At 67.2% G+C, this 45,214-nt stretch carries 33 protein-coding genes and 3 pseudogenes; 15 read left to right on the top strand and 21 right to left on the bottom strand.

Going from position 1 to position 45,214, the window contains the following annotated elements:
• Positions 1-94 precede the first annotated feature (94 nt).
• Positions 95-502 (top strand): annotated as a pseudogene (locus H537_RS52100) (integrase core domain-containing protein); the annotation flags it as partial.
• A gap of 249 nt (positions 503-751) precedes the next feature.
• On the opposite strand, the gene H537_RS0139700 reads toward H537_RS52100, so the two are convergent.
• Positions 752-1,903 (bottom strand): IS5 family transposase, encoded by a 1,152-nt coding sequence (locus tag H537_RS0139700; protein ID WP_051244745.1) that lies wholly within the window; start codon positions 1,901-1,903, stop codon positions 752-754.
• A gap of 96 nt (positions 1,904-1,999) precedes the next feature.
• A complete protein-coding gene (locus tag H537_RS0139695; protein ID WP_029002258.1) occupies positions 2,000-3,121 on the bottom strand; it encodes a PepSY-associated TM helix domain-containing protein in 1,122 nt (373 codons plus the stop codon).
• A 339-nt stretch (positions 3,122-3,460) separates the two neighbouring features.
• On the opposite strand from H537_RS0139695, the gene H537_RS0139690 reads away from it, so the two are divergent.
• On the top strand, positions 3,461-5,488 hold the full coding sequence (locus H537_RS0139690; RefSeq protein WP_029002257.1) for a TonB-dependent receptor: 2,028 nt from the start codon (positions 3,461-3,463) through the stop codon (positions 5,486-5,488).
• A 58-nt stretch (positions 5,489-5,546) separates the two neighbouring features.
• Positions 5,547-6,281, top strand: coding sequence for a DUF4198 domain-containing protein (locus H537_RS0139685; RefSeq protein ID WP_029002256.1), 735 nt, complete (start codon positions 5,547-5,549; stop codon positions 6,279-6,281).
• Positions 6,282-6,461: 180 nt separating this feature from the next.
• Here the strand turns inward: H537_RS0139685 and H537_RS54250 are convergent, their stop codons facing one another.
• The 3 genes and pseudogenes from H537_RS54250 to H537_RS57135 form a co-directional block, all read right to left on the bottom strand.
• A complete protein-coding gene (locus tag H537_RS54250) occupies positions 6,462-6,602 on the bottom strand; it encodes a hypothetical protein (protein WP_156902282.1) in 141 nt (46 codons plus the stop codon).
• A gap of 101 nt (positions 6,603-6,703) precedes the next feature.
• The gene (locus tag H537_RS52095; protein WP_375136365.1) at positions 6,704-6,853 is read right to left on the bottom strand and encodes a hypothetical protein; all 150 of its coding nucleotides are present in this window, start codon (positions 6,851-6,853) and stop codon (positions 6,704-6,706) included.
• A 136-nt stretch (positions 6,854-6,989) separates the two neighbouring features.
• Positions 6,990-7,614 (bottom strand): annotated as a pseudogene (locus tag H537_RS57135) (PAS domain-containing protein); the annotation flags it as partial.
• Between the two features lie 33 nt (positions 7,615-7,647).
• On the opposite strand from H537_RS57135, the gene H537_RS0139665 reads away from it, so the two are divergent.
• A complete protein-coding gene (locus tag H537_RS0139665) occupies positions 7,648-8,139 on the top strand; it encodes a hypothetical protein (protein WP_156902280.1) in 492 nt (163 codons plus the stop codon).
• A 1,052-nt stretch (positions 8,140-9,191) separates the two neighbouring features.
• Here H537_RS0139665 and H537_RS50255 read toward each other — a convergent pair.
• On the bottom strand, positions 9,192-9,737 hold the full coding sequence (locus H537_RS50255) for a transposase (protein WP_029002252.1): 546 nt from the start codon (positions 9,735-9,737) through the stop codon (positions 9,192-9,194).
• 402 nt (positions 9,738-10,139) lie between these two features.
• On the bottom strand, positions 10,140-10,736 hold the full coding sequence (locus H537_RS57160) for a transposase (RefSeq protein ID WP_051244743.1): 597 nt from the start codon (positions 10,734-10,736) through the stop codon (positions 10,140-10,142).
• On the opposite strand from H537_RS57160, the gene H537_RS57155 reads away from it, so the two are divergent.
• Positions 10,669-10,860, top strand: coding sequence for a methyl-accepting chemotaxis domain-containing protein (locus H537_RS57155; RefSeq protein WP_084151318.1), 192 nt, complete (start codon positions 10,669-10,671; stop codon positions 10,858-10,860). The two genes, H537_RS57160 and H537_RS57155, sit on opposite strands and share 68 nt — an antisense overlap.
• A 50-nt stretch (positions 10,861-10,910) precedes the next feature.
• Positions 10,911-11,225: a hypothetical protein gene (locus tag H537_RS54235; RefSeq protein WP_156902279.1), complete on the top strand. Its 315-nt coding sequence runs from the start codon at positions 10,911-10,913 to the stop codon at positions 11,223-11,225.
• Positions 11,226-11,624: 399 nt separating this feature from the next.
• Here H537_RS54235 and H537_RS0139645 read toward each other — a convergent pair whose 3' ends face one another.
• The 4 genes from H537_RS0139645 to H537_RS0139625 form a co-directional block, all read right to left on the bottom strand.
• A complete protein-coding gene (locus H537_RS0139645; RefSeq protein WP_029002251.1) occupies positions 11,625-12,119 on the bottom strand; it encodes a GNAT family N-acetyltransferase in 495 nt (164 codons plus the stop codon).
• The gene (locus H537_RS0139640) at positions 12,116-12,403 is read right to left on the bottom strand and encodes a type II toxin-antitoxin system TacA family antitoxin (protein WP_029002250.1); all 288 of its coding nucleotides are present in this window, start codon (positions 12,401-12,403) and stop codon (positions 12,116-12,118) included. Before H537_RS0139640 ends, H537_RS0139645 begins: the two co-directional genes overlap by 4 nt.
• Before the next feature lie 211 nt (positions 12,404-12,614).
• Positions 12,615-13,748, bottom strand: coding sequence for a trypsin-like serine peptidase (locus H537_RS50245; protein ID WP_051244741.1), 1,134 nt, complete (start codon positions 13,746-13,748; stop codon positions 12,615-12,617).
• Between the two features lie 421 nt (positions 13,749-14,169).
• Complete coding sequence (locus H537_RS0139625) at positions 14,170-15,252, bottom strand: IS5 family transposase (protein WP_029002249.1); 1,083 nt, start codon at positions 15,250-15,252, stop codon at positions 14,170-14,172.
• A 129-nt stretch (positions 15,253-15,381) separates the two neighbouring features.
• On the opposite strand from H537_RS0139625, the gene H537_RS0139620 reads away from it, so the two are divergent.
• A complete protein-coding gene (locus tag H537_RS0139620) occupies positions 15,382-16,293 on the top strand; it encodes a toll/interleukin-1 receptor domain-containing protein (protein ID WP_029002248.1) in 912 nt (303 codons plus the stop codon).
• Positions 16,294-16,326: 33 nt separating this feature from the next.
• Here the strand turns inward: H537_RS0139620 and H537_RS0139615 are convergent, their stop codons facing one another.
• The 3 genes from H537_RS0139615 to H537_RS50235 all read right to left on the bottom strand — a co-directional run bounded on the left by H537_RS0139615 (position 16,327) and on the right by H537_RS50235 (position 22,202).
• Positions 16,327-17,034: a hypothetical protein gene (locus H537_RS0139615; protein WP_029002247.1), complete on the bottom strand. Its 708-nt coding sequence runs from the start codon at positions 17,032-17,034 to the stop codon at positions 16,327-16,329.
• Positions 17,035-17,359: 325 nt separating this feature from the next.
• A complete protein-coding gene (locus H537_RS50240) occupies positions 17,360-19,417 on the bottom strand; it encodes a tachylectin-related carbohydrate-binding protein (RefSeq protein WP_029002246.1) in 2,058 nt (685 codons plus the stop codon).
• Between the two features lie 448 nt (positions 19,418-19,865).
• On the bottom strand, positions 19,866-22,202 hold the full coding sequence (locus tag H537_RS50235; RefSeq protein ID WP_156902278.1) for a response regulator: 2,337 nt from the start codon (positions 22,200-22,202) through the stop codon (positions 19,866-19,868).
• 112 nt (positions 22,203-22,314) lie between these two features.
• Here H537_RS50235 and H537_RS54230 point away from each other — a divergent pair, with 112 nt between their 5' ends.
• A complete protein-coding gene (locus H537_RS54230) occupies positions 22,315-22,476 on the top strand; it encodes a hypothetical protein (protein ID WP_156902277.1) in 162 nt (53 codons plus the stop codon).
• 224 nt (positions 22,477-22,700) lie between these two features.
• On the opposite strand, the pseudogene H537_RS57130 reads toward H537_RS54230, so the two are convergent.
• The 3 genes and pseudogenes from H537_RS57130 to H537_RS48530 form a co-directional block, all read right to left on the bottom strand.
• Positions 22,701-22,862: pseudogene (locus H537_RS57130) on the bottom strand (IS701 family transposase); the annotation flags it as partial.
• Positions 22,863-23,368: 506 nt separating this feature from the next.
• Positions 23,369-25,129 (bottom strand): SagB/ThcOx family dehydrogenase, encoded by a 1,761-nt coding sequence (locus tag H537_RS0139590; protein WP_051244737.1) that lies wholly within the window; start codon positions 25,127-25,129, stop codon positions 23,369-23,371.
• On the bottom strand, positions 25,126-33,861 hold the full coding sequence (locus H537_RS48530) for a glycoside hydrolase family 94 protein (RefSeq protein ID WP_051244735.1): 8,736 nt from the start codon (positions 33,859-33,861) through the stop codon (positions 25,126-25,128). Before H537_RS48530 ends, H537_RS0139590 begins: the two co-directional genes overlap by 4 nt.
• A 208-nt stretch (positions 33,862-34,069) precedes the next feature.
• Here H537_RS48530 and H537_RS56400 point away from each other — a divergent pair, with 208 nt between their 5' ends.
• Entirely contained in the window at positions 34,070-34,195 is a 126-nt protein-coding gene (locus H537_RS56400; protein ID WP_259375266.1) for a hypothetical protein, read from the top strand.
• Between the two features lie 39 nt (positions 34,196-34,234).
• Here the strand turns inward: H537_RS56400 and H537_RS0139580 are convergent, their stop codons facing one another.
• Positions 34,235-35,365: a sensor histidine kinase gene (locus H537_RS0139580; RefSeq protein ID WP_029002243.1), complete on the bottom strand. Its 1,131-nt coding sequence runs from the start codon at positions 35,363-35,365 to the stop codon at positions 34,235-34,237.
• Positions 35,366-35,569: 204 nt separating this feature from the next.
• Here H537_RS0139580 and H537_RS0139575 point away from each other — a divergent pair, with 204 nt between their 5' ends.
• Together H537_RS0139575 and H537_RS0139570 are read left to right on the top strand one after the other, a co-directional pair.
• The gene (locus H537_RS0139575) at positions 35,570-35,749 is read left to right on the top strand and encodes a hypothetical protein (RefSeq protein WP_029002242.1); all 180 of its coding nucleotides are present in this window, start codon (positions 35,570-35,572) and stop codon (positions 35,747-35,749) included.
• Positions 35,750-35,817: 68 nt separating this feature from the next.
• A complete protein-coding gene (locus tag H537_RS0139570) occupies positions 35,818-36,216 on the top strand; it encodes a hypothetical protein (RefSeq protein WP_029002241.1) in 399 nt (132 codons plus the stop codon).
• Here the strand turns inward: H537_RS0139570 and H537_RS48525 are convergent.
• Positions 36,202-36,927 carry a Crp/Fnr family transcriptional regulator gene (locus tag H537_RS48525; protein WP_051244733.1) on the bottom strand — a complete coding sequence of 242 codons (726 nt, stop codon included), beginning with the start codon at positions 36,925-36,927 and terminating at the stop codon, positions 36,202-36,204. The genes H537_RS0139570 and H537_RS48525 overlap by 15 nt on opposite strands.
• Positions 36,928-36,948: 21 nt before the next feature.
• Positions 36,949-37,893: a complex I NDUFA9 subunit family protein gene (locus H537_RS0139560; RefSeq protein WP_029002240.1), complete on the bottom strand. Its 945-nt coding sequence runs from the start codon at positions 37,891-37,893 to the stop codon at positions 36,949-36,951.
• Between the two features lie 308 nt (positions 37,894-38,201).
• On the opposite strand from H537_RS0139560, the gene H537_RS0139555 reads away from it, so the two are divergent.
• The 4 genes from H537_RS0139555 to H537_RS50230 all read left to right on the top strand — a co-directional run bounded on the left by H537_RS0139555 (position 38,202) and on the right by H537_RS50230 (position 43,964).
• A complete protein-coding gene (locus tag H537_RS0139555) occupies positions 38,202-38,921 on the top strand; it encodes a Crp/Fnr family transcriptional regulator (protein ID WP_029002239.1) in 720 nt (239 codons plus the stop codon).
• Positions 38,922-39,186: 265 nt separating this feature from the next.
• Positions 39,187-39,645 carry a host attachment protein gene (locus H537_RS54825; protein WP_029002238.1) on the top strand — a complete coding sequence of 153 codons (459 nt, stop codon included), beginning with the start codon at positions 39,187-39,189 and terminating at the stop codon, positions 39,643-39,645.
• 72 nt (positions 39,646-39,717) lie between these two features.
• On the top strand, positions 39,718-41,028 hold the full coding sequence (locus H537_RS0139545) for a response regulator (RefSeq protein WP_029002237.1): 1,311 nt from the start codon (positions 39,718-39,720) through the stop codon (positions 41,026-41,028).
• Positions 41,029-41,366: 338 nt separating this feature from the next.
• Positions 41,367-43,964, top strand: coding sequence for a hybrid sensor histidine kinase/response regulator (locus H537_RS50230; RefSeq protein ID WP_169517198.1), 2,598 nt, complete (start codon positions 41,367-41,369; stop codon positions 43,962-43,964).
• Between the two features lie 714 nt (positions 43,965-44,678).
• Here H537_RS50230 and H537_RS0139530 read toward each other — a convergent pair.
• Positions 44,679-44,861, bottom strand: a complete 183-nt coding sequence (locus tag H537_RS0139530; RefSeq protein ID WP_029002236.1) for a hypothetical protein — start codon at positions 44,859-44,861, stop codon at positions 44,679-44,681.
• Positions 44,862-45,214 lie beyond the last annotated feature (353 nt).

Genomic DNA, 45,214 nt, shown 5'->3' with positions numbered 1-45,214 from the left:
CGCTGCCTCTGGAAATCCTGCACCGGCCCGGACGTCACTGGTGCCGCTACCATGGCGATGCGGCGTCAAGCCGGCAACTGGGTGCCGTTCACACCCCTACGCCGTCCACACAGTGCTCACCGACAACGGTACCCCGTTCGCCGAGCAGCCGCGCTACCGCGGCGGCATAACTGATCGCATGGGCGGCCATGTCTTCGAGCGCGTGTGCTGGGAGCACGACATCGACCATCGGCTTACCAAGCCGTATCACCCGTGGACCAATGGCTAGGCCGAGCGAATGAACCGCACGGTAAAGGAAGCCACCATCAAGGCCTTCCACTACCCGGACCTAGAAGCGCTGAAGGCTCATGTCCTGGCGTTCGTGACGGCCTACAACTTCGCCAAGCACCTTAAGGCATTGCGATGGCGAACGCCCTTCCAGGCTGTCTGCGATGCATGGACCAAAGAACCGTCAACGTTCAAAGTTGACCCGCACCATCTCATCCCGGGACCAAACACCTAGCGGCCATGGGCGATCATCATGTTTCAGCCACAACGGTGAACATCAATCCCACGGTGCTTCTTGTCGCCGCTGCGCAATCGCTCAAGCCAAACCAAAGCTGGGAGTAGATGAGTTTATTAACCACTCTTGATACTGAGTTCCGAAGATAACTTTCACTTGAAAAATCCTTCGGCAACGCCATAACGGCGTAGCCATTTTTAATTCGTCGTCGACGCGTCGGAAGTGGATATTAAGAGGGTGTAGACAGAATCAACTATGAGTGGCCAGCCTGCTCACGAGAATCTGTGCTTCAGCGAGCCATACCCAGGCCGCCGAAGTTGAGGACTTGCGGTCATGGTGCATCACCAGGCGACGGCACCGCTCGGTCCAAGCATGTGTGCGTTCAACGACCCACCGCATGGGCAAGGGAACGAAGCCTTTGGGAACGACGCTGCTTGCCTGGGCGCCACGTGTGTCATGGAAGACATACGCCTTGCCGTTGCCTGGATGTCGAACTACCTGCACATCAAGCCCGTATTCAGCCTGCAGGGCTTGAGCGCACGGCCCACTGTAGGCGCCATCGACGAACAGCGTCTTCAGCGTCGGCACCTTGGCACAGGCCTGCGCCACAACATCCGGTGCGCCATCACGGTCCTGGACGCTGGCTGCGGTGACCGTCACAGCCAGCAGCAGCCCCAGTGTGTCCACTAGCATGTGGCGCTTGCGGCCTTTGACCTTCTTGGCTCCGTCGAAGCCTGCTTCTCCACCCTGGGGCGAATTACGCGTGGACTGCGAGTCGAGCACCGCGGCACTGGGCTGGGCATGGCGGCCAAGACGCTCGCGCCACTGTTGCCGCAGTCTGTCCTGCATGGCTTCGAAGGCGCCCTGCGCCGCCCAGCGGCTGAACGACTTGTAGAGCGTGGTCCAGGGAGGGAACGACTTGGGCAACAGCCGCCAGGCGCAGCCGGTACGCAACACGTAGCAGCACGCGTCCACCAGCGTCCTGCGCTCCAGCCGAGGCGGCATGCCACGGCCGCCGGCCGGGTGCTCGAACAAATCGGCTACCAGTGCCCACTCCGCGTCGGTGAGGCAGCAGCTGTAGTCCCGCCCGGTGTGCTCACGACGGTGGAGCTCCGTGTAGCCGTAGCGCTTGGGCGAGCCTTTGGACTGCCCGGGAGGGACGGCGCGTCGGGTCGGCTTGATCCTGACGATGCCGGCCTCGTACAAGGCCCGACGCACCGTCATGCTGCAGACCTTCACACCGCAGCGCTCCTGCAGCAGCTGCGTCACCGCCTCAAGCGTCGCGCCAGGGTGCTCGAACGCAATCTCGCGCAGTGCCAGCACGTGCCCTTCGTTCAACGAGCGCGGTCGGCCACCAAGGTTTGGCTCACCTGCCCGCGAATCCTTCTTGGCAGCGCACATACCGGCCTCCAACGACCTGCACATGCGAGTCGTGGCAATTGGTAGGCCGGTTGAATCTGTCTACACCCTCTAAGATAACTTCGCTGAACTGCTTGTCTAATTTGCAACTTTATTGGATCGTATGACAATCCGCTTTCGAAGATCGGCTCTTCTTTTTACAAATTTGTTCCGCATCCATATCCAGCAGCCGGAAATTGCAAGCAAGCTCAGAGACATTCCAAAGAGTATGTTCATTGCACGGGTGACCGTGCCGCCGTAGTACCCCGTATGTAATGGATAGAGCCAGCTGTAGATGCGGGCAGCTGCATTGGCTTGGAAAATGTTATCTGCACGCAAAAGCTTGCCGTTGTATTGATCGAAAAAGACAAAGGTACGTCCGAGCTGATGCGCTTCTCCAGGCAGTTGCATGCGTACGGCCACTGCGGCCTGCGGATGGGCTGGCATCACGATCCTTGTGACGCGGCCCTCTGGAAACGTGGCCTTGGCCTGCATGACCATGGTGTCGAGCGATGCGGCTTCCCCGGCATTACGCGAAGAAACTGGCGGGGCCGTTGACGGCCCCTTCCCGGTCAGCGTGGCCAGTAATGGTTGCGTGACAACGTCATACAGCGCCAGTGCGCTGCCTGTGGTTGCGATCACAACAAGGAAGGCTCCAACCAGGACGCCAGCGAGCTTGTGCACGTCGAACCAGACGCGCACGGGTGAAGCTCCCCACTTGATCTTGAACGCTTGCTGCCAGCGGCCGGGCTTAGGCCACCACAGCCATGTGCCAAGACCGATCAGGACGATGGTGGCCAAGCCGGCCCAGCCAAGAACTGCTTTTCCGATGTCTCCTGCTATCAAGTTGATGTGGAGGTCGGTGAGAAAGCCCAGCAGCGAGTCGTGCGTGTCGCGCACACCGAGGATCTGCCCGCTGTACGGGTCGAGGTAGGCCCGCATGCGGCTGCCTGCGTACCAGGCCTCGGCCGCATCGCCTGGCGCGGTCGGCAGGACGATGAGACGAATGGTGTCTCGGGGCCGGGCTTCGCGCGCGCCGGCGGCCAGCGTGTCGATGGATACCGCCTCAGGCTGTGCCTCCACCTGGCGCAGCGAGGGATTGAAGGCGGCATCGATCTCGCTGGAAAAGGTGATGAAGGCGCCAGTGCCGCCACTGACGAGCAGCAAGCCGGCCAACGCCAGGCCCAGGTACCGATGCAACCATGACGCAGCCTTGCGCATACCGTCCTTGTCTCACAAATGCGACTGATTCTCATTGTAGTTTACATCGCAGGGCGGGTTCGATAGCATCGCTGACTGCTTTCGCTCGGGAATGGAGTCTTGCCTGCCGTATGACGCTGCGAATCCGCAGCGGCTGACAGGGCCGGCGCCGCACAACGGCACGGCGACGCTCCAGCAAGCTTCGGCATCGACAGGCGGTGCCGCGGCCCCATTCCATCACCTCGACGACTGCTGCGTCACGGCAATCGTCATCCGCCCTTCCCACTCTCGGGTTCGCCGCGTGCGGCCTTTGGGGTGTTCATTCACCGTCAGGACGTTTCGCGTCCGAGTCTTCAAAAAATGGTTTCCAGCAAAAAGAAGATCGTTCTCGCCATCGGCATGGCGTTTGGTGTATCCGCCAGTGCACAAGACGCTGCGGACGGCAGTGCAACACCGGCCATGACGCTCGGGCAGATTACGGTTCTCGGCCAGGCGACCGGTCCGCTGGCGACCCGCAACGTGCTGACCTCGGTGGACGTGCTGCAGGAAAGCAAGATTTCCACGCAGGTAGTCAATAACAACTGGCAGCTGTTTGGACAATTGCCAGGAGTGATGCTAACGCAATATGGCCAAGGCACGACGTCGGGAAAGATCTCGATGCGCGGCTTCACCGGCGAGGGAGAAATAAATGCCGTCAAGCTGCTGATCGACGGCGTGCCCAGCAACACCAACGACGGGATGATGCCGTACCTCGACCTGGTGCCGCTCTTGGATATCCAGTCGATCGAGTTGGTGCGGGGCACCAATGATCCGAGGTATGGGCTTCACAACATTTCCGGTAACGCCAATATCGTGACGAAAATTGGCGGCAATTACCGGACCGCCCGGATCGGTTACGGAAGCTTCGCTACAAGGGATCTACAGGCGGCCGTGGGCATCGACGACGGTAGCTTCTCGCAGAATTATTCCATCGCTTATCAGAAGACCAATGGCTACCGTGACCATTCGGATGCGGAGAAATTCAGCTTTGCAGGAAAATGGTTCTATTCGCCTGATGCGGGCAACAGCCGTTACGGCCTGATCGTGCGGCACCACGAGGTGACGGCGGACGAGCCGGGCTTCCTGACACTGGCCCAGTCCCGCGCCAACCCGGATCAGTCGCCGCCCCACAACGCCACCGACGGTGGAACGCGCCGCATGAGCCAAATTGCCCTGCAATCGGAAACCGATCTGGGAAATCAACTGTTCTGGACGGCGCAGCTCTACAACAACGACATCGACGACCACCGCTTCGTGACCTTTTCGGGGGGTAGCCGGCAACAGGAACGCATCATTGCCGAAAATCATGTCGGTGCCTCCACGACGTTGACGTGGCGTCCCAAAGCAACGTCGGCCGGCCAGTTCACGGTGGTCGGCGGGCTCGATACTGAACGGCAGAATAACGAGAATCAACGCTTTTTCACGGTCAACCGTCTGCAACCGTCACAGGACCGAAATCAGCAGTTCGACCTGAATACCGTTGGTGGTTTCATCCAGGGCATCTACAAGCCCATTCCGGCGCTGACTATCACGCCGGCCTATCGGGTTGACAAGCTGTCCGGCAGCTTTACCAACGCACTCACTAATCGTGTTTATGACATCAACGATTATGGGCTGATCCGGCAGCCGAAGATTTCCGCCGTCTACAAGTTGGACAATGCCTATTCGGTGTACGGCAATTGGGGCCGGACGTTCCAGGTGGGCATCGGATCGGCGACTTACAAGATCAACCAGACCAACGATCTGTCGCCTTCCATCAACACCGGATGGGAAACCGGCGTCAAATTCCGGCCCCTGCAATGGGTCGAGGGCCGCATTGCGCTGTGGCAGCAATATGCGACCAATGAAGCGCGCCGAAAGATCAACGATCCGAACAACAGTTCGGAGGATATTGGCGAGACGCGGCGCCGCGGGATCGACCTGCAATTGAACCTGCAACCCACTTCGCGGCTTGGGATTTGGGTCGGCGCGGCCGTGCAGCGCGCCATCATCATGAAAGCCGACGCGGCCTCGATTGCCACGCAGGGCAATGAAATCGATCACGTACCGCACCTGCTTTACAACTTTGGTGTCGATTACAAGGTGACGGATGCGCTGCGTCTCTCGGGATCGGTGGCCGGACAGAGCAGTTACTATCTTGATCGGCTGAACAATACCGGCAAGTTTGGCCAATATTTGCTCGTGAACGCGTCCGCCGCCTACAGCATTAACGACAAGGTTGATGTGGAGCTTCAGGTGCGCAACCTCGCGAACCGGTATTACGAATACGTGTGGCATGACGGCACGCAATCGCTGCATGCGCCAGGTAATCCGCGCAGCGTCCACCTGATGCTCACCGGCCGGTTCTGACGCCGGCAGGTGTCCCCCCGACACCTCCCGAACCATGACGAAGGACGGAAACACGATCATGAAAGCAACCCAGCGCCTCCTGGTGGCAGCCCTCGCCACGTCGCTGTGCGGCCTGGCCCAGTCCCACGGCATCTGGTTCGCCCAGCGCGCAGGCAACCTTGCGCTGGTCTATGGGGACGGCGGCGAGGACCTGGACGTCGTCAAGCGCCTGCCCAAGCTCACCTCGATGAGTGGTCTCAACGCATCGGGCCAGCCGGTGGCGGCGCCACTGGTGGCCGAGGGCCGCATGGCTTTCGTCGACTTGGCGCAAAAACCCGCCGTCCTTACCGCAGTCATGAACAACGGCCTTTGGACGCGCGATGCCGCGGGGAAGTGGCACGGCAAGGGACAAGATGAAGTGCGCGATGCCGCGGTCAGCGGCCGCTACATGAAGTACGCAATGCACTTGGTCGCGCTGCCTGCTGGAGCACTGGCGCCTGCGCCTGGACTGGCTCTGCAGATCGTCCCAGTGGGGGCTGCGTTTCCGAAGAACATAAACGAGCCGCTCACGGTGCAGGTGCTCTTCAAAGGTAAGCCGCTACCGCGCGCCAAGGTTTGGCAGGACGTGGTGACGGACCCCGATGCACAAGCGCTGGTCTGCGACGCTAACGGCCGCATCACGCTCCCGGTACGCAACCAGGGCCTCAACGTTCTGAAGGCAGAGCATGAGTCCGCACCTGTCGACGTGGGCAAGGCCAGCATGACGCACCATTTGGCAACGCTGAGCTTCATGCTCGAACACGCGCCGGAGTAACCGGCATGGCGGCCCCGCCTTCAAAACGGGGCCCTGCCAGGCCGGCGGCGCCATTGGCAGCAGTGGCGGCAAGCTGGCCGTCATGGCTGATCGCATGAAGGACAGCTCCAACGACTTATGTGCACATGATCGCCGGGCAGCAAGCCGAGCCGTTCCAGGCGGCTTGAAGCGGGCACCGCGTCAATCGCGGCGCGAGGAGCGCATGAACTCGAACTCGAACACCGCCAGCGACGCCATCTCGTCGAGCAGCCTGTTGACGCTCATACCGCGCTCCCGCGCCACCTCACGCAGCTGACGAGCCTTCTCGGCGGAGATCCGCAAGGTCAGGCGTGCGGACTCCTGCGCTTCGATTGCAGGCCTCCTGCACCGGGCATGCCCACCCCAGCGGGCAGATGCTGCTGCCGATTTCACCGGGCCGCCCTTCAATCGTTGCCGGCGGCTTCTGCGCCGCCGCACGTGTGGGCCGAGCACAAGCCGTACAGCGTCAATGCATGCTCTCGCAGTTCGAAGCCCATGCCTTCAGCGACGGCGCGCTGGCGCTCCTCGATCGCGGCGTCATGAAACTCCTCCACGCGCACGCAACGCACGCACACCAGGTGATCGTGATGGCTGCTCTGCCGCAGCTCCGGCGTTGCGCAAGGGGGTCAGCGGGTCGCGCAGCTCGTGCGCGAGCATGGCCAGGAACTCGTGCATGCGCCGGCTTGTGTGCTTGAGTTCCTCCATGCGGCGCTGCTCGGTGAGGTTGCGTGTGATCTTGGCAAAGCCGCGCAGCATGCCGGTGTGGTCATGCACCGTCGTGATGACGATAATTGGCCCAGAACAGCGTGCCGTCATTGCACACGCGCCAGCCCTCGGTTTCTGCGCCGCCCGTGCGGCACGCTGTCCAACTCGCGTTGGGGCACGCCTGCGGCCACGTCCTGCGCGGTCAAGGACATCGAAAAGTGCCGCCCGACCACCTCGTCGGCCGTGTAGCCCTTGATGGCCCGTGCACCCGCGTTCCAGGTCAGCCCCCGCCCTCGAGGTCCAGCATGAAGCTGGCGTAGTCCTTGACGGCCTCTATCAGCAGCCGGAACTGCTCCTCGCTGTGGCGCAGCGTGTCTACCTGGCGCTTGCGCTCGGTGAGGTCGCGCGTGACCTTGGCGAAGCCCATGAACCGCCCTTGCGGGTCGTGCAGTGCCGTGATGACGACGCTGGCCCAGAAAGTGCTGCCATCCATGCGCAGGCGCCAGCCTTCCTCCCCGAAGCGGCCCAGCGCCGTGGCGCGCTCGAGTTCCTCACGGGGCAAGCCGCGGTCGATGGCCTCGCGCGGATAGAACACCTCGAAGGACTGGCCGATGATCTCGCTGGAGCTTGGCGGGAGCCCTGCTTGCTTGAGATGGAGGAACCACTGGAGAATTTCATGACAAGCCTTTCAACGTCCATGCCCAATGCAGACGCACTGCAACCGTTTATGCAGCCCTATGTTCGCCTGACGCAACGTAACATGCAGTTGTTCGCGAGTTTTTCGGCATCGCCGGAAATGGTGAGCCTGTGGCTGAAAAACGGTCAAAAAATGTTCAGCCAAGCCGTACAGGGGACCGCCTCGGGCAAAACGCCGCAGGAGCCGCGAAAAATGATTGAGCAGGTCCAGGGAAATATGTCGGACGTGGGGCAATCCAAAGCCTTTGCCAACCTCCTTCAGGGTCTGATGCAAAGTTACCTGCAGTTCCTGACCGATCTGGCCCAAACCAACATGGCGGCGCTGAGCCAGATGCCGACCCAAATGATAGAGCACTTGCAGCAGACTGCCCTCAACGGTTCGTCCGCCGCTGCGGTACCGGAAGAGCCACCCGCACGTGCCACGCGCAAGGCGCATTGATCCAGCAGACCTGTGACAAGGGTCGTAAACGGCTGGCGCGGGCGCTTCGGATGGCCCCAGCCCAGGGGCTTGGGAGGGGTTCAAATGAGTCGTCTAGCAGGCTGACATCCGCAGCAGGGTCCTCCCGAAAATGAACAACCCGCCGATGGATTGCTCCACGGGCGGGTTGCCAGCCATCTTGGCGCAGAGAAAAACAGATTCGGTATGGGGTTAGCCCCTCAGCATTCCGGTCTGAAATCGCCTTGCCATCGGGTGACGGCTTGAATCTATTCCGTTGCGCCTCAAGAGCAAGGATAGAGCACAGGGGCAGCAGGGAATCAAAAACTACGTTCGGCCCGGCGACTCAACCCAAGCGCCGCCCCTGCTGACTGTTTTCCGGTTTTGGCGAGCCGCAATTGAAAATATTCATCCTGAGTCGGCCAGCGCGCAGGCGCGCCTGTCACCAGTGCAGTACGCTGTGCTCAGCCGCGACGGCGGCGCAGTTTTCCTACTCATCCAGCGAAGGAGTCGGTGATGTCCAAGCGACAACGTGGCAACAAGGAACCAAAGAAGCCCAAGCAGATCCGTCCGCCGCCTGTGCCCGTGTCGGCCACGCCGGGGCTGCCACGGGCCCAGCCTGATCGGCTCAAACACAAGTAAGCGCCCCGGGGTCGTGCACAAGCCGTGATGCGGCGCGCGCCCCGCGCGGCTCCATCCATTCAACTCCAGCCGTTGCAGCGCATGGCCCCTGACAGCCTGCGCGCCTACTTCGCGGCTCAAGCGCCTGCTGACATCCCCAATTGGTTCCGGCCGGCCCTGGTCGAGCCGTCCCTGCCCTCGTTGCCGGAGCGCAGTTCGGACGACAGGGACGACAACGCTGCCGTAAAGGCCTGGTCGGACCAAAAAAGCCAAGCCCATCTGCGGCGTGAGCGGTACAGGTACTTTGCTTGGCGCTGGTACTACGGCGATCCGATGCTCGCGCACAGGGACAGGCGCATCTGCCTGCAGCCGCACAGCTGTCAACGCCGGCGACTTTTGGTTCTTCCAAGTTTCGTGTGACGAAGGCGTGTCGCTCAGCTCGGATGCAGCACACGGATCCGAAGCAGGTCGAGCTTCGCCCGTCCGTACATCTGCCTCTTCAACAACTTGAGCTGGTTGATTTGCCCCTCAACTTGGCCGCTGCTCCAGTGCATGACGGCGGCAGCGCGCTCCGCGTCGTGGTCGATCAGCAGTCCAGTGGCGAAGCGCCGCAGCTCAGGCACCGCGCACCCACGGAGTTGCGCCAGCCAACGGTCGAACATCGCTGCGTCATGGTGCGGGGACAATATTCCGAGGAGCTCCCGTCCAAGCCGGCGGGCCTCGGTGATGCCGGCGTCGACACGGCACAGCGCGGCGACGAAGTGCAGCCGGTAGTTTCTCGTCTGGGCGTCTTCCTCTCGTTCGGGTTGTCTGCTCCATCCCAGCAGCCAGCCGCGGGCGCGTCGGGCCGAGGGCACTGCGGTGCTCGCCGCAGTCGTCGACGGCGAGCGCAGGCCCACGAACGCCGCCGTGACCGTCGAGCGGCCCCCGGCAAAGCCACGTTCGCGCAACTCGCGCCACCGCCCCGTGGCGTTGCGCATGCCCTGGGCGGCGCGCAGCCGCAGGTAGGGCCGATGCGCGTCGCATGATGGTGCGGCCAGTGGGCCGTGGCGCGCGCTCTGGGAAGCCGTCCGCTGAGGACGAACATGCGCACTGTCTTGCGATTGAGCCCCATGCCCTGGGCAATGGCGTGGATCGTTTCGCTGGCGGCGTGTCGGCGCACGACCTCCTCGTAGCGGCCAAGGCGCACTTGGCGGCGCTGGGCGCTCAGTTGCTGCGCTGTAGTCGGTCTGGGCGGTGACGTGTCGTTATTCAATGGCGACAAGGCTGGGGTCAGCACTCCTTCCTCGCTCACCAACCGGGCTGCCTCACGCAGTCTTGGCGCCAGGCGCAGCAGCAGCCGCTCCAGGGCATCGCGCAAATTGCCCATAAGGTGCCACCGGTCAGCTTGCCTGGATCGCCGCCGCAAGCGAGCGCGTGACTGCTTCCGAATACGGCCCCGACCGGTCCCGGGCGACGATGGAGATACCCGGGTGCGCGGCCAGCCACGTATCAACTGTGCTGCTGTCGCGACCGGTCAGCAATTCCAGCGGCTTGCGCAGCTCCAAGTCCACCACAATCGTGCCGTAGTAGCGCGAGCGCGTCATCGCCCAGTCGTCGATGCCGACGACCCGCGGCTCGCTGTCAGGGGCGGCGCAGCCGGCCGCACGCATCTGCCCCAGCAGCGCCGCGCCGCTCAGGCGCATGCCCAGATGGGCAGCCAACCGCGCGCCGGGCTCACCGCCCAGGGCGTAGCCCACAAGCGCATGCTGGCGGCGTAGCCGCCACGTCCGTCGCTGCCGGCGGCCGGCCAACGGCTCGATCGGCTCACTGAAGGAAGCAGTGCGCTTTTGAGCTTCAAAGGATTCCTGCGGCGGCGTGGGCTGTATGTCGGAAACGTCGCCGTAGGGAAGCAGCCGCGGCTTCGCGGTCGTGGCCGGCGAGGTGCGGGCCCTGGCAGACAAGACCACCGACGCGGCGCGCGAGATCAAGAGCCTCATCGGCGACGCCTTGATGATTCACTTTGGCGTCGTCGAAGAACTTTCGCAATTGCTTGTTCGCAACTGCAGAATTTGTTGCCTACTGCACCAATTGCATGAAAGACCTGACAACCGCGGTTTTTAAAAATTGAAGACGATGCACAACCCCCTCACGACAATGCCAGGCTTACGTAGATGAATCTCTCACTTTATGTCTGGCTGGCAGTTGTCGTATGCGTACAGTTGATAGCTGCAGCCATTGAGTACAACGCAATCCGAAACCAGGTGAACGGAGCCAACGGTCTTTTCCTCTTCACTGCAGGCGTGCTGAGCGTTGCCAGCCTGCCCGTCGGGGGAGTGATCATCTGGTCTTTGGAGAGCTGGCGCCTTGCACTGATCGGTGTCGCCGTCGTTGGTTGCAGCGCGGCGCTGTTGCTTTATGGCCTGCTCAAAGCACTCGACCGTCGCGCGCGTTCCGGGATGCAGTCCGGGTCGCGTCCGTCTCGTTAACGGGGCGACAGGCTCGTTGCGATAACCGAGAACTTGAAGGTTGCCATGTACCTGGCTAAGCAGAGGATGCGAAAGACCTCCCGGACATTGGCGAGCGGTACATCACTACATGAAGACCGGCAACGAGAGTCTTCTGGGTGGCAAGATGCTTAAACTTGTTGCCCTCAAGGAGATCGAGCGGCAACACGGGATAGTCGCCTTTGAAACGTCAACGATTGCCTTTCTCGAACAGGATGGTCAGATCTTTGTCGGTGGTTGCTTCGCACGCCTTGGAGCCGTGAACGGCCGGTTGGCCCGCATGGGCCCCTGCTCGGTTGCTTCGCCACAGCAGCCGGCTCCCGCGCAACTGCGGCCCCGGTGTCCAAGGCCTGCGCCAAGTGCCGTAAGCCATCAAACGGCTCACCTGACTGACGCCAGCGGCAAGAACAGTGTCTGCAGCGAATCCGGCAGCGCGACGAAGCCGTGATGGCGGTAGAACGCCACCGCTGCCTCCTCCTTGGCGTCCACCATCAAGGCATAGGTTGCAATCTCGGCGCGGGCCGCGCGGTGCAGCGCGTCGGCCAGCAGCGCCCCGCCCAGCCCCTGCCCCTTGTGCGCATGGTCCACGGCCAAGCGCCCCATGCGCACGGCCAACACCGTCGGGTATCTGGGCAGCTTCTTCGCTGCAGCCGACGGGAGGTCGGCCAGCAGCAGGCTCGCTGAGGCCAGTGTGTAGTAGCCCGCGATGCGCTGCTCATCGGTCCTGGCCACGAAGCACGCGGCCACCCGGCGGCGAATGTCCTGCGTCACCTGCTCGCGCAGGTAGCGGTCCAGTGGTGCAGAGCCGCTGGCAAACACGCTGCGGTCGTGCGCTGCGGCGTCAAGCGGCACGACGCGGTAGGGCGCCGAACTCACTCGGCGTCGCGCAGCAGGCGGCGGCGCTTGAAGGCACGCTGCAGCGCCGGCGCTGGCTCGGGCGGCGAAAGCAACGCCTGCGCGAAGCACTCCTGGTCAGCCAACGCCAGCCGCACCACTTCCGCCTGCTCAATGGCGTGTTGCGCGGCGTCCTGTACAGCGGCCACCACGAAATCGGTCATGGTGCGGCCCTGGAGCTCGGCGGCGCACTTGAGCATGGCATGCAGCTCGGTGCTGATGCGGGCTTCAAGGCGGGCAGTGGCGGTGGAAGTAGCGGCAGGCATAACAGATCCTTTCAACGCAAGGAAACGGCAAATTGCCGTACACGTTAAAAGCGATCCCGCGCGTTGATAAGCACCTTACTCAAACGGCGATATTGACTCCAGTCAGCGACTTCACGTACTCGCTGGCTGCGCAACAGAGGGCATCACCCGGCTGGCCGCACTGTAGCGGCCACCTCGCCCTCATGCCTGGAGCCTGCGATGTGCGCAGCGATCAGCAAGCCCAGGGATAGCCGCTGCAGGTCGCGCTGAGCATGGCGCCGAAGGTGCTGTCGAACTGCGCACCGCCCTGGACTTGCGGGCTCGGGCTGATATAGCCCCAGGACACCACACTGGTGAGCCGGTTGGCCAAGTTGTCCTGCGTGTAGGACGACAGGCCCGTGTAGTCCTGGCGGAAGTTCAACACCACCGGGCCGCCGCTGGAGCCACCGGTCATGTCCGAGCCCCAGGTGCCGTTGTTGGTGCCGCCGTTGTTGGCCATGCTCTCCACGCGGTGCATCTGCGTGCCACCGTCGAGGTTGGCGGGGTAGCCCAGCACCGTCATGTGGCGCCCGATCAGGGCCGGGTACAGGTAGCCCAGGTAGCCTGTGTAGTCGCCGATGCGCCGGCCTGCGCCGTTCTTGTTGAAGACAATCAACGCCCAGTCGCCGACGTTGGGCACCCGGCCGCCACCAGTGAGCCAGGCGCTGGAGGTGCGTGCGCTGGCCCAGCTGCTCCAGGTGCCGAAGGGGCGCGTTTCGGTGGTGCCTATGCGGCTGTAGCCCGGCACGAAGGTGAAGCTGTTGTACCAACCGCTGGAAGCGCCGTTTCCGTTGTGCACACAGTGGCCTGCGGTGAGCACCACGCCAGGCTTGATCATCGAGCCCGAGCAGATGTAAGCGGCGCCCGTTTGGTCGCGAAAGAAGAGCTTGCCCACGGTGCTGCTGGGATAGGTTCTGTCCTGCTGGCGCGGGTAAGTTCGCGTGGAGGTAAATTGGATGCCACCCGTGCCCACGGCTTCGGGCACGGCGGTTTCATGCAGGGGTGCGGCCGCCAGGGCGGCAGCGCTGAGCTCACGGTGCTGGACCAGCGTGGCCGCATTGGCCACCGGGCGCTTGCCCGGCTGGTCGGCCTGCACCCCGCGGGAGCTGGCCTCGGCCGTGGCGGCGTTGTAGTCGAAGGCGGAGGCCGGCAGGAATTTCAGCTTGGGCATGGGCGAGCGGGCGCCGACGACCTCCAGGTCATTGAACTCGGCTGCCGCCATCGCCGCCGTGCCCGGCGTGATAGCCACGGACTGAGCCTGTGCGGTCTGGAGCGCAAATGCGGCAAGACCGATGACGGTCAGGGCGAACGGGGCAGCGGACTTCATGGTGTCAATGCCTTTTCTGGGACGGTTGGGTAACGGGCAAGGCTGGGTAGCCTTCCGCTGCGCAACGGTTCAAGGAAAGTTGCTAAGGGTTCCAGGCTGGGCCCCCGAGGCCATCAGGCACGCACGGCTGCTGTCGGACCCTGCCGAGCCATTCACGGCTGTGCAGTTCCGGAGCCTGTGCAGCACCGCGCCAACGTTCCGTGCCCAGCCCAAGGCGGAGCAGCCGCAGCGCGCCGCCGAGTGCCAGCCCTAGCAGGCCGTTGAAGTACCCGGTGCCGGGCCGTCTGTGACCACCTTCGATATCGCCATGTGCAATTTGGTGCGGTTCAGCAGGGCCCATGACGGGCAACGCGGTCTGCCAAGGCGCTGTCGTGGCCTTGGCCGGCGGCCCAGCAGGCCTTTTGTGGCCGTGCTGTCCGACTCACGGACGGACTCCTGCCAAGCCGCGCAGCCGTGTGAGGTTGTACGCTGCCATGGTCAACGTGAAGACTTGGTCCACCTTGGCCAGACCGCGCACCATCACCTGGCGTATCGGGCCAATGGATTTTCCCCATCCAAAGCACTGCTCGATGCATTTCCTCTTGAGCTGGCTGATCTCGTAGCCAGCGTGCCGCGTGGTGCGGGCGTCGATGGCGCTGCCGCCGCTGCGCTTGAGGTTCTGGGCCACGTGCGGGGTGACGTTGAGAGCGCGGCATTCCTTGACGAAGCCGCGCGTGTCGTAGGCCTTGTCGGCACCCACGGTGATGCGCTGCGTGTCGCTGCACACATCGCCCAGCATCTCGGCCGCGGCGGTGCGTTCGGCCTTGCCGTCAGCCTGGGTGGTGTGCACGTTGACCACCAGGCCGTGCCGGTTGTCGGTGAGGACATGACCCAGGTAGCTCAACAGCGCCGGCGCTGCGTTGCTCTTGCGGTACAGGCGCGACTCGGGGTCCGTCTTCGATTCGTGCGTCTCGTTGCTGCGCTTTTGGCCGTGCCAGTTCTCGAGCGGCCGGTCATCGTCGCTGCCGTCCTTGCGCCGCATGCTCTTGTGCCCGGCCCAGGCTTGAATGAGCGTGCCGTCGACGCTGAAGTGCTCACCCGACAACAGTCCCCGGGCTTTGGCCATCTCCACCGTGGCGTCGAACAGCGCCGTCACGGCCTCGTGCTCGATGAGGCGGTCGCGGTTCTTGCTGAACACCGAGTGGTTCCAGACCGGGTCGTCAATCGAGAGACCGACGAACCATCGGAAAAGCAAGTTGTAGGTCACCTGCTCCATGAGCTGGCGCTCGCTGCGAATGCTGTAGAGCACCTGCAGCAGCATCGCCCGCATGAGCTTCTCCGGCGCGATGCTCGGGCGCCCGCCCTTGATATCGGCCTCGTACATCGCCGAAAAGCGTTCGTCCATCTGGGCCAGCGCCTCGTTGACCCAGGCGCGGATGGGGCGCAGCGGGTGCGACGCCGGCACGAAGTCCTCCAACCGCACCGTCGTGAACAGGCTCTCGTTGTAGCTATCGGCTCCCCGCATCGTCGTTCTTCTCTTTCGTCCAGTCCCAATGTTCGCTCAGGATGCGACTGCCTGAGCGAGGTACTTCAACGGCCTGCTAGTGCCCAGCCGTCTTGTCCGCGCCTGCAGCGCGGCCCATCATGGGCGGCCATGCACCTGTTTCTCAGCCACCAGAGTTGCAGCAAGCCGCGCGTGCGCCGCATTGCCGAGGGCCTGCCACCGCACGTGAGCTGGTGGCTGGACCAGGACGAGATGCCGCCAGGCTCGGTGTTCCCCCGGCACATCGAGGAGGCCATTGCGCAGAAGTGCGATTTCCTCATCGCCTTCCTCGACGAGCGCGCCCTGGACAGCGAATGGGTGCGGCGCGAGATCGCGCTGGGGCTGAGGCGCGAGGCCGATCTGCAGCGCACCTTCGTCATTCCCGTGCTGTTGCAGGACGTCCGCGCACGGCTGCACGAGCTGGACTTGGCCGAGCGGCTGTACCTGCCGGGCTGGGAAGAAGACGACGATGCGCGGCTGGCGCAGGCACTGTCCGCGCAGCTCTTCGCGCTGGCCAGCCGCATCATCGAGGGCCTGCGCGGGCTCGGGCGCCGCGGCATGCTCGATGCCTTCGCCGCGGAGCTGACGGCCTGGAAACAGGCCGCCTTCCAGTGGCGCGCCTCGCTGGGCAACAGCATCGCGGTGCTCACCACGAACCAGGCCGCTTTTGACCACGTGCACGAGTCGGTGGCGGCCTACAACCGTGTAGCTGACGTGTTCATCCCGCGCCTGGCGCTGCACCGCGACCGCATCACGGCCGCCTGGGCCTCCTACCGCGGGCTGTGCGAGGACACGCGCGAGCTGGTGGGCCGCATCGAGCAGGTATACCGCGGCGAAATGTACCGCCTCAACGAGATCCACGAGCTGGTGCACGCGGCGCTGGTGGCGCCGCCAGACGCTGGCGCGGTGGCCGCGGCCGACGCGAGGCGCCGCGCCATCCTGGCCGAGGCTGGCGCGGCGCTGGACCAGCTCTCCGAGCGCGCCACGCGGCTGCTGGCGGCGCTGGAGCGCGAGATCGCCTGAGCCAGGGCACAGCGTAGCAAGCGCGAAACGCGCTCAGGAGCAGCTGGTCGTTTCATTGCGACGTTCGAGGTCGATGCTGCGGGTCCCGTTGCTCAGCCGCATGCCGGAGGCGCCGACAAAGTCGCCCGTCCAGCGGTCGCCGCCCTGGACCGTCAGGCTGTCAATGCGTGTGGCGGGTATCAATGGAGTGCCCGGGTCGAAGGCCACGGTGCCGTAGTTCGACACCACTACCGCCAGCGTCGCGACTCGGCGCCCGGAGCTCGTGATCTCGCAACCCGTGGACGTGGAGCCGGCAAAGGCGGTGAACTTGTAGCGGCGACTCGCGTCGTTCACGTCCACCCATACACCCGTGGTCAGATCGGGGAAGAAGTCGTTGAACAGGTGCAGCTTGCCGTCGTCGGAAACCAGTTCATTGACGGACGCATACTGGCCACTGAAGCAGTTGCCGATCGTCACCCGGCGCCCTTCGACCCGGCCGGAAGCGTCGGTGCAGTTGGGAAGCTCCCCGCTGGCCTTGATGGCGTAGCTGGTACCGAAGAGCACGGCAGCGGGCACACCGGTGTTGGGGTCCGGCGGCGCATCCACCGCCAGCGTCAACGCGCAGGGTTGGCCGCCGCAGTCCACCGGCTGAAACCCCATCGCTTGAGGATCGTCCTGGAAGTACTGCCCGCCCCCGGTGCCCAGGAAACCCACGACAGCCGACTCCAGCACCCCGCCGCCACAGCCCGCGAGCAGGGCCATCGTGATGGCCGCGGCACGCTGGCGCCACTGGACCGTGCAAGGCCGAAGACGACGCAGACAGGGGCGATCTTGTTGCGCGTGCATGGCGGTCCTTCGCAGGAAAATGAGACCTGCAAGCATGCCCAGCCTCAACGCCGCCGACCAGTGCCGAACGGCACGTCGGCATTGACAAGCACAAGTCTCGCCAACTCGACATGGGCAACCTGATGCGGCTGTTCGTCGCACCAGGCGTCGCGGCAGCCCGTTGCGTTCATGGGAGGTACTGAGTCCCGTGACGGTGCCGATGGCGACTTCGCCCGGATACCAGCCCGGTGGCGTTGTTTGTTCAGCGCACGGGTGGCACGGCTGCGGCGCTCGCCGGCATGAGAGCGAACATCACGTTGGCGTTGCGGATGCCGCTGGCGACCTCCTGGGGGCCCTGCCAAGTCTCGACCGGGCCGCCGTCCAGCCAGCCTCGGTGCTCGTAGCGCAGCAGCCGGCCGTCATGCGTCAGAGCCAGCACCACGCCTTCGCCTGGGGAGCAGATCTGCGCGAAATCAGCCCAGCCGCTGCCCACATCGGCGTGCTCCTGCCACCCCAGGCCGCCGTCCGCAAAGCCCAGATGGCGGTACCAGCGCAGCGTACCGTCAGGCAGTACGCCATAGATCACGCCCTGGCCGGCGCCAAACACGCGCGCGAACTGCGTCCAGCCTGAGCCCACCGCATGGCCACCGCTCCAAGCCCCGGCGCCGCCTTCCAGGAACGCGCCGTGGCGGTACCAGCGCAACGTGCCGTCAGGCTCGATGCCGTAGAGCACACCGTCGCCGCCGGCAAAGACATGGCTGAAGCGGTCCCAGCCACTGCCCACGTCCTGGGGTCCCTGCCAGACGAAGCCGCCATCGTTGAACCCGTCATGCCGGTACCACTTGAGGACGCCGTCCTGCGCCACCGCGAAGAGCGCCGCGCCGCCCGCGGGCACGACCTGGCGGAACTGCGCCCAGCCCGTGCCGCAAGTGCGGGGCCCCATCCACGCGGCCGCCTCGCCCGAGCGCGCGGCGCGGTGCGCCAGCCACACCAGCTGGCCGTCGGCAGCGACGGTGTAGAGCGTCAACGGCGTGGGCACCAAGCCGACAGGGAACGTGCCGATGAACGGCTCGGGCTCGCGCACGCTGGTGTGCCCGTCTTCCGAGCAGGCGATCACGCCGCGCTCGAAGCGCTGCTTGCGGCCCGCGCCGTCCGCCTCCTCCGGCGCCACTGGGTAGCCCAGCGCGCTGCGCTCCCAGCCCAGGCGTGCCCAGTGGGCGCGGATGGCGCCGTAGACCTCGACGGCGCCAGTGGCCGCCGTCCAGTAGATGGAGGCCTCGGTTGCTCCTGCGAACTGCAGCGCGCGGAAGTGGTTGAAGCGCCCGAGGCCGTCGGGTGTGGCGAGCTCGTCGGTAATGGGGTAGCCGTAGCGCTCGGCGCCCAGCGCCAGCCAGCGCTGGGCGATCGCACCGTGCACTGAAAACGCGCCCGTGTCGGGATGCCAGGCGATGAAGCCGCCGGTGAAGCGCTGCAGCCGCCCGGTGCCGTCGCCCGTGGGCGCCTCGGCCGCCAGCGGCGCCCCCAGGAAGCCGCCCTGCCCGCCCAGCCGGCGCCACTTGACGACGATGGCGCCGAAGACCGGGATGCCGTTGACGCTCTCGGGATGGTCGGCACGGCGGATCACGTCGCGCACATAGGGCCACCAGGGATGAGCAGGATCCTCGCCCTGCCCCCAGGCCGGCCCACGCCCGCTCGGCGCGAACCACTCGTCCACCACGGTGGCTTCCTGCTCCAAGTTCAGCGCCGGCCAGGGCTGGCGCATGTCGGCCGGCGGGTAGTAGTAGGCGCTGCCCTCGACCACGCCCGCCGTGAGCCGGTGGCACAGGCGCGGCTGGTACTTGTCATGGGCGATCTGCCAGACATGGCACAGCTCGTGGATGAACAGCTTGCCTGGCGCCGGGTACGGGCCTTCGACATGCGTGGCGGGGTTGTCGTAGACCTCGGTGCCGAGGTTGACCAGGATGTCGCCGCCGATGGTCGGCATCACGAAGGCGGCACCGCCCAGTCCGCTGAGGTTGGTCAGCACGACACGGTCCAGCGGCAGGGTATCGCCGTACACCCGCCGCGCCAGCTCGCGCTCGGCTTGATCCATGGGGCGGTGCCTGATCAGCGCTGCGGCAGCGCCGGCGCCGGCCAGGAAGGCCGGCACGACATAGGTAGGGCCGGCGATGAACAGCGCCGGCCCGATGGCCAGGATGCCTGCCAGCGGTGCGGCGCCCTCGAACAGCGAGGCCGCAGCATCGGCCAAGCCCTCGCCCACGTCCTCGACCACCTCCACGGCGTCGTCCACCACGTCGCCGATGTCGTCCCAGATGCTCATGCCAAGCCCTCCTGTTGGTGCTGAACCGGTTGCACGCGACCTGGATGGTGGAGCGGGATCGACGTGCTGGACATCCCAGGCAACGAGCAGAGGAGCCGGTTGCGGCGTACAGCGTCATGCCTGCTGCGTCTGCGTCAATGCGGGCTCCGCGGTCCGACACGACAAGATGCCGATGTGCCAGGCGGAAAGACGCCTCCTGCCGAATCAGGACGGAATCGTGAACCGTATGGTTCGAGCAGGAATTGAGCAAGCTGTCCGCACGGCCGTAACGCAAATAACCACTCAAGGATTGGGGACCGCGGGCCATCGAGCACTTGCTGGTGCTGCTGCACCCTGACGCGCCCGCCGTTGCCCGCTCGCGGCGATCTGTACAGCACCGCTGCTGGTTATCCGTGCCAAGTCCGCATCGAAAGCGGGCGCACCGGGCGACCGAAGTGCCGCGTGATGCTCAGCGGCAGTGTTGCTCAAGCAGACGCCGTAGTTGTTCCAACCCGAATGGTTTGACCAGAACGTCATCCATGCCGGCGTCCACGCAGCGTTGGCGGTCCTCGGGCAGCGCGCTGGCGGTGAGCGCCACGATCGGTGTGCGTGACCAGCCAAGCGCGGCTTCCTGCGCCCGGATGTGCTGTGTGGCCGCCAAGCCGTCCATCTCGGGCATGTGCATGTCCATCAAGACCACTTGCGGTCGCACCGCTTCATACGCCTGCACGGCCTGCGCGCCATCAATGGCTTGGTGAATCTCCATGTCCAGGGTCTGCAACACCGCACGGGCCAGTTCCATGTTGACCTCGTTGTCCTCGGCCACCAGCACACGGCGGCCCGCAAGGCTTGGCACGGGCATGGGGGTCGGTGGAGCCAGTGGCTCCTGTGCGGGCGCTGCTGGCAGGTCCAGCACGAACCAGAACTCGGAGCCTTGGCCCGGCTCGCTCTCCACACCCAGCTCGCCGCCGTAAAGTTGCACCAGGCGGCGCACGATCGCCAAGCCCAGTCCCGTGCCGCCGAAGCGCCGCGTGATGGAGCCGTCGGCCTGCATGAACGGCTCGAAGACGCGATAGCGCTCGGCCTCGCCCAGACCGATGCCCGTGTCGCGCACGGCCACCCGCCAGCACCCACCATCGAGCGCCTTCACGTGCAGTGCCACGCTGCCCGAGGGCGTGAACTTCACGGCATTGGACAGCAGGTTGTTGAGCACTTGGCTTAGCCGCAGCGGATCGCCGACTCGCCAAGCCTGTGTGAGCGCCGGCTCCAGCACCAGCTGCAGCGACAGGCTCTTGGCGTGGGCTGGCGGCTCAAAGAGGGTGATGGCGTCCTGCACCAGTTGCACCAGGTCAAAAGGCACGCGCTCAAGTTCAAGGCGGCCGGCCTCGATACGCGAGAAATCCAACACGTCGTCGATCACGCCCAGCAGCAGCCGGCCCGAGCGCTCGATGATCTGCGCCTGCTGGTGCTGTGCGGGCGGCAGCCGCCCGTTCAGCAGTTGCTGCGCCATACCCAGCATGCCGTGCAAAGGCGTGCGGATCTCGTGGCTCATGTTGGCCAGGAAGGCCGTCTTGGCCTGGGTAGCCGACTCGGCTTGTTGGGCGCGCGCGGCCAGCGCTTGGTTGACCGAGGCCAGTCGCTGCTCGGCCTGCTTCAGGGCCGTCACGTCGGTTTCGGCGATGATGAAGCCGTGCACCACACCATTCACGACATGCGGGACGTAGCTTGCGAGTATGTGCAGTGGAGTGCCGTCCGGCTGGAGCGTGTCGTGCTGACAGTCATGGCGCCGGCCCTGTAGCGTGGCGCGGATGCAAGCTGCCCTCTCGCGGTAGGGCACCGCACCGATCACGTCGATGAGCTGACAGCCGAGGACGTGTTCCGGCTGCTTGCCAAGCCATGCGAGGCAGGCGTTATTGGCAAAGCGGCAGCGCTGACCGGTATCCCAGTACGTGACCAGGCTCGGGATGCTGTTGGCCACCTGCCGCACGAACGCCTCGGCACGCTCTCGTTGTGCCATTTGCTCCATCAGCCGGCTGTTGGCGTCGTTGAGCGCGCGCGTGCGTTCCTCAATGCGCTGTTCCAGGCTCTCGTTGAGTTGGCGGGTTTGGTTCTCCGCGGCATGCAGCCGCAGCAACGCACGCACCGTAGCGACCAACTCGTAGGCCTCAATAGGCTGGATCAAGTAGGCATCCGCTCCACCATCAAGCCCGCGCGTGCGGTCTGCGGCGCTGGTGAAAACAGCTGAGGTCTGCAGCACCATGGTCGTCGGCCAGCGCTGCTTGATAGTTCTGCAAACGTCAATACCGCTGATGTCAGGCAAATGCACGTCCAGCATCACCAGTGCCGGCTGCAACTGCGCCACCTTCGCCAGCGCCTGGGCGCCCGAGCCGGCCTCAGTCACGAGAAAACCTGCCTGCTGCAGCGTGCGGCTCTTGACGTAGCGGGCAGCCTCGGTGTCATCGACGTTCAGAATGAGAGCCGGCGTCGTGCTCATGCGGCACCTGGACGCGCAGCCCTTGCCATGCGCAACAGCGTCACGCAATGTTCTCCAGGCACTTGGTGCCCGGATCTGGTGAAGTCCATGATCATGAGCGGATTGTGGTCCCTGGGTGTAACAGCGCTGCCGGCGCCAACCTCGGTGCCCGGGCCGGTGAGGGCGTGCCCGGCTACACCAGGGGCTGCTAGACGCGCAGAAGTAGCAGCGCTTACTGCGCTGAAGGCCGGGCCGAGGCAGGCTACCGGCACCAACTACCGGACCTCGCTCCCGAAGCACCGGCTGTCCGTTGCATGAGCTATTGACGCTCAAGGCGGAAAGACGCCTCCCGCCAAATTAGCACTGAATCGTGTGGTTCAACCAGGCCTTGAGCAAGCTGCCCGCCAGCTGATAGCACAAATCAGCCACGGGCATCGGCACGCTCATGAGCGTGTACGAGCTCGATCCCATCCGGGCCTTGGTGTGGAGCGCCATCGTCAATGGCGTGATCTCGGTGCCGATCATGGTGGTGATGATGTGGATTGGGCAGTCGCCCCGCCTGATGGGCGAGCTCACTATGACCGTGCGCCATCGGCTGCTCGGGTGAACGGCCACCGGCGTGATGGCCATCGCCGTGGCGCTGATGCTGATGCTGTTCGCGGGCTGAGGCAGCCGAAAGCCGGCCAAATGGCTTTTTGCTCCGGGAAGACGACTTGGTGAACCAAATGGATGCTGCGCAATGCAGATGATCCAGATAACCCACCACCTTTATTAATAGGACTTACGCAACGCGCCTTCAGCTGACGCCGAAGTCCCGCTTCTTGGCACTCTTCAGACATGTGCCATCCGTACCGATGGGGTTTTCAGCTCTTGCTTCATGTAGCTCGATAGCATCTCCTTTTTGATGCTGTAAATATTCTTCTTCAGCGCTCGGGTCAACTCGGACAAGTACATCCAGACCAGCATCGCGCAGCCAATATGATTCCTCTGCGCCGGCCATTTTCACCCACATTGAAAACCTGAAAAATAAAACAACCCGCCAACGGATTGCTTCGAAGGCGGGTTGCCAGCCGTCCTGTAGAAGGAAAAAACGGATGCGGTACGGGGTTAGCCCCTCAGCATTCCGGTCCGAGATTGCCTTGCTATTGGACGACAGATTCAATCTACTCTCTTTTCAGGGGCCAGCAAGACGGCACGTTGAAGGCGGTAGGGTGATTGCTTGGGAATTTTTCCAAACGGACCGGCATTTTCCTAAATTGTGGCGTCTGCCCGATGATTCAAGCCGTTTCCATGACGACGGCGCAGCGTTACCGCGTGGCATAGCGCCGTATCAGCGGCTTCGCCGTCAGTCCATGGACGACGACGATTGATGCCGCCACGGTCCACAGCGTCAGCGACACCTGCGCCTGCGCGGTGTATGCCGAGGAGGAGCAGCCACTCGTAGAACGACATGTCCGGCCTTCCCCGTCCACCTGCACCCGGCGTGCTTCGCGATCCGGTCAGGCACGAGACTCCCCTTCGTTCTCGAGACCGTAGGGCGGCAGGGTCGTCAGCCGCGGGTCGTCCACGGGCGCGCCGATCGCGAAGTGATAGAGCGACTGGAAGGCCGCACCCTGGAAACCCAGCACCTGATGCACCGGATCGTCGAAGAAGCAGCCGATGCCCGTGGCGCGCAGGCCCACGGCCTCCGCCTCCAGGTACAGCACCTGGCCGATCAGCCCCGTCTCCCAGAAGAGTCTTCGGTAGAACCAGGGTCCCTGGCGCCGCAGGCCAGCCTCGAAGTGCGCAATCATCCCCAGCGAAAACGCACCATCGGCGGCGATGCGCTGGCCGCAGCAGAGCTGGGCCGCCAACTCGCGCACGTCCGCCTGCTGCAGCAGGAACAGCGGCAGATCGTCCGCGCAGCCGGTTGGCACGCTCCACGCGTATTCCTTGTAGGTCGCCCGCCGCAGCGGCTCCATGTGGGCGGGATCGCGCGCGAGCATGTAAAGGCCGGGCGTCAGGCCGTCCACCCGATGAACGAACAAGGCCAGATCGATCGCCGGCGCCCAGGGCACGGCGTCCCACGGTGCTGGACGGCGCCCCAGGTTGCGCTCGACCCGCGGCAGCGTGCGGGCCAGCATGGCGAAGAAGCCGTCCACCGGCATGGCGGTCGTGCCGTCGAAGGCCGTTGCGCTGCGCCGCTGGCGGATCACCTGCGCGGCGCTGGGGAGACCCGGGCCAGTGCCCGTGTCCGCCGCCGCCTGTCCCGTGCCCGCGTCTTGGCGCAACTCGACGACGCTGCATGCCTGCTGCGACTTCGAGCACGCCGCCTCCACCTCTTCGATGCCCGCCCATCTCACCGGTTCATCCGGGCTCAAGCGGTTGGCTTTGCCGTGCCAGACGCGGGGCGGCGCGTCGCGCGTGACCCCGCTGTCCAGGCACAGCGGCAAGGAAACCGCCTCGGGCGCTACCAGGCCCACGCCGGCATCGGGCCATAACACGGCGAGGCCGTCGGGATGCTCGCGCTCCGCGCCTTCGAAGTCCTCCGGGCGATCGATGCCCAGCATGGAGGCCACCGTGTCGTCGTCCTGGCCGTCGAGCAGCAGCATGCGCCAGCCCAGCATCCGGGCGGCGAACCGGGCGCTGCCCAGTGCATGCCCGACGTCATGCTGGCAGTAGCGGAACGCCCGCTCGCCGTATTTCCAGGCCTCGCGCCAGTGCACCGAGGCCAGTCCGAGCAGGAACGCGCCGGGCGGAAACACCTGCAGCAGCGCCTTGAGGCTGTCGCGCGGCCACTGCGCGCGCAGCTCCAGCGCATGCTCCCGGGGCGCGTAGTGGTAGAGGCCCGGCGCCGGCAGCAGGCCGTCGACCTGGTCGATGAGCAGGTAAGCCTCGGTCGGGTGCAGGTTGCCGCTCGACGGGTTGATCCGCAGCGCCCAGCGCAGGTTGCCCGCCTGCTTCCAGGCCGAGATCGCCAGCGAACACTCCAGGAAGCGCGAAAGGCTGGCGGCAGACAGCGCCGTGCCCGCGACGCCACCACCAGCGCGGTACAGGTCCTCGTAGGGCGGCGAGGCCGGGGCGTCACCGGCCCGCAGGCGCGGCAAGGCGACGACCGGGGCGCCCTCGTAGCGCCGGAACGGATCGGGCTGGTTCGCCCAGTCGAGGCTGTCGGGGCCCTGCGCGTAGCGGAAGAAGTGATGCTTGGTCTGCTCGTGGTAGCGCAGCACCGTGTCCAGGCCTTCCGGGGCCTGCGCCGCACCCGCCAAATCCTTCTTCATTCCAGCGCACCTTCCACGGCGGCGGCCCGGCGCGAACGGACCGCGCGCACCCGTACCTGGTGCAAGCGGCCGTCGTCGCGCAAAGCCAGCGCCGGACTGTCCTGTACCTCGCCGTCCAGCTCGATGGACATCGGCTCGGTGTCGTCGTCCAGCAGGCCGATCTCGATCCGGTAGGTCGTGCCGCGATAGCGATAGTCCAGCGCATAGCCGGTCCAGTGCCGAGGCACGCAGGGCTCGATGTCCAGCCACGCGCCGTCCTCGTCCACGCGCAGCCGCAGGCCCAGCAGCGACTCGACGAGCAGCCGGTACATCCAGCCTGCCGACCCGGTGTACCAGCTCCAGCCGCCCCGCCCGGTGTGCGGTGCCACGCTGTAGACGTCGGCGGCGACCACGTAGGGCTCGACCTTGTAGACGGCCACTTCCTCGGCCGTGCGGCCGTGGTGCGGCGGCAGGATGAGGTCCGTCACCTGCCACGCGCGCTCCGGGTCGCCCAGCGCCGCGAAGGCCATCGCGGCCCACACGGCGGCGTGCGTGTACTGCCCGCCGTTCTCGCGCACGCCCGGCACGTAGCCGGCGATGTAGCCGGGGTTCGGGCCCTGGCGGTCGAAGGGCGGATCGAGCAGCTGCACCAGCCGTGCCGCGGGCCGCACCAGCCGCGCCGCGACGGCGTCCATCGCCTGCCGCGTGCGCTCCGGGCTGCCGGCGCCCGAAAGCACCGACCAGCTTTGCGCGATCGAGTCGATCCGGCACTCCACGTTGTCGTGCGCGCCCAGCGGCGTGCCGTCGTCGAACCAGGCGCGGCGGTACCACTGGCCGTCCCACGCCGACGCCTCCAGCCGCTCGCCGAGGCGGCGGCGCTCCTCCTCGCAGCGCTGCGCCAACGCGGCGTCGCCCTGGCGACGTGCCAGCGGCGCGAACTCGCGCAGCACCTCGCACAGGAAGAAGCCCAGCCACACGCTCTCGCCCTGGCCCTGGTGGCCGACCCGGTTCATGCCGTCGTTCCAGTCGCCCGTGCCCATCAGCGGCAGCCCGTGCGCGCCGAAGCGCAGGCCCCGCACCAGCGCGCGCGCCGCATGCTCGTACAGGCTGGCGGCCTGGTTCGAGCGCGCGGGCAGGTCGTAGTAGGACTCGTCCTCGGCTGCCAGGGGCCGGCCCTCCAGGAAGGGCACGCTCTCGCCCAGCACGTCCAGGTCGCCGGTGGCCTGCACGTAGCGGCACAGCGCCAGCGGCAGCCAGAGGTAGTCGTCGGAGATGTGCGTGCGCACGCCGTGGCCCGAGGGCGGGTGCCACCAGTGCTGCACGTCGCCTTCGACGAACTGCCGGCTCGCGCAGGTGAGCAGGTGCGCGCGCAGGATCTGCGGGCGCGCGTGCACCAGCGCCATCGCGTCCTGCAACTGGTCGCGGAAGCCGAACGCGCCGCCCGACTGGTAGTAGCCGCTGCGCGCCAGGATGCGGCAGCCCAGCGTCTGGTAGACGAGCCAGCCGTTGGCCAGCAGGTCCAGCGCCGGGTCGGGCGTGCGCACCTGCACCGCGCCGAGCATCTGCCGCCAGTAGGCCCGCACCTCGTTCAGCGCCTGGTGGGCCGCCGCGCTGCCGCGGAAGCGGCGCACCAGCTGCGCGGCCTCGTCGGTGCTGCGGCCCAGCCCCAAGCGGAAGGTGATCTCGCGCGACTCCCCCGGCACCAGTGACACAGGCACCTGGATCGCGGCGCAGGGGTCGAGCGCGACGCCCGTGCGCCCGGACAGGTGGGCGTTGCGCAGGGCGGCGGGCCGCCGCAACGAGCCGTTGCGGCCGATGAACTCGGTCCGGTCGCAGGTGACGGTGCCGGCCCGCCGGTCGGCTTCGTCCACGTCGAAGAAGCCGACCCAGTCGCCGAAGTGATTGCTGTAGCGGTTGCGCGCATGGAGCGCGCCGCTGTCGGCGGCCACTTCCGTGTGGATGTGCGGGCCCGTCCTGGCGCGGCGGTCGCCCAGCACCCACTCGACGTAGGCGGTGGCCGACAGCGAGCGCACCCGGTCGCCGTCGTTGCGCAGCACCAGGCGCGAGAGCTTCACGGCCGCATCGGCGGCGACGAACACCGTGAGCTCGCTGTGGATGCCCGCTTCGTCGTGCTCGAACACGCTGTAGCCGAACCCGTGCCGCGCCACGTGGAGCGGTGCGGTGCCGTCCGGGGCGTCATCGCCCGGGAAGGGCAACGCGGCCGGCTGCCAGAACTGGCCGCTTTCCTCGTCACGCAGGTAAAGGCCCTCGCCGCTCTCATCGCTGACCGGGTCGTTGTGCCAGGGCGTGAGCCGCAGCTCGTGCGCGTTCTCGCACCAGGTGTAGCTGCTGCCGCTCTCGGAGACGACGGTGCCGAAGCGAGGGTTGGCGATCACGTTCACCCACGGCGCGGGCGGACGCTGGCCCGACGGCGGGGCGATGACGTACTCGCAGCCGTCCAGGGAGAAGCCGCCGATGCCGTTGTCGAACAGCAGGGCCGGCCGGGCCGTTGCGGCCACCGGCGCGGTGGGCGCCACCGGCCGCGTCGGCTGCAGCACTTCGACGCGCCGCCCGGCCACCCGCTTGCGCCCGACCTGGTCGGCCAGCGGGCCCAGGCGGTCGGAGAGGACGGCACGCGCCACGGACTGCAGCAGCACCCGGTCCTCCAGCGCGATCTGGTCTGGATGGCGCACAAAGATGCCCCCGGGCCGATCCACCACGTGCGACTCGGGGCTGCCGGCGATGAGGGCCAGAATCTGCTCCTGCAGGCGCTGCCGGTAGACGTCGCGCTCCTCGTTCCAGATCACCAGATCGACCGCCAGGCCCTTGAGCCGCCACCACGCGTGCGCCTGCACCAGCTGGCGCACGAGCTCGATGTTCGAGGCCTCGCCCACCTGCAGCAGCACGATCGGCAGGTCACCCGAGATCGCGTAGCCCCACAGGCCCGACTGCGCGCGCCGGTTGCGCAGCAGCACCGCCGCGGGCGCGCGCAGCGTCGGCTGCGAGTAGACGATGGTGTTGGCCAGCCGCGCATAGAGCTGCGCGTCGGCCTCGCTGGCGTTGAGCTGCCGCAGGCTGACCTGGCTGTGGGTCCACGCCATGTCGAACACGCGGTCCGCCAGGCGCCGGTCCGCGTACTTGCGCGTCAGCGCCAGGCAGGCGGCGCGGTCTTGCGCCGCGCCGTGCACCAAGTCGATGGTCGCGGTCTGCTCGGGCTCCAGCGTGACGACGCGTCGCGTCGCCATTACCGGGTCAAGCACCGCGCCGGCCGTGCCCGACAAGGGCGCCGCATCGAGCAGCGCCGCCGGGGCGGCGAGGTGCCGGCCGCGGCCGATGAAGCGCGCGCGATCGGTCTCGTGCGACGCCGGCCCGGCCGCAGCGCCATGCACCGCCACCAGGTGGCATGCCCAGGGCACGGGCTCCTCGGCGGCACGGGGCCGGCGCGTGCAGAGGATTGCCGCCGGGTCGTCCACGATCTCGCTCTGCACGAACAGCTTGCTGAACGCCGGATGCTGCGCATCGGCCGCGGCGGTGGACAGCACCACTTCGGCGTAGCTGGTCACCTCGATGCGGCGCTGCACGCGGCTCAGGTTGGTCAGGCGCAGGCGGCGCAGCTCGATGTCGTCCTCTGGCGAGACGGCGATCTCGGTGTACGCCTCGATGCCCTGGTCGCGGCGCCGGAACTCGGCACGGCCCTCGGTGAAGATGGCCTCGTAGTGCTCCGGCTGCCCGCACGTGGGCTGGTGCGTGCTCGACCAGAACACGCCGGTGTCCAGGTCCCGCAGGTAGCAGAAGCTGCCCCAGGAATCCGAGGTGGCATCCTCGTGCCAGCGCGTGACGGCCAGCTCCTTCCAGCGGCTGTAGCCGCCGCCCGCGTTCGTGAGCATCACGTGGTAGCGGCCGTTGGACAGCAGCTGTACTTCGGGCCAGGGCGTGTCGGGCGACGCGATGAGGCGCAGCGGCGTCTCGTCCCCCGGCACCGCGGCACGTTCGCCGGCCTGCTCGGCGGCGGCCACGTGGTGGATCGCGACGGCCTTGGGCACGCGCTCCTGCAGCAGCAGCAGCGTGGCGCGCAGGTGCGGGTCCGATTCGAAGCGCCGCTGCATCGGCCGGTCGAGCAGCGCGTAGGCCAGCGCCAGCAGGCTCATGCCCTGGTGGTGCGCCATGTACGAGCGCACGATCGCATGCGCCTCGCCGCGCGGCAGGCGCGATGGCGTGTAGTCCACTGCCTCGTAGTAGCCGAAAGTGCCCGCGAGCCCTTCAGCGGCCAGGCGGCGCAGGTTGAGTGCCGCGGCGGCCGGATCGACCATCAGCGCCATCACGCTCGCGTAGGGCGCCACCACCAGGTCCTCGGCCAGGCCGCGCTTGAGCCCCAGCCCCGGAACGCCGAACGCGCGGTACTGGTAGTTGAGCTGGGCGTCGGTGAGGTTGTAGCCCGACTCCGACACGCCCCAGGGCACGCTGCGCTGCCTGCCGTACTGGATCTGCCGCTCGACGGCGCCGCGCAGGGTCTGGTCGAGCAGCGTGTTCTCGTAGCTGGGCATGACCAGCATCGGCATCAGGTACTCGAACATCGACCCGCTCCACGACAGCAGCACCGGCCGGCCGCCCATGGGGGCGGCCTGGCGGCCCAGCGTGAACCAGCTCTGCTGCGGGAGCTGGGCCTGCGCGATCGCGACGAAGACCGCCAGCCGGACTTCGGACGCGAGCAGGTCATAGTGGCCCGCGTCGCGGCGGCGCTCGTCCACGTTGTAGCCGATGGCCAGGAGATGGCGCGCCGGGTCGTAGAGGAAGTCCTGCTCCATCTCGGCCAGCGCGCCGGCTCGCTGTGCGAGCGCGCGCAGGGCGCTGCCTTGCGCCCGCAATGCGGCAGCGTCCCACGCGGGCGCAGGCCTGCCCGGTGCGTCGGGCGCCAGCCGCGCCAGCTCGGCCAGCGCTGCCGCGCACTGCTGGACGAGCGCGTCCGCCCAGCGTTGGGCGTCGCCGGTGGCACTCGCGTCCGGGCTGTCGAGCCCCGTGCGAATGTCCACCGCGCAACGGTCCAGGGCGCTGAGCGCCTTGAAGTCGTCGGCCGTGGCTGGCCCCGTCCCGGGCCCGCAGCGTTCGAGCAACGCGGCGAAGCGGGACAGCAGGCCCGTGCCGGCCGCGTCGCCGCAGGCCTCGCGCAGCAGCGCCAGCGTGTCGGCGAGCCCGCCGTGGATGCGATCGGGGCGCGGCGCCTCGTCGGCCAGCAGCAGCAGGCCCGCGCGCAGCGTGAGCAGATGCCCGGCCAGGTTGCCGCTGTCCACGCTGGACACGTAGCGCGGGAGCAGCGGCTGCAGTGACCGGGTGTCGTACCAGTTGAGGAAATGGCCGTGGTGGCGCTCCATGCGCTCCATGGTCCCGAGCGTGGCGGCGGTGCGCTGGATAAGCTGCCCGGTGGTGAGGTAGCCGAAGTCATGCGCCGCCAGGTTGGCGAGCAGCGACAGGCCGATGTTGGTGGGCGAGGTCCGGTGCGCCAGGCGCGCCACGGGCTGCTCCTGCACGTTGTCGGGCGGCAGGAAGTTGTCGTCCGCGGTGACGAAGGTGTCGAAGAAGGCCCAGGTGCGCCGGGCCAGGGCCCGCATCGCCAGCACCTGCGCGCCATCGAGCGCGGACTGCCGCCGTTCAAGCGGCTGGTTGAGCCACCAGACAATGCCCGGCGACGCGAGCCACAGCACCAGCACCGCGAAGGCTGACGGCAGCGCGTCGGGGCGCCAGGCCACCAGTCCGGACGCCACGATGAGGGCGAACGCGGGCGCCACCCCCATGCGGCGCGCGGTTTCGAGGAGGTCCGTCGCCGCGGACCCCGCGCGGCGGCGCGAGGCGTCCGAGGACGGCTGCCATTCCAGCAGCCGCCGCTTTGACAGCACCAGCCTCCACACGGTCCGGAAGATCGCATCGAGGCTGATGGCCGTCTCGTAGGGCAGGCAGGCCAGCGTCAGGAGCGCCTGGGCCAGGCTGCGCAGGGCCTGCGGGACGATCGAAGCCAGGTGCTGCGCCACGCGCAGTTCGGCGGGCTTGCGCACGAGGTCCACGAGCAGGCCCAGCAGCGGCGGCAGGACGAGGACGGCCAGGGCCGCCAGCGTCCACAGCCACGGCGGCTGCAGCACGGTCCAGCCCAGCACGAAGGTCGAGGTCAGCGCGAGCGGCACCAGGCTGCGCCGCAGGTTGTCCACGATCTTCCAGCGCGACAGGCCCGACAGCGGGTTGCGCACGGACATGTCGCGGGCCTGGGCCGGATCGAGCGTTTCGCTCACGCGCAGGTGCAGGCGCGGCAGCAGCCAGCCGGCGATCTGCCAGTCGCCGCGCATCCAGCGGTGGCGGCGCTTCACGTCGGCATCGTAGCGGGAGGGCGACTCCTCGACCAGCTCCACGTCGCTGAGCAGCCCGCTGCGCGCATAGCAGCCTTCGAGCAAATCGTGGCTGAGCACGAGGTTCTCGGGCAGCCGCCCGCCCAGCACGTTCTCGAAGGCATCGATGTCGTAGATGCCCTTGCCGATGAACGAGCCTTCGCCGAAGAGGTCCTGGTAGACGTCGCTCACCGCGCGCGTGTACGGGTCGATGCCCGAGTCGCCGCCGTGCAGCCGCCCGTAGCGCGTGCGGTTGGCGGCGGCCACGCTCACGCCGACCCGGGGCTGCAGGATGCCGTAGCCCCGAAGCACGCGGCGCGCATCCGGTGCGCCGCCAAAGCGGGGCCGGTTCAGCGGGTGCGCCATGCTGGCGACGAATTTCCAGGCCGAGTCGCGCGGCAGCTGAGTGTCGGTGTCCAGCGTGATGACGTAGCGCACGCCCGCAAGCCGTGCCGTGTCGCCCACGACCAGCGAGAAGTGCTCGGCCGCGCCGTCGCGCAGCAGCGCGTTGACCGCGGCGAGCTTGCCGCGCTTGCGCTCGTAGCCCATCCACGCGCCTTGTGCCGCGTTCCACAGCCGCGGCCGGTGGAAGAGGAAGAAGCGGTCGCCGGCGTCGGCGTCGGCGTCGGGCTCACCGTACTTGCGGTTCAGGGCCTCGATGCGCGAGCGCGCGCAGCGCAGCAACGGCTCGTCGTCCTCTCGGTGCTCGGCCGGTGCATCGTGGAAGTCCGTCAGCAGGCCGAAGCGCAGTTGCGCGTCGCGGTTGGCGAGAAAGCGCACCTCCAGCGCGTCGGCCAGCTCGTCGATGCCCTCTTCGGTGTCGAGCAGCGTCGGCACCACGACCAGCGTGCGCGATGCACGCGGGATGCCCGCGGAGAAGTCCATGCGCGGCAACGGTCTGGGCGGGATCACCAGCGTCGCGAGCCAGTTGACGAGCGACACGGCCAGCTGGCTCGATGCGATCAGCACCGCGAGCCCCGCGGCCAGCAGCCAGACCCCGGGATGCACGCTCGTGAACGGCTGCGCTGCACCGGCAGAGGCCCACCACCAGGCCGCCACCGGGAGCACGAGGCTGGCGCCGGCGACGGCACCGGCATACCACGCCAGCGGGTGGTTGGCGATGCGTCGGCGTGCGCGCTCCAGCGCGCCGGGCCGCGTGCCGAGCGTGCGCTCCAGCCGCGGGCGGCCCGCGTCGACGAGGTAGTAGCCCACGTGCATCTGGCAGGCCCGCTCCGGCTCGACGAGGTAGTCGGCCTTTTCTGCCAGCGCGACGGCTGCGCGCGCAACCTCGATCTCACGGGTGCCGCCGTCGCGCGCGATCCGTTCGACGGCATGGCGGTACGCGTCGCGCGTGGCGAAATCCATGCGGCCATACACGCCGGCGGGGTCATGACGCAGCGCGCGCTCGACGACGGACAAGCCTTCGACGAACTCGCGCCAGTCGGTCGAGCCCAGCAGGCGCAGGCTGCCGATGCTGTTGCTCACCGACACCTGGTCCATGGCCTGGTGCTGCGCTTCGAGCTGCACGAGCTGCTCGATGGTCTGGTGGCTCTCGGCCAGGCGCTGCTCCACCCAGCTCAAGGGCAACGCCAGCGCGGCGCTGCGGCCCTGCAGCCGGCGGGCCAGCTCGGCCACGAAGGGGGCCGTCATCGGCGGGTCGGAGCGCGCCATGTCGGCCACGACGAGGATCAGCCCCTTGGGGTCCTTGTCGGCCACGTCGAACATCCGCTCGGCCCACTGCGCCGCGAGTTGGCTTTCGTCGCGGCTGCTGGCCACGCGCACGGCGATGCGGCGCAGGTTCTCGATCAGCGCCAGCCTGAGCATGATCGGTATCGCCCAGAGCTCGCCCAGCAGCAGGGGCTGCACGCCCTGGTATGACGCGATGAAGCGCGTCAGCGTGCCGCCCGCGAGCCGGCCCTCGCCGTGCGCCACGGACTCGATGGCCAGGTCGTACGCGCGCGGCAGCCCCGCGCTGGGGCCCGTGCGCAGGCGGGGCAACTCGCGGCTGTAGCCCGGCGGCAGGTGCCGCTTGGCGATGCGGATCTCTTCCTCGATGAGGTAGAGGTTGTCGAGCAGCCACTCGCCTGCCGGGGCCGTCCTGCGCTGCGGCCCTTCAGCCTGGACCAGCACCGTGCACACGCCGATCAGGGCGCGCTCGTTGTCGGCCAGGCGCGGCAGCAGCTGGTCGGGTGTGCGCATCAGCACCGATTCGTGGAGCGTCGCAAGGCGCCTGCCGTGCTGCTCCATCTGCTCGCCGGTGAACAGCTCGGCGCGCAGCGGTGCCTCTTCGTTCGGGTCAGCGCCGCCCCATTCCCGTGCCCGGCGTCGTCTGCTCAACGAGCGGGCCGGGGAGAGGACCGCATGCAGCCAGGTCGTCGCCATCACAAGTTCTCCAAGGAACCGCCTCAACAGCGTCGAGCGTCGGCCGACGGAAGAGCAGTGTAGGCACCGCCACGGTGTCGCGTGCGCTCTGGCGCCGGATGACCCTTGCGTGCGCCATCGCACAGACGCGCCTGCCGCGAGCACCCCAGCATGTTGGTTGAAGGCGCACCGGGTACGTGGGCCCCCTCATTCGACAAAGGAGCAGATGATGTCCAAGCGACGACGCGGCAACAAGGAAGCAAAGAAGCCCAAGCAAGAGCGTCCCCCGCCGGTGCCCGTGTCGGCTGCGGCCGGCGTACCGGCGGCGCTGCCCCCGAGGTTCAAGCGCAAGTAGGCTGCTGGCGCTTCCGTGGGCAGCCTGCCGCCTGCGCACTCAGGCGGCCCGACAAGGCCCCCTGGGCAACACGACGGTGAAGATCGTCCTGCCGTGGTCCGAGTCCACCACGACCGTGCCGCCATGGGCCTGCGCCACCTGGTGCACGATGAACAGGCCCAGCCCCATGCTGCTGCGTTCGGGGTTGAGTTCACTGTTCACGCCGCGGCGCAGCGGCTCGAAGAGCTGCTCGATGCTTTCCGGCGGGATCGTCGGCCCCGGGTTCTCTACGGACAGCCTGAGCTCGGCCTCCGTGCCGTTCAAGGTCACCCTCACCGGGCCGCCCGGCTCGCCGTAGAGCGCGGCGTTCGTGACCAGGTTGCTCACGACCTGCTTCATGCGCGAGGCATCCCAGTTGCCGCGCGTCGCGCCGTCCACGGCGAGCTCGATGCGGCAGTGGGGCAGCGCCGCCTGCTGCACCTGGATTTCCTCCCGGCACACGAGCGCCAGATCGAGCGGCGCCGGCCGGACCACGAAACCCATGTCGAGCACGGTGCGGCTGTAGTCGAGCAGGGCGTCGATCAATTCCTTCATGCGCGCGCTGCTGCGCATCAGTTGTTCGGTGGGTCCGCTGACCGGCGAGCCCTCCCCCAGCTCGGCAATGCGCTGCGCGCTCAACAGGATGGCGTTGAGCGGACCGCGCAGGTCATGACCCAGCACGGCCAGGAACACGTTGCGCCAGCGCTCGACTTCCCTGGAAAAGAAGTCCACCGATTCCGTGACGGCCTGGTCGATGGCCTTGTTGAACCGAATGACGTCTTCCAGGGACTCCGGACCCGGCGCATGCGCCTCGAACCACCGCTGCAGGACGCCCGAACGCAGGGCACGGTACTCGGAGACCATCTGCTGCATCGTGAACCCGCTCGTGGCACGGAGCACCGCATGGGTCTGCGCCGCCGTATGCCCGGCGCCCGCGGGCTGGATCGCCCGCCCCCAGGCCGTGGCCGCCTGCTGCTGCGGACTTTGCGCCGTCCTCAGGTCCTGGACGATGGCCTGCAGGATCTGCTCGGAATGGTCCCGCAACGTGGTCCTGCTGGCGCCGGCGGCCGCTGGCAGCAGCGAGGCGGCGAAGGCGTCCCACGACGCCAGGATCACGGGCATGTGTTGCTCGATGAAATCGGCAAGACGCATCACGGGCTTCCTGGTCGGCTCGGCTTGGGCGTTTCCATGGCCGGCAACGCTCGGTTGCTGCGGCATCACGGCTCCACTCGGTAGTCCGGAAAAAGGCTGCCGGCAGCTTGCGTGCGTCAGGCGCGCGAGTCTGTGCACCAGCGCACAGACCGCTGCACAGCAACCGAGCATGGTGTCCATCCGGACAGTCCATCAAAGCAGACCATGAATGCCATCACGCGCTTCAGCGTGTCGATCCTCGCGGGCCTGGAGGCCTTGTTTATGGCCTTCGGCCAGCCGGATTGGGCCGTGGCGTTGTGGGCCGTCGCCACGGCACCGGCGCAAGCCGCCCACGTGATGGGGCCTCCACCCGTGGCCGGCGTTCCTCATCACCAGGCACCCTGAGCATGAGCCGCACCGTACGCATCCAAGGCATGGAGACAAGCTTCATACCGCCCTGGGAGAGCAGTCACATGAGCACTTCAGTCAACCATTCGGCGCAGGGCCCTGCCGGCCCCGAAGCTGCCGACCTGGAAGAACAGGCACGCCTGATGGCCACGCTGGGCATCCGCCACGAAGGGCGCTACTACCACTTTCGCGGCTACCGCTATACACGCCTGGAAGATGCCGTGGCCTACGCGCACCTGGTGGGCACGCGCGCTGCGCGCATGCTGCCCGAGGACAACCTGCCCGACCGCTCCTTCGACGACGGCGGGGAGCCCGGGGAGCCGCCGACCGCCGCGGACACCACGCTCATGCAGTCGCTGGGCGTCTCCTTCGAGGACGGCCGCTATGTGTACGAGGGCTTCCACTACGACCGGCTGGCCGATGCGGTGGCCTATGCCCGGTTGCGCCACTTACACGAGAGCTGATCCGAGCCCTGGCCGGCGCCGGCCCAGCAGCGTGTCGTAAAGAAGCCGGTCGGCCGCATAGCAGCCGCAGGCGGCCGCCTCCAGGCCCGGCCGGTCGAGCACCAGGACTTCCCCCCGGTGATAGCGGATCAGCGCGCGCTGCTGCAACTCGCCCGCGGCGTGGGTGACGCCCTCGCGTCGCACGCCCAGCATGCGCGCCAGGAACTCGTGCGTGAGGTGGAAGCTGTCGGCCCGCGCGCGGTCCGCGCTCATCAGCAGCCAGCGGGCCAACCGCGGGCTCACGAGGTGGAAGTGCGTGCACGCGGCCGTCGTCGCCAGCTGCATCAGCATGATGTGCAGGTAGCGATCCAGGGCCTGGTGAAGCGCCTTGCCAGGCACCAGCTCGTGACGGAGCTGGCCGGCCTTGATGCGCCGCGCGGCGCCACTGCCCTGTACCAGCGCATGCAGCGGCGTAGCGGCCGCGTCCAGGCCCCAGGGGGCGCCGACCATGCCCTCGCAGCCCACCATGCCCACACCCAGCTCGCGTTGGCCATCGAGGGTCGCCACCAGCGCGACGAAGCCATCGAGCGGAAAGTAGACGTGGCGCGCCGGTGTACCGGGCGCGTACAGCAGGGTCCCGGGCTGCAGCTGGACCGGCTCGCACAGGGCCAGCAAGCGCAGCCGGTCGCGCTGCGGAAGGCGCGCGATGAGCAGGTTTTCCGTCTCGGCCATACCGCTGCCTCATGCCCTCCCTCAGCCCCTGCGCGCGCGCAGGGCGTCCAGCCGCTTGCAGTCGTAGGCGGGATGCAGGTACTCCGGCGCCACGGCGGCAGGCGAGGCCGCGCGGATGCGCAGGGCATCCAGGCCCGGCAGCCCGCCGGTGGCAATGTTGTCCACCTTCATCGAGTCCAGGTTGTCGGCCGACAGCAGCGGCTCGCCGGGCAGCAACCCCATTACGGCCGCCTGCAACCGACCAAGCCCCTCGGGCAGCCCGATCACCAGCCGCTCGTGGCCCGTGCAGCGCCCGGCCAGTTGCACCAGCTCGGCCAGCGTGTAGACCGTCGGCCCGGCCACCTCGAAGGTGTGTCCCGCGGTGGCACCGTCTTCCAGGCAGCGCACCAGTGCCTGCGCCACGTCCTGCACCCACACCGGCTGGAAGCGGGCCTGCGCGCCTGCCAGCGGCACCGCTGGTGCCCAGCGCTGCAGTCGGGCGAACAGGTTCAGGAAGTGGTCCTCCTCGCCGAACATTACCGAGGGGCGCAGGACGCTCACGTCCAGACCGGAAGCCTTCAGCGCCGCCTCGCCCGCGGCCTTGGAGCGCAGGTAGCTCGAAGGCGCATTCGCCGCGGCTCCCAGGGCGCTGACGTGGACGATGCGGCGCACGCCCGCCTGCGTACAGGCCGCCGCCAGCTTGCGTGGCAGCTCCGCGTGCACGTGGCGAAAGCGGGCCTCGCTGCCGTGCAGGATGCCGACGAGGCTCACCACCGCGTCGCAGCCGCGCAGCCAGCGCGTGAGCTGCGCCTCGTCGTGCACGTTGCCCTGCTCCAGCTCGACCTGGGGCAGCGCCATCAGGGCCCGAGCGTGCGAGACGTGGCGCGTGGGCACGCGCACGCAAGTCTCGGCGTGGCTCGTGGCCATGCGTGCGCACAGGACCCGGCCGACGAAGCCAGTGCCACCGAGAATCAGGATGCGTTGCATGAGGGGTTCCTCGGGTCAGTGGATGGGGCCGCGCTGCCCGTCACGCCTGCCGGTCGGCCTAGGCCCTGCGGGCGCGGTTGGCAGCGACGAGCGTGCTGGAGCCCCATGGCGGTTCCTTGGGTCACATCCCGGTCCCGACGCTAAGGGTTGCCGCGCGGCGCGTCGGTGCGATGGCGCACATGGCTGAAGTCGGACAGCCGGGCAGGTCGTCGGTGCGCTGGCGCACCCTGGCTCCCCTCTCCCTATACTGGGCTCAATTCCGCTGAAAGCAGCGCACAGCGGCGAGCCGTCGCTGGCTGGAGCCGTCCATGAGCCCTGACCTCGATCCACGACAGAACCGCCTGCTGGCCGCCTTGCCGGTGGAGCATCTGGCGCGCTGGCTGCCCGCGCTGGAGCCGGTGGACATGCCGTTGGGCGCGGCGCTGTACGAATCCGGCGTCGCGATGAGCGACGTGTACTTCCCCTGCACCTCCATCGTGTCGCTGCTGTACGTGATGGAGGACGGCGCGTCGGCCGAGATCGCAGTCGTCGGCAACGAGGGCATCGTGGGCGTGGCTGTCTTCATGGGGGGCGAAACGACCCCGAGCCGGGCCGTGGTCCAGAGCGCCGGCCGCGGCTTTCGCGTGCGCGGGCAGTGGCTCAGGAACGAGTTCGAGCGCTCGGCGCCGGTGCTGCACCTGCTGCTGCGCTACACGCAGGCGCTGATCACGCAGATGGCCCAGACCGCCGTGTGCAACCGCCACCACTCGCTGGACCAGCAGCTGTGCCGCTGGCTGCTGCTGAGCCTGGACCGGCTGCAGGGGTCCGAGCTGGCGATGACGCAGGAGCTCATCGCCAACATGCTGGGCGTGCGCCGCGAAGGCGTGACCGAGTCCGCCGGAGCACTGCAGCGCGACGGCCTGATCTCCTACCGGCGCGGCCACATCACGGTGCTGGACCGCGCCGGCCTGGAGCGCCGCACCTGCGAATGCTATGCCGTGGTGCGCAAGGAGTACGACCGGCTGCTGCCCGTCGTCACGGCGCAATAGCACCCCAGCCAGGCCGGTCCTCGCCACAGGTCGGGCCGGGGCGTTCGGTGCGGCAGCGCACAGACGGGCTCGATGCCGGCGGACATGGTGGCTGCATGCGCACCAGGCGCGCCTGCACCGAGCACCGCACCGCGGGCGTGCAATGACGCGCCGACCCTGTCGGGCTCGCGGCCCATCGCCCTGCGGCCCTGCCGCAGGCGCACGGGCATGGGTACGCTCGCTCGCGGCAAGTCCATTCCGCACACCACCGAGACCTCATGACGCCATGAAAACGGAGCTGATCCTGATTGCCAATGCCAGTGAAGCGCGGCTGCTGAGCCGCGATGCCATGACCGCGACCCTGAATACGCTGGACAGCGTGCACCGCGCTGCAAACGGCGCCACGCCTGGTGAGCCGCAGCGTGTGCCGGTGAACGTCGGCAGGCCGCTGGACCCCAAGCACCGGCGCATGCGCGACTTCGCAGCGATCGTGGCGCGGCGCGTCGAGGCGGAGTTGGCCGGTGGGCATTTCAGCGCCGTGGCGCTGTTCGCAGCCTGCCCGTTCCTGGGCGAGCTCATGCGCCAGTTCGACCGGACCACGAAGGAAACCTTGCGCAGGGTGGTCGATGCCGACATCTCGGACCTCGACTGGAGCAAGGCGGCACAGCGTATCGAGCTGGAGCTGCACGCCGCGGCGCAGGCCGAGGGCCGGCCCGGCCGTCGCGGCAAGCCGCGCGCCACCTGACGGCCCTGCGAGTGAAGCAAGCCTGCCAGGCATGGCATGGCACACGTCGTCGTAGGGCAAGGAGGCGCGCCAATGGATTTTTCCGAGTTGTTCACCGAAAGCGCGCGGCAGGTCCGGCTCCTGGCCCACGCCAAGGGCCTAGTGTCCTTCTTCGACTACCGCGGTCCCAACATCGACCTCGGCATCGACCGCGATCTCATGCGCTCGGCGATGCACCGGCTGCTGCTGGTGCTGATGGAGTCGATCGCGCATGGCTTCGTCACGCTCAGCGCCGAAGCGGCCGTTGCGGACACGGACCGCTGGCTCGTTACGGTGACCGCCGCCGGCACCGGGGCCTTTGCGCCGGACGACACCCTGGCCTGCGTGCTACAGCGGCATGGCATCAGGGGCGTCGATGTCGCGGGGCCGGACATGCACGCGCAGTGGCAGGAGCCGCTGGCGACGCAGCCGGCCATCGACGTGGCGCTGAGCCTGCACAAGGCGCGGGGCGAGACGGTAGCCATCACATGGCAAGCCACGCTGCCCGCGCGGTTGATCGACGAGCCCGCGCCCGCACAGGCTGACGGGGCCCCGGCCTGGCTGGTCACGGACGTCCCCGGCGGGCTCGGCTCGGTCGATTACAGGCTCAGGCGCCAGGGCTGGCACGTGAGGCTGCTGCCCTCGCTGCACGCAGCGCAGTCCCTGCTCGATGAAGGCTCACCGGCCGGCCCGCCGATGCTGCTGATGGTGGCCGAGTCGGCGCCGACGACACTGGCAGACCTGGAGCGGCTTAGGCAGCTGTCGCCGGCGACCTGGCTGGTCCTGGCCGTGCTCAACGGCTCGCCTGCGCTGCGGGCCCGGGGCGCAACGCCGGTGGATATCCGCGTGCTACCCCTGAGCCGCGCTGAGATCGATGCCTTGGCACGCCACGTCGATCCGCGCTTATCGACAGCCCGCTCTCGCCAGACTTCTCCCGTGCCGCAGTACGGGCAGGCCATGCGCCGTGTCCTGGCCGTGGACGACAACCCCTTCAACCAACTGGTCGTGCGCGGTCTGCTGGAACTGCTCGGGTGCGAAGTCGAGATCGCCGCGGACGGCCAGCAGGCCATTGCCTGCTGCCGCGCGCAGCCACCCGACCTGGTGCTGATGGACGTGCACATGCCCGGGATGGACGGCCTGGAGGCCACGCGGCAGTTGCGCGCGCTGCAGCGTCAGGGCGTGGTGCCGCCTTTCCCCATCGTCGCCGCCACCGCCATGCATCCCGTGCAAGGGCGCCAGGACTGCCTGGCCGCGGGCATGGACGGCTACCTGGACAAGCCGCTGGACGTGCAGGTGCTCAACGACGAGATGCACCGCGTGCTGCCCATGCAGCCGCAGCTGCAGGACGGCAACCCGAAGCGTTGAGATCGAGCTCCTGGCTTGATCAGTCCTGCGGCACCCTGAATGTCAGCGTGACGCTGAAGGTACTGCCCTGCCCCGGGCGGCTGTCCAGCGTTAGCACGCCGCCCATCCAGCTCAACCAGGGCCATTGGAATGCACACCGGGGCGATGTCAGGCTGACGCGTCGTGACGGGCTCGTGAGTCGCCTCTTGCGTCGGTGACCGTAGGCGTTGCCGAAGGTGCGTTGGTGCGCTGGCGTACATCACTGCGTGCCGGCCCGGGCCAGCGTGTCCCTGGGGATGGCATGCCGCTCGCTGTTGTCGGCATGGCGGGTCCTTTCGTTTGCCCGCGACTGCTCTTTCATGACACCCCAACCTCCGCGCAGCGGCACTGCCGCCTGGAGCCCCACCGGTCAAGCCAACCCTGCGACCGAACTCCGCCGCAGCCGGGCGCAGCTCGATCTGGCGATCTCCGCGGCGCAGATGGGGGCGTTCGAGTGGAACGTGCGCACGCAAGCCGTGCGACTCGACGCTCGCTCACGCGAGATCTTTGGCTTCAACGCCACACAGAACACCACGGCCGATGAGGTCTTTTCGCGCATCCACCCTGCCGACGTGGAGCGCATCCGCGCACTGAGCCTGGAGTCCATTGCACGCGGCGTACGGGTGGACGTGGAGTACCGGCTGCAGTTGCCAGACGGCTCGCTGCGTCACGTGGCCAGCAGCGGCGTCATGGTGCCTGGCGATGACGGCCACACCGAGCAGGTACTGGGCGTATTCACCGACATCACCGAGCGCAGGTGGGACGCGGTGCGCAATCAAGCCCTTGTCGAGCTCAGTGACCGCGTACGCGATCTCGACCTGTCACAGGACATTGCACTGGCCGCAGCCCAGGTCGTGGGGATTACGCTGGGCGTGGGCCGCGTGGCCTATGGCGTCGTGGTGGACGCCGGCAACGGGATGGTGCTCGTTGAGCGCGACTGGACGGCTGCAGGTGTCCCGAGCATGGCAGGGACGCACTGCCTGCGTGACGACGGCTCGTTCGTCGACGACCTGGTGTGCGGCGAAGCGGTCGCCATTGCCGACGCCCGGCTCGACACCCGAACTGTGGAGCATGCCGCAGCGCTGGAAGCCCGTGGCGCGAGGGCGCTGCTCAACGTGCCCCTGGTCGAGCACGGCCGCCTGGCCGCCCTGCTGCTGCTCAACCATGCCACGCCGCGCGCGTGGTCTGCCAAAGAAGTGTTGCTGGTGCGCGAGGTGGCCGAGCGGGTACGCGACATCACGCGCCGCAAACAGGCGGAGCAAGCGCTGCGTCGCAGCGAAGTGCGGCATGCGTTCCTGGTGCGGCTGGGCGACGCGCTGCGCGCGCTGGCGAACCCCGCCGAAATCCAATGCATGACCGCCGCGCTGCTGGGGCGGCATCTGCAGGCCTCGCGCGCCTACTACTGCGAGTACGACGACAGCATCGGGCAAGCCGTGATACACCACGACTACACCGCCGATGGCCAGCCCAGCATGGCCGGGACCTACTGGCTGGACGACTTCCCCGCGCTACACCGGCTGCTGCGCCAAGGCCAAGCCGCCGTCGTGCAGGACTCGGCCGCCACGGTACTGTTCCTGCCCAGCGAGCGGGCGCAGCTCATGGCCCTGGGGCAGCAGGCCCTGGTATCGCTGCCACTGCTCAAGGAGGGCCGGCTCGTGGCCTCGTTGACGCTTTGCCAGGACTGCCCCCGGGCCTGGACACCGCTGGAGGTGGCCCTGGTGCAGGACACGGCTGAGCGCACCTGGGCCGCCGTGGAGCGCGCGCGAGCCGAGGACGCGCTACGCCAGTCCGACCGGCGCAAGGACGAGTTCCTGGCCACCCTGGCGCACGAGCTGCGCAACCCGCTGGCGCCGCTGCGCAACGGCGTCCAACTCATGCGGCTGACCAGACCTGGCGACGAGCGCCAGCAGCGCATGGTGCAGATGATGGAGCGCCAGCTCACACACCTGGTACGCCTGGTGGACGATCTGCTCGACGTCGGACGCATCAGTACCGGCAAAGTGCAACTGTTGCTGCAGCCCGTGGAGCTGCAGAAGATCCTTGCCAGCAGTATCGAAGCCGCACGCCCGGGTATCGAGTCCCGCGGCCACACGCTCACGGTGGAGTGCATGGGTGACGATCTGCGGTTGATGGCCGACTTCGAGCGGCTGTCGCAGGTCATCGTCAACCTGCTGTCCAACGCAGCCAAGTACACCGAGCCTGGCGGGCGCATCGAGGTCACGGCGCAGCGCGAGGGCGCCGAGGCGGTAGTGCGCGTGGCCGACACGGGCGTCGGCATCCTGCGTGAGGACCTGGTTCGGGTCTTCGAGCTGTTTTCGCAGGTACGTCTGCACCAAGGCCGCAGCGAAGGGGGCCTGGGCATCGGGTTGGCGCTGGCTCGCAACCTGGTGACGATGCACGGGGGCAGCATGAGCGCCCACAGCGAAGGAGCCGACCGAGGCAGCACCTTCAGTGTGCGACTGCCACTGCTGCTGGAGGGCCCACCGCGGACATCCGCACCGGGGTGGCCGTTGTCGCCAGCCGTGCCGGTCAAGGCAGCCACACGGCACGTGCTGGTGGTGGACGACAACGTTGATGCCGGGTTGTCGCTCGGGGCCCTGCTGTCGGCCCTGGGGCACCAGGTGCGCGTGGCTCATGGCGGCATCGAGGCGCTGCGCCTCGCGCACGAGGCGATGCCCGAGACGGTGTTCATGGACCTGGGCATGCCGTGCATGGACGGCTTCGACGCCGTGCGGAGGTTGCGTGCCATGCCAGGCGGCCAAGCGCTGCAGGTTGTGGCCCTTACCGGCTGGGGGCAGCCGGCGGATCGTCAACGTACGCGCGCAGCAGGATTCGATGCGCACTTGGTCAAGCCGGTGGCACTGTCGGCATTGCAGCAAGTGCTTGGGCAGCCTGACGCGGCTGCGTGTGGCGGGTAATTCCCATTGTCCGCAGCGCACCGAGCCACCGCCCCGGGCAAAGCCCGTGTCATCGAGGAATCACGGCAGAGCTTGCCCACCCCATGCCAGGAAGTGGCGCCATGCAAGCAGTCTTTGACGGGGCCTGAAGCTCGGGTTTCGAAACCGCGCAACGCTTGGCTGACCTGCCGCTGCTCCTTCCCTTGTCACTCGCCTCAGGCCAAAGCTGGGAGAACGGACAGATGCAGGGTCTGCTCAAGCAGAAAGGCTCGGCTGACCGGGATCACCCACCGTCACATGGTTTGGCGTTCCAAGACCTGGGATCCATCCAACAGCGCCGCTGGGGCATCAGGCTGCCGAAATGAAGCAACCCGCCAGCGGTAGTGGCCGCACAAGCGGGTTGCCAGTCATCCTCAAGGTCGAGGCGGGAGCGGTACTTGGTCGGCCTTTCGGCGTCCGATTCTGGCTCGGCACCGCCTCTCGGATGACATCTTCAATCTACGCCTACCCCAGCAGGCCGCAAGGGCCTCTGTGAAGGCAAAGGGGGCTTGGTCGGATGCAAGCGTGCAGTGCCTGCTGAGCACCACTGCAGTCACCGATCGAAGACTTCAGTGCCTACAGGATTTGGCAAGTCTGCGGGTTTTCACTCTCGTGATAGCACGGGTGATGCCGCGAACTTCTTCAGCTTCCATTCGGTCCTCTTCGGTTCCGATGAAAACCTTCTGCTGGCGCAGCTCAATGCACGCACGGCGTGCCCCGGGTACCGTTGTCCAGCCACTGCGCGTACACCGGCGCGTTGCACCAACCGGCAACCACGTTGCTGTCGGGAGATTCGACTTCCAGCCAGCACCGCTCTTCGTACTCAAAGCGCCGCAGGGTGACGTCTTCCGTGCGCCCCGCCGGCACCGTGGTGGTCATAGGGACGGCGCAGGGGCAATGGATGGACGCCCCCACTCGAACTGGCATCAGCGTGCCCAGCTAACCACGGCCCATGTTCCAGCTAGGCTGGCATGATTGCTCGCTCAACCAGCTGGTGTGTTTCCTGAGGGACAGGGTAGCGGGTACTGCGTCACCCACTGCCCGGCCACGGTCTGACTGCGCCAGCGAGCTCTCAACCAGTGACCGAGCCTGGAATGGGCTGGAGCGACAGCACATGAGCTGGCTGACCCGGGGTTGTCGTACTTTTTCGAAATGTATGGAGCCGACGCCTTTTGCAAGCTCTACGTTGTGATGGAACTGGTCTGCACACATGTATCCGGCTCGCTTGATGG

Source organism: Azohydromonas australica DSM 1124, assembly GCF_000430725.1.
GTDB classification, from domain to species: Bacteria; Pseudomonadota; Gammaproteobacteria; order Burkholderiales; family Burkholderiaceae_C; genus Azohydromonas; species Azohydromonas australica.
This window is presented reverse-complemented; position numbering and strand designations above follow the sequence as displayed.

Excerpts from the sequence above, each read along its gene's own strand:
- H537_RS50230 (WP_169517198.1), top strand. The coding sequence starts at position 41,367 with ATGACACCCCAACCTCCGCGCAGCGGCACTGCCGCCTGGAGCCCCACC.
- H537_RS48530 (WP_051244735.1), bottom strand. The coding sequence starts at position 33,861 with ATGGCGACGACCTGGCTGCATGCGGTCCTCTCCCCGGCCCGCTCGTTG.
- H537_RS54230 (WP_156902277.1), top strand. The coding sequence starts at position 22,315 with ATGAGCGTGTACGAGCTCGATCCCATCCGGGCCTTGGTGTGGAGCGCC.
- H537_RS0139560 (WP_029002240.1), bottom strand. The coding sequence starts at position 37,893 with ATGCAACGCATCCTGATTCTCGGTGGCACTGGCTTCGTCGGCCGGGTC.
- H537_RS0139640 (WP_029002250.1), bottom strand. The coding sequence starts at position 12,403 with ATGCCTGCCGCTACTTCCACCGCCACTGCCCGCCTTGAAGCCCGCATC.
- H537_RS0139570 (WP_029002241.1), top strand. The coding sequence starts at position 35,818 with ATGAGCACTTCAGTCAACCATTCGGCGCAGGGCCCTGCCGGCCCCGAA.
- H537_RS0139575 (WP_029002242.1), top strand. The coding sequence starts at position 35,570 with ATGAATGCCATCACGCGCTTCAGCGTGTCGATCCTCGCGGGCCTGGAG.
- H537_RS48525 (WP_051244733.1), bottom strand. The coding sequence starts at position 36,927 with ATGGCCGAGACGGAAAACCTGCTCATCGCGCGCCTTCCGCAGCGCGAC.
- H537_RS54235 (WP_156902279.1), top strand. The coding sequence starts at position 10,911 with ATGAATCTCTCACTTTATGTCTGGCTGGCAGTTGTCGTATGCGTACAG.
- H537_RS0139580 (WP_029002243.1), bottom strand. The coding sequence starts at position 35,365 with ATGCGTCTTGCCGATTTCATCGAGCAACACATGCCCGTGATCCTGGCG.
- H537_RS50255 (WP_029002252.1), bottom strand. The coding sequence starts at position 9,737 with ATGCGCAACGCCACGGGGCGGTGGCGCGAGTTGCGCGAACGTGGCTTT.
- H537_RS0139590 (WP_051244737.1), bottom strand. The coding sequence starts at position 25,129 with ATGAAGAAGGATTTGGCGGGTGCGGCGCAGGCCCCGGAAGGCCTGGAC.
- H537_RS0139625 (WP_029002249.1), bottom strand. The coding sequence starts at position 15,252 with ATGCGGGGAGCCGATAGCTACAACGAGAGCCTGTTCACGACGGTGCGG.
- H537_RS54825 (WP_029002238.1), top strand. The coding sequence starts at position 39,187 with ATGAAAACGGAGCTGATCCTGATTGCCAATGCCAGTGAAGCGCGGCTG.
- H537_RS0139530 (WP_029002236.1), bottom strand. The coding sequence starts at position 44,861 with ATGACCACCACGGTGCCGGCGGGGCGCACGGAAGACGTCACCCTGCGG.
- H537_RS0139700 (WP_051244745.1), bottom strand. The coding sequence starts at position 1,903 with ATGTGCGCTGCCAAGAAGGATTCGCGGGCAGGTGAGCCAAACCTTGGT.
- H537_RS0139690 (WP_029002257.1), top strand. The coding sequence starts at position 3,461 with ATGGTTTCCAGCAAAAAGAAGATCGTTCTCGCCATCGGCATGGCGTTT.
- H537_RS50240 (WP_029002246.1), bottom strand. The coding sequence starts at position 19,417 with ATGAGCATCTGGGACGACATCGGCGACGTGGTGGACGACGCCGTGGAG.
- H537_RS0139555 (WP_029002239.1), top strand. The coding sequence starts at position 38,202 with ATGAGCCCTGACCTCGATCCACGACAGAACCGCCTGCTGGCCGCCTTG.
- H537_RS0139685 (WP_029002256.1), top strand. The coding sequence starts at position 5,547 with ATGAAAGCAACCCAGCGCCTCCTGGTGGCAGCCCTCGCCACGTCGCTG.
- H537_RS57160 (WP_051244743.1), bottom strand. The coding sequence starts at position 10,736 with ATGAGGCTCTTGATCTCGCGCGCCGCGTCGGTGGTCTTGTCTGCCAGG.
- H537_RS0139695 (WP_029002258.1), bottom strand. The coding sequence starts at position 3,121 with ATGCGCAAGGCTGCGTCATGGTTGCATCGGTACCTGGGCCTGGCGTTG.
- H537_RS0139545 (WP_029002237.1), top strand. The coding sequence starts at position 39,718 with ATGGATTTTTCCGAGTTGTTCACCGAAAGCGCGCGGCAGGTCCGGCTC.
- H537_RS0139620 (WP_029002248.1), top strand. The coding sequence starts at position 15,382 with ATGCACCTGTTTCTCAGCCACCAGAGTTGCAGCAAGCCGCGCGTGCGC.
- H537_RS56400 (WP_259375266.1), top strand. The coding sequence starts at position 34,070 with ATGTCCAAGCGACGACGCGGCAACAAGGAAGCAAAGAAGCCCAAGCAA.
- H537_RS0139615 (WP_029002247.1), bottom strand. The coding sequence starts at position 17,034 with ATGGCCCTGCTCGCGGGCTGTGGCGGCGGGGTGCTGGAGTCGGCTGTC.
- H537_RS50245 (WP_051244741.1), bottom strand. The coding sequence starts at position 13,748 with ATGAAGTCCGCTGCCCCGTTCGCCCTGACCGTCATCGGTCTTGCCGCA.